Source organism: Alistipes sp. UBA1686 (assembly GCF_002320215.1).
In the GTDB taxonomy this organism is placed as follows: Bacteria; Bacteroidota; Bacteroidia; order Bacteroidales; family Rikenellaceae; genus Alistipes; species Alistipes onderdonkii.
The window spans coordinates 1-56,241 of the sequence record NZ_DCKA01000019.1; the positions used below are offsets into that span (position 1 = coordinate 1).

Genomic DNA, 56,241 nt, shown 5'->3' on the forward strand with positions numbered 1-56,241 from the left:
CGAGGTGGTATTTCGTTGGCTCTGCCCCCATAGAAAAACAAAGCGTAACGAACGCTCTATCAGCTAATTCGCTACGCTTTGCCCAAATTTACTTTTTCGCTATGTGTTTATTTTAAAAATGTCTGGTTCGGAATCGGGGAGTGCGGCGGTGACGGCTGCCGGCCGGTTCGGGCGGATGCCTCAAAACAGCAGGGTTTCGGGGTTGCCGGGTGGGGTGAACCCCAAGTGCCGGTAGGCCAGTTCGGTGGCTTCACGCCCCCGGGGCGTGCGTTTGAGGAACCCTTCCTTGATGAGGAACGGTTCGTAGACCTCCTCGATCGTGCCGGCGTCTTCGCCGACGGCCGTGGCGATGGTATTCAGCCCGACGGGGCCCCCGCCGAACTTTTCGATGATGGTGCCGAGTATCTTGTTGTCCATCTGGTCGAGGCCGCGCGAGTCGATGTTGAGCGCCGAAAGCCCGATTCTGGTGATTCCCAGGTCGATGTGCCCTTCGCCCTTGACCATTGCGAAGTCGCGCACGCGGCGCAGCAGGGCGTTGGCGATGCGGGGCGTGCCGCGTGAGCGCAGGGCCACCTCGTGCGCCGCATCGTCGTCGATCGAGACGTCGAGGATGCGTGCCGAACGCCTGACGATGCCGGCCAGTACCGGGGCGTCGTAATATTCCAGATGGCACTGGATGCCGAAGCGTGCGCGCAGGGGCGATGTGAGAAGCCCGCTGCGGGTCGTGGCGCCGATCAGCGTGAAAGGCGCCAGCTCGATCTGGATCGAACGTGCCGAAGGGCCTTTGTCGAGTACGATGTCGATCTTGTAGTCCTCCATCGCCGAGTAGAGGTACTCCTCGACGATCGGGCTCAGGCGGTGTATCTCGTCGATGAAAAGCACGTCGCCGGGGTTGAGGTTGGTCAGCAGTCCGGCCAGGTCGCCCGGCTTGTCCAGCACGGGACCCGATGTGACGCGCAGTTGCGCGTGCATTTCGTTGGCGATGATGTTGGCAAGGGTCGTCTTGCCCAGTCCCGGGGGGCCGTGCAGCAGTACGTGGTCGAGCGAATCGCCGCGCATGAGCGCCGCCTTGATGAAAATATGGAGGTTGTCGACGATCTTGTCCTGCCCGGAGAAGGTTTCCAACTCCTGCGGACGTATCTTGTTTTCGAATTCGAGATCGCTCTCTGTGTTGCGTACGATTGACATGTTGCAAAGATAACGATTTTGTGCTACTTTGCCGCGGCGGGGCGAAAAAAAATCCGGCCCGCAGGATATGCGGGCCGGGGTCGCTGCCGGAAGCTCCGGCTATTGCTCACGCGGCAGCCCGATCTTTATGTATTTCACCCCGTTCATGCGGGTGTTCACACGCAGGATGATACCTTTCTTGCCTTCGAGATCCTCCTTGAAGGAATCCAGCTTGAACGAGACATAACGGTCGTAGTTGTATCCGCCTTCGTCGCCGTGGGCGTCGCGGCGCAGTTCGAGGTTCAGGTACCCCTCTTCCGTGTATTCAGGAGCGATCTCCGTCACGTTGTTGCGTACCAGCAGGAAGGTGTGTTTCGTGAGGTCACAGGCATTGAACCCGACCCAGACATTGAGGTAATTGCTGTTGAGGAATGCCTCCTTGAAGCTGGTTTTGTCGTCTTCCAGCGCGTCGAGTTCCTCCTGGGTGGTCACGACTTTCGTGCCGCCCGAGTAGATGTCCTGTATGTAATAGAGCGCCATGTTGTAATCGTATCCTTCCACTTTGGTATTCAGCAGGTTGAAATATATGACGACGCGCTGGTCTTCCTCGGCCTTATAGCTGCCTATGCGGCTTTTGTCGCCCGGGTACACCGTCTTGCCATCGTCGAGAACGACATAGAAATCGTTATTTTCGAGCGGCTTTACCGAAGCGAAAGCCGAAAGCCTGGGGTAGTCCCCGTCCGAATCGTTGCAGGAGGTGAAAATGGCCGCAGCCATGGTCACGAGAAGAAATAATCCGAATCTTTTCATATTTATAATTATTTTTGCGTTATCTTCACTAATTAAATGCAGGGCGGGGCGGAATACTGCACGGGCATAAATTTTTTCGGGTGCCGTGCAGTCTTTTGATGGCTACACCGTTTATAAGATGAACGCAAATATGGGAATGGAGGAGCAGATACTGGCCGAGGGGTGCAGAAAAGGGGATAATGCGGCCCGTCGTGAGCTGTATGACCGTTATGCAGGCCGTCTGTTGGCCGTCTGCCTCCGCTATTCGGGCGACCGGTCTACCGCCGAAGACCTGATGCACGATGCGTTCCTGAAGATTTACGGTGCTTTCGACCGTTTTTCCTACCGCGGCCCCGGTTCCCTGCGTGCCTGGATGGAACGGATCACGGTGAACGTGGCGCTCGAATGGCTCCGCAGCCGGAACAAACTGAGCATGACGGTGCTCGACGAAGGAAGGCAGTTGCCCGACATCCCGGAGCCCGACCCGTCGGAAGTGGCGCGTATTCCGCGCGACGTGCTGATGGGGTTCGTCAGCGAATTGCCTGACGGTTACCGTACGGTGTTCAACCTCTACTGCATCGAAGGCTATTCGCACCGCGACATCGCGCAGATGCTGGGGATCAACGAAAAAAGTTCCTCGTCGCAGTTATTCCGCGCGCGGGCACTGCTGGCCCGCAGAATAGGGGCCTATATGGAGACACATTAAATTATGAAACAAAATAAAGACTGGACAGACGTAATGCGGAGTGCGCTCCGGGATACCGAGGTGACACCCCCGGCCGATGGTTGGGCGCGGCTGGAGCGCGAGCTCGGGCCTCACCCGCGTATCTCCGTGTTGCGTAGCCATTGGCCGCGGATTGCTGCCGCTGCCGCCGCTGTGCTGATTTTCCTGGGTGGCGGGGGATACCTGCTGCATGAAAACCGGGATTTAGGGGATAAAGGGTTTGTTATTGCAACGGCGATGGACAGCGGCAGCTCTGCTGCGGACATGGCTCAGGTCGATGGGACACCGGCGGGAGACGGTGAAGGGACGCTCGCGGGGACGCTCCGCGCAGCCGTTCCGACCGAAGAGGCCGTGCGGGCTGCGGCGCTGCCGGGCGAGGAGCCCGGTGCGGGGACGGCTCCCGGGATTGCACCGGGACGGAATGCCCTTGCCGCCGCCGATATGCGGGGCTTCGAGGACGGCCGTGCAGCGGCTTTGACGTCCGGAGCTGCGCCCGCCGGGGAGGCGGTTGCTGCAAACGCCGTCACCGGTAATTCGGTTGCGGAAAATGCGGTGGCAGTGAGCGAGGCTTCCGGAAAGGCCTCCGCAGCGGCTGCTGCTACCGGGGATGCCGCGGCGGACGGCACGCGGCCGGCCGTGCGTGCGGCAGTCGCCGGACAGGCGTCCGCCACGGACGGGAACCCGGGAGAAGAGGCTGCCGGGCAGGCCGTTCAGCCCCGCAAATACCCGGGCACGTACGATTACCTGGCCGATGGCGTGCAGGAATACAGGCGTCCCCGGCGCAAGACTTCGGTTTCGCTCTTCGCCGCAGGCGGTGTGACCGGATCATCGGGGGCGTCGGGCGGTGTCGGCCCCAATCTGGTGATGTCCGACATATTTGTAGGCGGTACCAACGGCACGATGGCGCAATTGAAATACAATTACGAGGATTATTCGTTCCGCCACCATCAGCCGCTCAGCTTCGGCCTTTCGGTGCGCAAGGAGTTCGCGTACGGGTTGTCGCTCGAAAGCGGTGTGAACTATACGTTGTTATGGTCGGACGTGAGCATGCAGTCCGGCGGCGAGGATATCAGCCAAAAGCTTCACTTCATCGGGGTTCCCCTGCGCCTTAACTGGCAGTTCCTCGAAACCGGGCGTTTCTCGATGTACGTGGGCGCAGGCGGTATGCTCGAGAAATGCGTGTCTGCCAAGTTCGGCTCCAAATCCGTTGACGAACCCAAAGTCCAGTGGTCGGTGGCCGGGGCCGTCGGAGCACAGTACCGCCTCGGCAATTATGTCGGGCTTTACTTTGAGCCCGAGGTTTCGCACTACTTTACGGAAACCACCCTGCGTACATCGCGCACTGATTCTTCCCTGTCGCTGACCCTCCGTCTCGGAGTGCGCCTTTCATTCTGACATTCAACTGATATATCCTGTTTGCACGTCCCTGGGACGTGAAATACGACTTGGAGAAGTCCGTACCCGAAGCGATACGGACTTTTTTGTGATATGTCTGAATATGCTATTTTATGGCTTAATTATGCTGTTTTTTATTGACTAATGAAAATTTGTTCTTATTTTTGTTGAATAAAAGATTGTGAATTGACGCTAACAAAAAAGCACAAGTGCAGCAATCTGTGCACTTGTGCCTTTGTAGTCCCGACGGGAATCGAACCCATATCGTAAGAACCGGAATCTTATATTCTATCCATTGAACTACGGGACCGGGAGTGCAAAGATACAAATTTTTTTTTAATTTTTACTAATAAAATGCGAGAAAAGCAGAATAATTGGCAGAGGATCGAAGCCGTAATCAAATGGGCGAACATGTCAACCAACTACTTCGCCCGCCATATCGGGCTTGCATGCGGCGAAAACCTCTACCAGATTAAACGCGGTAACAACGGCATTTCGCTCGACGTGGCCGACCGCATCGTCTCCAAATTCCCGCAGGTGGATAAATTGTGGCTGCTGACGGGGGAGGGGCAGATGTTCGCGGACGGGAAACTGCGCGGCGCCCAGATACCTTTTTATAATGTGGACGTCGAACAGGCCATCGCGCACGTCACCCACCTCGAGGCCGAGAGCAGCCTGGTCATCCCGCAGGCGGGTGAGTGCGACCTTGCCATGTGTTACATGGGACGTGCCATGGGGGACGCCTTGCCGCCGGGTGCGGTGGTCTTGCTGAAGGCCGTCGACCGGGATGCAATTATTCCCGGGGGGGAATATGTGATTGTCAGCCGAAAAATTGTAACTTTGCGGATAGTTCGGCTCGCCGACGGGGAGGACAAACTCCGCCTGGTGGCCGGCGATCGGGAAAATTATGACGACATAATTCTGAATGTCAGTGATATAAGCTCGGTATATAAAGTTAAAGGCAAATTGATAATAAACAGTTGAGAATATGTTTTCAGGGATCGTGGAACGCATGGCGGAGGTCGTGGACATCCGTACCGACCGTCAGAATAAGGATTTTACGCTGCGCGCGGACTTTTGCCGCGAGTTGAAAATCGACCAGAGCATAGCACATAACGGCGTATGTTTGACAGTTGTGGACATCCGCGATGATACGTATACGGTCACGGCGATGAAGGAGACGCTCGACAGGAGCAACCTCGGCCTGCTGGCTGTGGGCGATCTGGTGAACCTCGAACGCTCGATGAAACCCGATGCGCTGCTCGACGGGCATATCGTCCAGGGGCATGTCGACCAGACGGCCGTATGCACGGCCCGCGAGGACGCCGACGGCAGCTGGTACTATACGTTCGCCTACGAACCGCAGGGCGGTGGGCTCTGTACCGTGGAGAAGGGGTCGGTGACGGTCAACGGCGTGAGCCTGACGGTCTGCGACTCGAAGGAGTCGTCGTTCCGCGTGGCGATCATTCCCTATACGTTCGAGCATACGAACTTCTGCCGCATCGGCGTGGGTTCGGTCGTGAACCTCGAATTCGACATCGTGGGCAAGTACATCGCCCGTCTCATGCAAAATTATACGAAGTAAGCCTATGGTGTACATCAAAACAAAAGAGGGCGCATCGCTGTGGATCGCGCTCCTCGCAACGGCCATTGTGGCCGGGACGATGACGCTGCTCGATGCGGTGTGGTGGGTGACGCTGTGCGTCTGCGGCGCCGTCTTTGTCGTCGTGGCGCTCGTGGCGCTGTTCATCATCCGCAAATACGTGGCTTACAAGCTCAAGCCGATCTATTCCATCGTGCTTTCGCGTGACGTGCATACGCACGAGATTTTTTCCGAGCTGAAGGACAAGCATGTCGAGAATATCGGCGAGGAACTCACGGCGTGGGCGGATACGAACGACAAGGAGATCGCCCGCCTCAAGGAGACCGAGCAGTTCCGCAAGCAGTACCTGGGCAATGTGGCGCACGAACTCAAGACCCCGATCTTCAATATACAAGGGTATATCTCGACACTGCTCGACGGCGGCCTGGAGGACGAGCTCATCAACCGCAAATACCTCGAGCGGGCCGAGAAGAGCATCGACCGCCTGATCAATATCGTCAACGACCTGGATACCATCTCCAAGCTGGAGAGCAACATGAACCGCCTCGAAATGGAGAAGTTCGACATCGTGGCGCTGACGAAGGAGATCGCCGAGCAGGCCGAGATGGAGGCCGACAAAAAAGGCATCCGGATTTCGATCAAGGGCGCCGACAACCTTCCCTCGCCGTTTTGGGTGCTGGCCGACAAACATTACATCGGTCAGGTCATCGTGAACCTCGTCATCAACTCGATCCGCTACGGGAAGGAGGGCGGTTTGACGCGCGTCCATTTTCGCGACATGCTCGACAAAATACTTGTCGAGGTGGAGGATAACGGATTGGGAATCAGTAAGGAGGATTTGCCCCGCGTCTTCGAGCGATTCTATCGTACCGACAAGGGACGCTCGCGCGAGCAGGGCGGTACGGGGCTCGGCCTGGCGATCGTGAAGCATATCATCGAAGCGCACGGCGAACGCATCAGCGTGCGCAGCGAACCGGGCGTGGGGAGTACCTTCTCGTTTACGCTCAAAAAAGTCAACCTGCAAGAACTGAATAAATGATACGACCGTTAAGCATCGTTTGGAATTTCGACCCGGTGTTCTTCTCCATCGGGTCGCTCGACATCCGCTATTACGGATTGATGTGGGCGCTGGCAATCCTGATCGGCGCCAAGTTTTTCGATAACTTCTGCAAGCGCGAGGGGCTTCCGCCGAAGGTCTCCGAGTCGATTTTTATATATGGCACTCTGGCGACGATCATCGGGGCGCGGCTGGGGCACTGCCTCTTCTACGACCCGATGGAATACCTCAGCAAGCCGTGGACGATCATCACGGGTTTCCGGGACGGCGGCATGGCCAGCCACGGCGCCGCCATCGGCCTCTTGATCGGCCTCTGGCTGTTCTCGCGCAAGAACAAGCTGCCCTATATCTGGTCGCTCGACCGCATCATGATCGCGGTGGGCATCGGCGGTGCCGTCGTCCGGCTGGGCAACCTGTTCAATTCGGAGATCTTCGGCATGGCCACGACCCTGCCGTGGGGCTTCGAATTCGTCCGCTCGGCCAAGTGGGTGAACGAGTTCGCCCCCGCGGCGGTACACCCGACCCAGATTTACGAGGCGCTCTGCTACCTGATCACCTTCGGCATCCTTTGCTGGCTCTATTATGCGAAGGACATCGCGCGGCGCCGTCCGGGCATCCTGTTCGGCATCGGGCTGCTCGGGATTTTCCTGACGCGCTTCTTCATCGAGTTCATCAAGACCGAGCAGGAGGCGTTCGAACAGGGATGGGTGCTCGATATGGGGCAATGGCTGAGCATTCCGTTTATCGTGCTGGGTATTTACATGATTTACCGGAGTGTGTCCGGGCCCGAAGTTTCCCCCGCTCCGGTGCCGAAAGCCCCGGCAGCGACTCCAAAAAAGAAGAAACGATGAGCAATTACCCGATGGTCGATGAAGTGAACCGCCTTGTCGGCAACCTGCTTGCCGGCGGAAGCGGGGTGTTCCTGCCCGGCGTAGGGTCGCTCTTTGTCGAGCAGCGCGGTGCCAGGCGGCTTTCCAAACGTACAGTCCTTCCTCCCTGCCGCGTGGTATCCTTCTCTTCGCAGCAGCAGGGGGTATCGCTTGCCGATGAACTGGCGCGTACGCTGCACTGCGACGCTGCCGGAGCACAGGATGTTTACGACCGCTGGCTTTCCCGCACGCGCGAGGGCGACGTGCTGACCATAGAGGGCGTCGGCGTGCTCAAATTCAAGAATTTTACGCTTGCACCCGCGTTCGACAGGCTGCTGAACCCGCAGGGACACGAGCCCGTGCGGATCAAGCCTGCCCGCCGGTTGGACTGGGCGCTGTGGGTCGGCATCGCGGCGATCGTGATTGCGGCGGGTTTCGGCGGCGCCGAATTCCTGCGCATCAATTCTTCCGATATTCCGGAACCCGGCGCGATCGCCGAAGTAGCGCGCACCTTGCCCGCCGCGGATGCGGGGATTCCCGCCGATTCGTCCGCGACGGCCGGTGTGACGGACGACGGGACTGCGACGGCAGTTGCGGGAACGAAGGCTGCGGAAACCGACGTTGCCGGGAGCAGTGCTGCGGGTGCGGCCGGGACGGCGGATAGCGCCGGTGACCGTGCGGATGCCAAACCTGCCGGACTGCGTCCCGGGTCGGCGGCACGGGTCTCCACGGAGCCTGCATCGCTCGTTTCGGGACACCGGTATGTCGTGTTGGGGGTTTTCAGTACGCCGGAAAATGCGGCCCGTGCCGCCGCGGATGCCGAAGCCAGGGATGCATCGGTACGCTGCGGGGTCTACCGTTTCGGCAATAAATTCATGGTTTCACCTTTCGAGGCGCCCGATGCGGAGGCATGTACGTTGTTCATCCGTAATTATAGCGACCGTTTCCCCGGGCTGTGGACTTACACTGCCCGTTGATGCGTCTTTCCGAGCTGATAATCCGTTTCATCGACTGGTTCTACCGCCGGCCTGTTTCTGCGTTATTGCCGCGCCAGACGTTCCGTTATGCCGTTTGCGGCGGCGCGAACGTGGTTTTCGGCTGGGGGTGCTATTTCCTGCTCTATAATTTCGTGCTCGACAAGGAGCTGCTCGACCTCGGGTTCATCGCGGTTTCCCCGCATGTCGCGGCGATGCTGATTGTTTTTCCGCTGACCTTTTTCACCGGGTTTTGGCTGAACCGCCACGTGGCTTTCCGCCGTTCGCCGCTTGCCACGGGGACGCAGCTTTTCCGCTACCTCCTCTCCGTCGCCGGCTCGGTGGTGGTCAATTATCTCTTCCTGAAATTCTTCGTCGAGTTGTGCGGGTTTTGGGCGACGCCTTCGCAAATGATGGCCTCGCTGGGGACGATGGTGTACAGCTATCTGGCTGCCAAGTATTTCACCTTTCGCAACGCCGTCCGCGAATAACCGCGGGGCCGGGCGTGTCAGCCTTTCCGGTTCTCCTCCTTGAGTTTCTGCAGTTCGTACATCCTGTCGCGGAATTTCGCGGCGGCGAGGAAGTCGAGCGATTTGGCCGCACGTTCCATGTCTTCGCGCGCCTTGTCGATCAGCGTGTCGATGTTCTCGCTTGCGGCATAGGTTCTCTGTACGTCCGCGGCGGCCATGTAGTGGTCTTCGGCGAGCGGGTAGCTCGCCGCTATTTCCGGGACGTCGGTGCGCGCGGAGAGCAGGGTGCTTTGCCCCGTGCCGCTCTTCTGCGCCCGGCGCGGCAGCATGCCGTGCTCCATGTTGTAGCGCACCTGTTTCTCGCGCCGGCGGTTGCTCTGCTCGATTGCGAAGCGCATGGAGTCGGTGCAGGTGTCGGCATAGAGGATCACGTTGCCCTGTGAATGGCGCGCGGCGCGTCCCGCGATCTGCGTCAGCGACCGCACGTTGCGCAGGAAACCCTCCTTGTCGGCGTCGAGGATCGCCACCAGCGCCACTTCGGGCAGGTCGAGGCCTTCGCGCAGCAGGTTCACGCCCACCAGCACGTCGAACATTCCGGCCCGCAGGTCTTCCAGAATCTGGATGCGTTCCAGCGTATCCACGTCCGAGTGGATGTAACGGTTGCGCACGCCCACCCGGTCGAAATATTTCGAAAGTTCCTCGGCCATGCGTTTGGTGATGGTCGTCACGAGCACCTTGTCGTCGTCTTTCACGCGCTTGTCGATCTCCTCCAGCAGGTCGTCGATCTGGTTGGCCGTGACGCGCACCTCGAGCGGCGGGTCGACCAGCCCCGTGGGGCGGATCAGCTGTTCGACGATCACGCCTTCGCTCTTCATCAGTTCGTAGTCGGCGGGCGTGGCGCTCACGTAGATCGACGTGCCCTGCAACTGCTCGAACTCGGCGAAGGTCACCGGACGGTTGTCCTTGGCCGCCGGGAGCCGGAATCCGTACTCCACGAGGTTTTCCTTGCGGGCGCGGTCGCCGCCGTACATGGCGTGTACCTGCGGCAGCGTGACGTGGCTTTCGTCTACGACGAGCATGTAATCCTTCGGGAAATAGTCGATCAGGCAGAAAGGGCGCGTGCCCTCGGCGCGGCCGTCGAAATAACGCGAGTAGTTCTCGATGCCGGGGCAGTACCCCAACTCCTTGATCATCTCGACATCGTATTCCACGCGCTGCTTGATGCGCTGCGCCTCTGTCGTGCGTCCGGCACGCTCGAAGAATTCGATCTGCCTGCCCAGATCCAGGTATATCTGTTGTACGGCGCAGTTGATGCGCTCCTTGGTGGTGACGAAGAGGCTCGTGGGGTAGAGCGTCAGGTTGTCGAGCGAGTGGATACGCTGCCCCGTCGCGGGGTCGATGGTCTGGATGGCCTCGACTTCGTTGTCGTAGAACATTACGCGGAAGCACTGGCTGCCGAATTCGCCGAAGGCCGCCATGATGTCCACCGTGTCGCCGTTGACGCGGAACGTCGCCGGTTCCAGGTCGCGTTCGGTGCGCGTGTAGAGCGCTTCGACCAGCTTGTAGAGGAAATGCTTGTAGCTGACGACCTGCCCGACCCGGATGTTGATGGCCGTGGCATGGAAATCCGCCGGGTTGCCGGCGCCGTAGAGGCACGATACGCTCGATACGACGATCACGTCGCGGCGCCCCGACAGCAGCGTGGCTACGGTGCGCAGGCGCAGTTTCTCGATCTCGGCGTTGATCGAAAGGTCTTTTTCGATGAAGGTGTCCGTCGAGGGGAGGTAGGCCTCCGGCTGGTAATAGTCGTAGTAGGAGACGAAATACTCCACGGCGTTCTCCGGGAAGAAATTGCGGAACTCGCCGTAAAGCTGCGCCGCGAGCGTCTTGTTGTGGCTCAGGACGAGCGTCGGGCGGTTCAGCTGCGCGATGACGTTGGCCACGGTGAAGGTCTTTCCCGAGCCTGTCACCCCCAGCAGGGTGTTATGTTTGGAGCCGTGCCGGATCGAGCCGACGAGCTGTGCGATCGCTTCCGGCTGGTCGCCCATCGGGGCGTAATCCGATACCAACTTGAAATCCATGGTGCAAAAGTAGGTAAAAAAAACGGTATGGTGAAATGTCGCCCCGGTTTGGCCAAGGCGGAGCGTCTGTTTTGAAACGTACCGGGGACAGTTAAAATTGTCCCGCCACGCCATATCCCTGGTAATAATGTATAGCTTTGTGCCGATAGATCGTGTGCAACGTATGAAGCTGTTCGAAAGCGAAGGCTGGAAGTCGTTCCGGCTCAATTCCCTGGCCGTGATCCTGGGTGTCGTCATTACGTTCGGGGGCGGGCGGCTTATTACGAACTGCCAGAAACGGCAGGATGCCCGGGAGATTGTCGGGCTGTTCAAGTCCGATGTGCTGCGCCACCTCGATATGTCGGAAGGGGTGATCGCCGATTTTACGACCGAGATGTATGCCATGCGGCAATGTGCCGCCGCATCCGGCCGCGGGGAGTTGGACAAGGTGCACGAAGATACGCTCCGCTGCGCCCTGAGCTTGTTTTTCTCCGTGCACGGGAAAATCAGGAGTGCTGCTTCCGCTGCCAGATGGATGACACGCTCGGTTCCGGGTTCATCACCCGAGGCTTGGTGCCTGCCTGCGGATTGAACGAGGCCATCCGCGCCGAGCTGGAAGACATCAGGACGGTTGGGTACTGATCTTCTCCGCCCGGCAAAAACTTTTTGCACCCCGCTAAGGGTTGGGGAATTATTGCTATCTTTGCAGACATGATCGACAGGGAAACAGTAGACCGCATTTATGCAGCCGCCAATATCGTGGATATTATCGGCGAGTACGTCACGCTCAAGCGCAAGGGCGTGAACTACCAGGCCTGCTGCCCGTTCCACAACGAGAAAACCCCGTCGTTCGTCGTGTCGCCCTCGAAGGGGGTATATAAATGCTTCGGCTGCGGCAAAGGCGGCAATGCCGTCACGTTCCTGATGGAGCACGAGAACATCACCTATCCCGAAGCCCTGAAGATGGTGGCCAAACGCTATGGCATCGAAGTCAAGGAGAAGGAGATGTCCGAGGAAGAGGTGCGCCGCAACGACGACCGCGAGTCGATGTTCGCACTCAACGGCTGGGCGGCCGATTATTTTGCCAACTACCTCCATCACGAGACTGAGGGGATGAGCGTGGGCATGGCTTACTTCCGCCAGAAACGCGGCATGACCGACGCCACGATCAAGAAGTTCGGCCTCGGGTTCTGCCCCGCGCGCGGCGACCGGATGTCGAAGGATGCGCTGGCGGCGGGATATAAAAAGGAGTTCTTGGTCTCTACCGGCCTTTCGCTCGAACGCGAGAGCGACGGTTCGCTCTACGACCGCTTCCGCGACCGGGTGATTTTCCCCGTACATAACATTTCGGGGCGCATCGTCGCTTTCGGCGGCCGTACGCTGCGTACCGACAAGACCGTTGCCAAGTACCAGAATTCGCCCGAGAGCGAGATATACAGCAAGAAACGTGAGCTGTACGGACTCTATTTCGCCAAGAAGGCGATCCAGCAGCTCGACTTCGCCATCATGGTCGAAGGCTATACCGATGTGATTTCGATGCACCAGGCGGGTGTCGAGAACGTCGTTTCGTCGTCCGGGACATCGCTCACGACCGAGCAGATACGCCTGCTGAACCGTTTTACGAAAAATATCACGGTCATTTACGACGGAGACTCGGCGGGTATCCACGCTTCGCTGCGCGGGATCGACATGATCCTCCGGGAGGGGATGAACGTGCGCGTGGTGCTGCTGCCCGAACCCGAGGATCCCGACTCCTTCGCCCGGGCGCACACTGCGGCCGAGGTGCAGGAATATATCCGGGCCAACGAGCAGGATTTCCTGGCCTTCAAAGCAAAATTGCTGTTGGAGGCCGCCCAGGGCGACCCGATCCGGAAGGCGGCGCTGATCGCCGACATGGTGCAGTCGATCGCGCAGATTCCCGATCCGATCCAGCGGTCGGTTTACATCAAGGAGTGCGCGCGGATCATGGACATCGACGAGAACATCCTGATCTCGGAGGTGGCGCGCAAGCGCATGGCGACGACCGGCGACCGCGAGGCTGACGAATTCGTACGCCGCCAGACGGCGTTGCGGAAGGCGGAGGCTCCGCAGCCCGAGGTGGAATTCGTGAAGCAGGTCGAGGCAGGGAGCAGCACCGAGGCGCTCGAACGCGAACTGGTGAAATACCTGCTCAAATACGGCCATTGTTCGTTCGAGTTCAAGGAGGGGCGCACGATGGTGGCGTGCAACGTCGCGGAGGTGATCTTCCTGGAACTGGACAGCGACGGGCTTACGTTTCGCAATCCGCTATACAACAGTATTTTGGCAACTTACCGTGAGCAGTGGAAGATTCTCGGTACGGGGGTGGAAGTCCCGGCGCACTTTTTCCTGAACCATCCCGACCCGGAGGTGTGCAACGCCTCGGTCGACATCCTTACGTCGGACGACAATTACGTGGCCAGCCAGCTGTGGCGGCGCAAGGACATCCATGTCGAGAGCGATGCCGAGATGCTGGCCGTAGGGGTGCCGAAGGCCGTGACGCTCTACAAGTCGAAGGTGATCGAAAGCTATATCAAGGAGTGGCAGGCCAAGCTCGCGGACGAGAGCCTCACGGACGAGCAGGTCGGCGAGGTGATCCAGCGGCTGGCCGGGTTCAACAAGGTGAAAGTGACGATTGCAAAGAAATTGCAGCGGTTGATATTATGACCGCGCCCGGCGGAGTGCCGGGCGGGGATATGCCGGGGTTCGAATTTTAAAAGAAAAAAGGGGCGGGTCTCGGGTCGTACACGTATCACTACGCATACCGTGTGCAAACAGAAAATAAACAGAAAGATGTGTAAAACATATCAAAGATAAAAGAATTAGTTACCTTGACCGATTCCCACCCCTGCGAATAAATAGGCAATTATTGTGCCGATTCCGAATATATGAGTGAACAGAAAAAGATAAATATCCGTAACAAGCGCGCGACGTTCGACTATGAGATTCTGGAAGAGTACGTTGCGGGCATCGTGCTCGTCGGTACCGAGATCAAGTCCATCCGTGCGGGCAAGGCTTCGCTGACCGATTCGTTCTGTTATTTCGACAAGGGTGAGCTGTGGATACGGGGTGTCAACATCGCCGAATACGGGTGGGGCACCTGCAACAACCATGCGCCGCGCCGCGACCGGAAACTGCTGCTCAACCGCCGCGAGCTGGACAAGCTCCAGCGCGCGGGGCAGGACAAGGGCCTCACGATCGTGGGGCTGCGCCTGTTCCTGAACGAACGGGGACTGGCCAAGGTCGTGGTCGGGCTGGCCCGGGGCCGGAAGACCTATGACAAGCGCGAATACCTGAAGGAAAACAATGCCAAGCGTGAGATCGACAAGGCGATGAAAAATTACAAACGATGATACGAGCTGTTTTCCTCGATGTGGACGGTACGCTGATCAGTTTCGAGACCTATGAAATACCCGCTTCGGCACGCGATGCCCTGGTGCGAGCGCATGCGCGGGGCATCCGGCTCTTTATCGCTACGGGGCGTGCGGCGAACGACCTCGCTCCGCTCGAGGGGATTCCCTACGACGGCGTGGTGTCGCTCAACGGCGCACGGTGTGTGGCTGCCGACGGGCGTGTGGTAAGCCAGCACCCGATCCCGCGGGCCGATTTCGAACGCGCCATGGAGCTCTCCTCGCAGATGGGATTCCCGCTGGCGCTGGAACTGGAGAGCGGTGTATTCGTCAACCGTGTGACGCCCGAGGTGGAACGGCTGGCGCATATGGTCGCGCATCCCGTGCCCGAGCAGACCGACCTCCGTGCGCTTTTCGGCCGGAGCGAGTGCTGCCAGATGTGTTTCTATCTGGATACGGAGACCGAACGGCGCGTCATGGCGCTGTTGCCCGGGCTTGCGGCGAGCCGGTGGTGCCCGATTTTCGCCGACATCAATGTCGCAGGCATCGACAAGGCCACGGGTATGAGGGAATTTATGTCCGCCTGCGGATTACGGGCTTCGGAGGTCGCGGCCTTCGGCGACGGCGGCAACGACGTGGCGATGTTGTCTGCCGCGGGGGTGGGGATTGCCATGGGCAATGCCTGCGACGAGGCGCTGAACGCCGCTGACTACGTGACCGCTACGGTCGACGACGACGGCATTGCCCGGGCGCTGGAGCACCTGGGTATTTTGGACGATTGAGTTTGAATTTATCGAAGATATGAGCTTGATTCTATGTATCGAGACCGGTACGGACGTTTGTTCGGTCGGTATTGCAAAGGACGGGGAGCTGCTTTCGCTGCGCGAGAGCGACGAGGGGCGCGACCATGCCCGCAAGGTCGGCGTGTTCGTCGACGAGCTTTTGCGCGAAACGGGCATTGCGCCCGATGAACTGGATGCCGTGGCCGTGGGCAAGGGCCCCGGCTCCTATACGGGGCTGCGGATCGGCGTTTCGTTCGCCAAGGGGCTGTGCTACGGGGTGCGTAAGCCGCTGGTGGCCGTCGGGTCGCTCGATGCGCTGGCCGAAGTGGCGCTCGAAGACTACGAAGCCGGAATTCTTTCCGTCCCCGACTGGGAACATGCCTGCCTTTGCCCGATGGTCGATGCCCGCCGCATGGAGGTCTATGCGCAGGTATTCGATACAACTGGCAAGCCCCTGAACGAAGTTTCGGCCGAGGTCGTCGACGGGGAGAGCTTTGCGCACTTCCGTTCGCAGGGGAGGCCGTTCGTGATCTTCGGCAGCGGGGCCCGCAAATGCGCCGGGATACTGCCCGACGCCGTGCTTGTCGAGGTAGCCCCTTCCGCACGCGGGCTTGCGCGGCTGGCCCAGCGTGCGCTCGATGCGGGATGCACGGAAGATATCGCCTATTTCGAACCTTTCTACCTGAAGGATTTTGTCGTTACGACGTCGAAGAAAAAGTTGTTCTGACGGCGTTCTTCATGCTGTGGCGTCCGGCATGGCCGTAAGGCCCCGGGCTTTTCGGGGTTGCTGTATGGCGAACCTTCAGAATCGGGGGTTCGGCGGGAGTATACCGGTATGGTGGAAGCGGAGTTGATAAAATGCCTGTCGGAGCGGTTTTATTCCGATTTTGCCGACACGGTGGCCCGGCGCGTGCGCGATGCGGGTGCCGTGGGGCTGCTGTATGAGGTGGTGACCTCCCGCTACGAGGGGTTGCCGCGTGCCGTGGGGCACAAGGTGGCTTTCCGGGGTGCGTATGTGCTCGAAAAGATCTATTTCGACACCCCGGATTCGTTCATGCCCTATGCCGGCCTGTTTTGCCGGAAGGATTTCCCTGCCTGCGCCGATCCCAGCGCCCGGCGCCATTTCGCAAAGGTCATGGCCGACCTGCTGGGGCGTTACACGCCCGAGGTGCGGGATCTGGAGCGGATTGCCGAGGCTGCCGCCCGGTGGGCAGTCGATCCGGGGGCGAAGGTCGCCGTGAAGATTTGGGCGGTCGAGGTGCTGAAGCATTGCCGGCGACGTGTCGGCTGGGTTCAGGAGGTGTGGGACGACATCGTGGAGACGATGGCGCACGACGCGACGCCCGGGATCGAAGTGCGGATGCGCAAAAACTGGAGGGAACCCCGCAGGCCGTGAGCCGGATTTTGTGCACGACATGGGAAATATCATCCTGCCGGGATAAGTAAAAGTCCGCCGAATATCGGCGGGCTTTTACATGTTATAGGGGGCTTTGCCCTCCCCGTGTTCCTCTGTACCCGGGTATCCGGGCTGGCGCGCCGGGCATTTCGGTTATTCTTCGCCTCCGGCTCCGGGAACCGGATTCCCGCCCCCGGTTTCGGCGGCGGGGATGCCCGGGAGGTCGTCCTCCCCGGCGGCTTCAAGCGTGCGCGCGGAGTGCTGTTTCTTGGTTTGCAGGCGCGCCGTCCTGCGCAGCCGTTCCCCGACGCGGATGATGTTGTCGTTGCCCGTGCAGAGCCGTTTGTAGGCGTCGTCATAGGCGTCGCGTGCCTTGTCCAGTGCCGTGCCGACCCCTTCGAGCGAACCGGTGAAGGCCACCAGTTGTTCATAGAGTTTCAGCCCGCATGCGGCGATGTCTCTGGTGTTCTTGTCCTGGTCGTTGTATTTCCACAGGTCGGCGACCAGTTTGAGCAGGGCGAAAAGGTTCGTCGGCGACGAGATGATGACCTTCTTGTCGTAGGCGTCCGACCAAATGGCCGCGTCGTTCTGCAATGCGGCGAGGAAGGCCGGCTCGTTGGGGATGAACATGATGACGAAGTCGGGCGAGTTGAGCAGGCGCTGGTACTCCTTGCGTCCCAGTTCGTTGACGTGCTGGCGGACGGAGGCCGTGTGCGCTGCGAGGTAGCGGCGGCGCTCCTCTTCGGTCTCGGCCGAGGTGTAGCCTACGAAAGCCGTGAGCGAAACCTTCGAGTCGATGACGATGTCTTTCTTCTCGGGCAGGTGCAGCACGACGTCGGGGCGCAGGTTGTGTCCCTCGGCGTCCTTGATGTTGTATTGCGTTTCGTAGTGGATGCCCTTGATGAGCGCCGAACTGTCCAGGATCGTTTCCAGCAGCATTTCTCCCCAGTCGCCCTGCACTTTCGAATTGCCTTTCAGTGCGTTCGTCAGGTTCGTGGTCTCGGTCGTGATGCGCCGGTTGAGCTCCATCAGGTTTTTCAGTTCGGCCTTCAGTTCGCCGCGCTGAGCCGTCTGTGTGGTGTAGATGTCCTCGACGCGCTTGCGGAATTCGGCGATGTTGTCTCGGAAGGGTTTGAGCAGCACGTCGAGCGACTCCTTGTTGGTCTCCTTGAAATGCTTGGACTGCTCGCCCAGGATCTCGGTCGCAAGGTTGCGGAACTGGGCCCGGAAAGTCTCCTCCAGCTTTTCGCGCTCGGCTTTTTCGGCCGCGCGATCCTCGGCGTTCTTCGCGCGCAGCGATGCGATCTCGGCCTCGGACGAGGCGCGGAGTGCCGCCAGTTCCGCTTCGGTACGCGTCCGCTGCTCGGTCAGCGCCTGCACCTGTCCTTCGTAGCGCTGCCGCAACTCTTTTTCCGCGGACAAGGCTTGTTCCGCGGCGGCCAGCCGGGCTTCGGCCGCCGCCAGCCGTGACGTGGCATCGCGCTCGCGGGCTTCGGAGGCTTGGTTATCAGCGGCAAGCCGCCGGGTGTCCCTGCGCCAGAGTACGAGGAACAGGGCGACGGGCACTGCCAGGCTGCACGTAGCGGCCAATATGAAAAGGGTGGTAGGAGTCATCGTGTGTTTTTGTGTCTGTTTCCATGCAAAAATAGCAATTTATTCCCGGAAAACACCCCGTACCGAGGCATGTGCGTTAATTTAGCCCCGCAACGCAATTTTTAGTCCCGATGTCGCAGGTTGTTACGTATTTTTTTATAGCTTTGTTTGTTCCAAATACGGATTCAAATAATTTCGAATATGAAAAAAACGTTACGATCCCTGAAGCTGGCCTGCCTCGCTGCAGTGTCCATGCTGGTTGTTTCCTGCGGCGGAAGTGCCGATTACCGCAATTTCCTGCCTGCCGATTCCTTTATGACGATGTCGGTCAACCCCGCTTCGCTTCTGCAGAAGAGCGATGCCGGCGATATCGAGCAGCATCCGCTCTTCATCCGGCTCAAGGCCGAGCTCGACAAGGCCGATGGCATCACTGCCGAAGAGAAGGAATACCTGCTGGCCCTGCTGAAGAACCCCTGTGAATCGGGTATCGACCTGAAAAAAGACCTGTTCTTCTTCATCTCGATGGATGGCGCGATGCAGTCCCCGAATGTCCGGGGCGGTGTGTTGCTGCCTATCGGCGATAAGGCGAAACTGGACGCGCTGCTCGCCCGTATCAACGAGAAAAGCGGCATTGCACCCCGGAACGAGGGCGGTATCTCGGTCATCGCATTGGGCGAGGACAGCTCCGTGAGCGGGTTGTGCGCCTACAACGATGTGGCTGTCATGCTCTATTTCGCGCAGGGTTCGTCGCAAAGCGGACTCGATGCCGTTAAGAAACTCTTTGCCCAGAAGAGCGGCGAGAGCCTGATGGGTGACAAAGTCGTTGCCGGGCAGCTCTCCGAGAAGAACGACATCAACATGGTGATGGTCTATTCGGCACTGGTGTCGATAATGGATAGCAACCCGATGATGAGTTCGATGCCGATGATGGAAGCCCTCAAGGGTGCCACGCTGGCAAGTTCCGTCAATTTCGAGAAGGGACGGATCGTTTGCGATGCCGCCGTGTCGTACAAGGACAAGGAGAGCGAACAGAAGATGATGGATTTTTACGCCTACGTGAAGCCCCAGACAGGCGCCCTGTTGCGCTACGTACCCCGGAATACGATCGGTGCGATGGCCTACGGCCTCGACGGCGAGAAGATGTACTCGGTATTCTCCGCAATGCCCGGTTACGGGATGCTGATGGCCAACCCGATGGTCAAGCAGGTGATGGATGCTTTCAGCGGCGACTGCGTGATCTCGTTCTCAGGGATGACAGCCGACGGCCAGTATCCCGTGGCGTCGCTGCTGGCCCAGGTGAAGGATCCCGCCGTGTTGCAGACGATCGTCTCCAACCTCTCCGGTATGCCCATCCAGAAGGCAGGCGAAGGCGAATATACGATCAGCATGGGCGGTGTCACGGTGCTGTTCGGCGTGAAGGGCGATGTGTTTTACTGTACGACCGATGCGGTCGTGAAATCGGCGCTCGACGGTGCGGACATCGAATCGCTGGCTTCGATGAGCAAGATATTCAAGGGCCAGTCGGGAAGCTTCTACGTCGATTTCGAGGGTGTGACCGCGCTGACCGCGCAGTTTGTCGGCGGTAATGTCGACCCGCAGGTCGAGGCCGCGCTCTCCGTGCTGGCCATGTTCGAAGACCTGGAAGCCTATGGTACGATGAAGGGCGGGACTGCCGTAATCAATATGACGGACAAGGAGCAGAATTCCTTTAAGACTGTCTGCGAAAAAATCGGCGAACTGATCCGCCGGTACGTACCGGAGGTCAATTTGTAATAACCTTCGGGGTTTATGGTAAACGGCCGTCCGGGATTCGAACGGCCGTTTACCTTGAAATAAAGAAGGTATGGAATCGATAACTTTGCAACGGGTGCTGCCCTGCGTGTTCGCGGGGGAAGCGGCTCCGCGGGATTCGGGGGTCTGGTCGCAGGAGGTGACCTTCCGCAAGGGGGAGTACTGCCTGCTCGAGGCTGCTTCGGGAACGGGGAAAACTTCGCTGTGCCACTTTCTCTACGGCATCCGGGAGGATTACGCGGGGCGGATACTCTTCGACGGGGCGGATTGCCGCGGCTTTTCCGCCGCGGCGTGGAGTGCCCTGCGCCGCAGGTCGCTGAGTATGCTTTTCCAGGATCTGCGTCTTTTCGGCGAACTGACCGTCGCGGAGAATATCGCCCTGAAAAACGAGCTCACGCATTTCAAGACGCAGGAGCAGATCGGGCGAATGCTCGAGACTGCGGGTGTCGCCGACAAGCGGGATGCCCCGGTCGAAAAGCTCTCCTTCGGACAGCAGCAGCGCGTGGCCTTCATCCGCTGCATGTGCCAGCCGTTCGATTTCATCCTGCTCGACGAGCCTGTCAGCCACCTCGATGCCGCTAACGGGGAGTTGCTCAGCGGGATGCTGCTGGAAGAGGCGCAGGCGCAGGGGGCGGGTATCGTCGTCACCTCGGTGGGCAGCCGGCTCGGGCTTCCCTACCATAAAACCCTTACGCTATGACGCTGCTTTGGAAATTGTTGCGCAGCCATCTGAGCGTCGCGCAGACCGTAGGTTTCGCCCTCGCCGGGGTCGTGGGCATGACCATCGTGCTCACCTCGGTGCAGGCTTACCGCGATGTCATGCCGGTCTTCGATGCCCCCGATTCGTTCATGCGGGGCGATTATTTGGTGCTTTCGAAACGGGTCGGCGCACTCCAGACGATCGGGCTGGGGAGCAGCGACTTTACCCCCGCGGAGCTGGAGGAGTTGAAGGAACAGCCTTTCGTCCGGGACGTCGGGGCTTTCACGCCGGCGGACTACCGGGTGAAGGGGACGGTGGGCATGGGCGGCGTACAGCTCTCTACCTACCTCTTTTTTGAGGCGGTGCCCGACCGTTTTCTCGATGTCGCCTCCGGGAAGTGGAAATACGAACCCGGCGACGGGGATATCCCCATCATCATCCCGCGCAATTACCTGAACCTCTACAATTACGGGTTTGCCAAGTCGCAGGGGCTGCCGCAGATTTCGGAGGGGATATTCCAGCGGGTTTCGCTCGGCATCGAGGTTGCCGGCAACGGGCGCACGGAACAGTTCCGGGGCCGTATCGTCGGGTTGTCGAACCGCCTCAATACGATCCTCGTCCCGGAGTCTTTCATCCGCTGGTCGAACGGGCGGTTCGGCCAGGGCGGGGAGAAACAGGCATCGCGGGTCATCGTCGAGACCGACCGCCCTGTCGATGCCGCGATTTCGGCTTACCTCGACGGCAAGGGCTATGAGGCAGAAGGCGACCGCCGTGACAGTGGGAAGGCTGCCTATTTCCTGCAACTTGCGGCCGGAGGGCTCGGAGGGGTGGGACTGGTGTTCAGCGTGATGTCTTTCTACATTCTGATGCTGAGCATTTTCCTGCTCTTGCAGAAGAACAGCGCGAAACTGGAAAATCTGCTCCTGCTGGGTTATGCACCGGGACGTGTAGCACGGCCGTATTGGTTGCTGACCCTGTGGCTCAACCTGGGCGTCCTCGTCGTGGCCGTGGTTTTGTCGTGGCTGGTGCGTATGTGGTACCTGCCCGAACTGGCAGCATTGCAGGAGGGGTACGCCCCGGCCGGGGCCGGCGTTACATGGGTATGCGGCATAGGGCTTGCATTGCTGCTTTCGCTGTTCAACGGCATTGCGATACGCCGGAGGATCGACACCCTGAACCGGAAAAGATCCTGACCGGCAGCTCTTTCGGGACGGAATCCCCGGAAAGACCGTGCGACAGGGAACCGGCATTCGGAATCCCGAACTGCAACCCCGAACCCCAAAACCCGGGTTTGCGGGGACGGAATCCCGCTCCGAAGCGTGGAAAACTGCCCGGAAATGACTATATTTGTCGTAAGTAATATTCGAACCATGAACAGAATCGTAGCACCTTCGATGCTTTCGGCCGATTTCGGCCACCTGGAACGCGACACGCAGATGGTCGACCGCAGTGCGGCCGAGTGGGTACATATCGACGTGATGGACGGCGTGTTCGTCCCCAATATCTCCTTCGGGTTTCCGGTGCTGAAGGCCATCCGCAAGGTGACCGCAAAGTGCCTCGACGTGCACCTGATGATCGTCGAGCCGGAGCGTTACGTAGCGCGTTTCGCCGAGGCGGGCGCCGACATCGTGACCTTCCACTACGAAGCCACGTACGATCCCAGGGGGTGCATAGAAATGATCCGCAAGGCCGGTGCGAAGGCCGGGGTGTCGATCAAGCCGGCGACTTCGGTCGAGGTGCTGCGCGATATCCTCCCGCTGGTCGACCTGGTGCTGGTGATGAGCGTCGAACCCGGTTTCGGCGGGCAGTCGTTCATCCCGGCTTCGACCGGGAAGATCCGGGCTCTGCGGGCCATGGCCCGGGAGTTGGGGTTGCAGACCATCATCGAGGTCGACGGCGGCATCTCGTCGCACAACTCCCGCGAGGTCTACGAGGCAGGGGCCGACGTGCTGGTTGCCGGGAATGCCGTTTTCGGCGCCGAAGACCCGCAGGCCGAGATCGTGCGGATGCTCAACGCCTGACCATTCGGCGCGCCGGATATTTCGGGGCGGAGCGGCCAGGGTTTTCAGGGGTTCCGGACGTCTCGTGTTCCGGGTTTTGCCGGGGTGTCGCGCCCGTATTGCATTCCGCAGCGGCTTAGGGGACGATGTGCCGTCGGGTCTCGTCGTCCAGCAGGCGGCGCAGGTCGCGCAGCAGGTCGTCGTCGCGGAAATAGCCGGAGCCGTAGGTCAGGTTGAACGCGTAATCGAAATCGGCGGGATTGGCACCCTGGTTATGCTGGATGATGGTCTCGGCCTTGTCGAGGGCTTTCACCCACCGCGCCTCGGGCGTCTGGCATGCTTCGTATTCCTCCCATATCTTCCGGATCGCCGTCCCGGCCGCGGGCGGGAGCATGCGCGTCAGTTTGTCGATTGCGACCAGCTCCGAAGCCTCCTTGGTACCGTCGGCCATCTGTGCCACGGCCGGGATATCCCCGTCGTACGCTTCGCCGAGGTCGTGGACGAGGCACATCAACAATACCCGTTGCATGTCCAGCCGGGGGCGTTCGCCGGTGAGGACGGCGGCCAGCAGGGCCAGCCGCCAAGAGTGCTCGGCCGTGCTTTCGTGCCTCCCGGTCGAGGTGTGTGCCGTGCGCAGGACGTCTTTCAGCCGTTCGGCCTCGCGGATGAACCGCAGGTAGCGTTCCAACTTCTCCATACTATAACAATGTTCGTTTCGGAGTCCAAAGATACGATATGTCGGATTAAATCACTAACTTTGCCGTGATTTTAGACAGACCATGATATCTCTTGACAATCTTACTGTAAGTTACGGGGGCTGGACGCTCTTCGACAACATATCGTTCCTGATAAACCCCAAAGACCGCATCGGCCTCGTCGGCCGGAACGGGGCGGGCAAAACCACGCTGCTGCGCATCATTACGGGCGAGCAGCAACCGACCTCGGGCAGCGTGACCCTGAACGGCGACTGTACGATCGGCTACCTGCCGCAGACCATGCGTGTGGCCGATACGACGACGCTCGCCGAGGAGACTGCCAAAGCGTTCGAGGAGGTGTTGCGCCTCGAGGCCGAGATAGAGCACCTGACGCGCGAGATCGCGGAGCGTACCGACTACGAAAGCGACGGTTATGCGCAGCTGTTGCACCGCCTGAACGATGCGCAGGATCACTACCATATCCTCGGCGGCGAGACCCGCGAAGCGGATATCGAAAAGACGCTGCTGGGGCTCGGGTTCAAACGCGGGGATTTCGGACGCCCGACGAGCGAATTCTCGGGCGGCTGGCGCATGCGTATCGAGCTGGCTAAGTTGCTGTTGCGCCGTCCCTCGATCTTCCTGCTCGACGAGCCGACGAACCACCTCGACATCGAGTCGATCCAGTGGCTCGAGGATTACCTGAAGAATTACAGCGGCGCCGTGCTGCTGATCTCGCATGACCGCGCTTTCCTCGACAACGTCACCAACCGCACGGTCGAGCTTTCGCTGGGCAAAGCGACCGATTACAAGGTTTCCTATTCGAAATATGTCGTGCTGCGCGCCGAACGCCGGGCACAGCAGATGGCTGCCTATGAAAACCAGCAGCGCATGATCGAAAAGACCGAGGAATTCATCGAGAAGTTCCGCTACAAACCCACCAAGTCGAACCAGGTGCAGTCGCGCATCAAGCAACTCGAACGCCTCGAACGGCTCGAGGTCGAGGAGGAAGACTTGGCGACGCTCAACATCAAGTTTCCGCCCGCACCCCGCTCGGGACAGGTCGTGGCCGAGATCAACGAAGCCGGGATGTCGTTCGGGGCGAAGCATGTCTTCAGCGGCGCGAATTTCATCATCGGAAAGGGCGACAAGATCGCCCTCGTCGGCCGTAACGGCGAAGGCAAGACCACGCTGGCGCGTATGCTCGTCGGGCAGCTGACGCCGACCGAAGGTTCGGTGCGGCTCGGTGCCAACGTCAATATCGGCTACTACGCCCAGAACCAGGACGACCTGATGGACGGCGAATTCACCGTCTACGATACGCTCGACCGCGTGGCCGTGGGGGACATCCGTACCCGCCTGCGCGATATCCTCGGGGCGTTCCTGTTCCGCGGCGAGGATATCGACAAAAAGGTCAAGGTGCTTTCGGGCGGCGAGCGGGCACGTCTGGCCATGGCCCGCATGATGCTCGAACCGCGCAACCTGCTGGTACTGGACGAGCCGACCAACCACATGGACATGCGTTCGAAGGACATCCTCAAGAATGCCATCATGAAGTACGACGGCACGGTCGTCATCGTGTCGCACGACCGCGAATTCCTCGACGGCATGGTGCAGAAGGTCTATGAGTTCCGCGACGGCGGGGTGAAGGAGTACCTCGGGGGTATCTACTATTTCCTCGAAAAGCGGAAGCTGGAATCGCTTCAGGAGGTCGAACGCAGGGACACCCCGCAGAAACCCGCCCTGCAGGCAACTCCGAAACCCGAGGCCGCCGTTTCCGGCAAACTCACTTACGAGCAGCGCAAGGAGCAGGAGAAACAGCTGCGCAAGCTGCGCCGGACGGTCGAGGGGATAGAGTCGGAACTTGCCGCAATCGAAAAACAGATCGCCGCCTACGATGCGAAATTCGCTGCGGCGACCGCCTACGACGAAGCCGACTACAAGGCCTACAACGACCTGAAAGCCCGTTACGACCATCAGATGCACGAGTGGGAGAAGGCCTCGTACGAACTCGAATTAACCGAAGAACAGTGATTTCCGGGAAATCCGGCTGAACCTTGTGCCGCCCGCCCCGGGGCAAATGAAAAATAAGCTGCTATGGACAACATTATTTTCGGGATACGTCCCGTGGCCGAAGCCATCGAGGCTGGACGCCAGATCGAGAAACTCTACATCCGCAAAGGTGCCGAAGGGCAGCTGATGACGGAGTTGAAAGACCTCTGCATCCGTCACCGCGTGCGGATGCAGGAGGTGCCTGTCGAAAAGCTCAACCGCCTCACACGCGGCAACCACCAGGGTGTCGTGGCGCAGATTTCGGCCATCGAATATGTCGGGCTGGCCGACATCCTGGAACGGGTGCCCGAGGACGAGACGCCGCTGGTGGTGATCTTCGACGGGGTGACCGACGTCCGCAATTTCGGCGCCATCGCCCGCTCGGCCGAGTGCGCCGGGGCGCACGGTCTGGTGACGCCGCTGAAGAATTCGGCCCCCGTGAATGCCGAGGCAATCCGCTCGTCGGCCGGGGCGCTGACGACGATCCCGGTCTGCCGCGTGGGGTCGATCCGCAATACGATCAAGCAGCTCCAGACCGAAGGGTTTCAGATCGTCGCCGCGACCGAGAAGAGCCGCAAACTGCTCTACGATGCCGATTTCCGCAAGCCTACGGCCCTGGTGATGGGCGCCGAGGATACGGGCATCTCGAAGGAGGTACTCAAACTCTGCGACGAACAGCTGGCAATCCCCCTGATCGGGCATATCGAATCGCTGAACGTCTCGGCCGCAGCGGCCGTGATGCTTTTCGAGGTCGTGCGCCAGCGTATCGGACAATAAACGAAAACCATGAAAGCGAAACTCGGACATTACGTGCAGTGGCTTCGGGAGGGGTTTCTGCAAATGCTGCGCCTGCACCCTGTGGAGGCGGGATTGATTGCCCTCGGTTGCGTGGGCTGCATGGTCGCCTACGAGACGGACAGCGACGACATCCTGGTCAGGCTGGCGCTCGTGCCGCTGGCCTTCGCTGTTGCGCTGGCCTTCAATAACCTTGCGGGGCCGGGGCCGTGGCGGAAAGTCTACTGGGTATGCTGGGCGCCTTTCGTGCCGTTCGCGCTCTGGGGAGGTCTGGAAGAGTGGCTCGCCAGCGAGCCGTCGTTCATCACCTTCGGCATCCTGGCGCCCTTGGCGCTGCTGCTCTGCCGCCGTGCCGTGTGCAACAAGCGGTTCGTCGACGACATCATGGTGTGGCTGCGTTCGGGCATCCTCGCTGCACTCTTCGCCAATGTAGCGCTGGGGTTGTTCTCCGCCATCTTCTTCTCCACGACCTATATCTTCGGGCTCGAAGGGAGTTGGATCGAGCATGTCTGGATCTATGCGCTGATCCTTTTCGAGACCTTCGCCGGCCCGGTGCTTTTCCTGATGATGTACGACCGTTGGGCCGGTGCCGAATGCCGCGGCACTCGCATCCTCGACGTGTTGCTGAACTATATCGTGACGCCCGCACTGCTGATCTACACCGCCATACTCTGCCTTTACATGGTCAAGATCCTCGTTACGTGGTCTTTGCCCGAGGGCGGGGTGGCCTATCTGGTGTTCGGGTTCACGCTGCTGGCCATTGCGGTCAAGGCGTTGCAGCCGTTGTTGCAGAAACGCATGTACGACTGGTTCTTCGACCGTTTCAGCCTGGTGTCGTTGCCTACGCAGCTGCTGTTCTGGATCGGCGTCCTGCGTCGTACGAACGAATACGGGCTTACCGAACCGCGCGTATACCTGCTTGTCTGCGGCGGGCTGATGACGCTCTGCGTGCTGTTGTTCCTCTCGCGCCGTACCGGGCGCTACCTGTACGTCGGCCTGGCGGGGTTCGTCTGCTTTGCGGCTCTGGCCTACCTGCCTGTGCTCGAACCGCAACGCATAGCGACCGGCTCGCAGGTGCGCCGTGCCGTCCGTGTGGCAAAACAGCTTAACATGCTCGACGGCGAGGGCCGGCTGCAACTGGACGCCTTTGTTCCCGACACCCTGCTGCGCGGGGATTACCGCCGCCTTTACGAGGCGCTCGACTACGTTGCCGACCATGATACGCTGGCCTTCGCCCGGTTCGGGGTGGAGCTCGGCAAAGTCCGCGAGGCAGTGCCGGATGTGTTCCGCGATTATGTGGTCTACGGCTACGATTACCGTACCGATGACAACTGGGTGTCGGTGTACCCGGACGGGGTGCGACGCATCGACCTTGCCCCAGGGTATCGGGTGCTGTATGCCAATCTTTCGTACAATCGTTACGACCAGGGCCGTATCCCGTATTACCGGTTCGAGGATGATACGCTGCGGATCGACTTCGGCACGGATCGCCCCGAATTCGTAATTTCCGCACCCGCCCTGTTGCAGCGGCAACTGCGGCGTGCGGGCAAGGGGGATTATCCCCTGCCCTCTGAGCTGGAGAACGCTGCCAATGAACTCCTGACCTATTCGGATGAAGAGTTGTTGATCCTTTTTTTCAGTATGAGCATCGAACGGCGGGATTCTGCGCTTCGCCTCGACGATGTGGATATCTCGGCCATTATGGCCCGTTAGGCATGATTACGACCGTCGAACATCCCCGGCTGGGTGAGGTCGTCCTCTCCCAGTCGCGCCGCGCACGCCGTATTTCGATCAGCGTGCGCGGGACGGGGTGTGTCCGCCTGTCGTTTCCTTGCGGGGTTTCCGCACGGCGAGCGATGGAGTTTCTCGAGTGCAAAGCCGGATGGGTCGAGGCGGCCCGGGCACGGCTTGCGCAGCGGCGTGCGGCACTCCCGCCGCAGTTGCCGCCTGCCGCGGAAAAAGCCCGCGTCGAAGAGCTGCGGCGCGCCGCCAAAGCCGACCTGCCCGACCGTATCGGTCGGCTCTCCCGCATCACGGGGCTGAAGTACAACAAGCTGACGATCCGTGCCTCGCGTACGAAGTGGGGGAGCTGTACCGGGACGAACAATATTTCGCTGAGCCTTTTCCTGATGACGCTTCCGGAGCATTTGCGCGATTTCGTCATCGTCCACGAGTTGTGCCATACCGTTCACCACGACCATTCCCCGAAGTTCCATGCGTTGGTCGACCGGCTGGTCGGGGGCAATGAAAAAGCCCTTAACCGGGAGTTAAAGGCTTTTTCGATTCGGGGCTGACGCCCCACCCAAACATAACAATCCTATAAAAGGAACCCCTCGCTCCGCAGCGGCCGTCCAGGCCGCCGTGAAGCCTTGCTATTTCCGTTGTTTAACCAGATATTGTTCTTCCCGGTAGGTGAAACTGATGAAGAGGAAGGCCAGTGCGCACGCCGCGAGCAGCATGATGAATCCCCAGTCCCAGCCCAGGTGCTGTACGATCGAACCCATGGCGATGTTGGCGAGGATGGCCGTGCCGAAGAAGTATCCGAAGAATCCGGTCAGTCCGGCGGCTGTCCCGGCGGCCTTCTTGGGTGCGAGGTCGAGGGCCTGTACGCCGATCAGCATCACGGGGCCGTAGATCAGGAATCCGATGGCGATCAGCGATATGTTATCCAGCAGTACGTTGTCCATGTTTTTCCAGTAGATCACGATGAAGACCGCGACGAGTGCCATGTAGATCATGGTCGTGATGGCCCGGCGTCCTTTGAAGACCTTGTCCGACAACCATCCGCAGATGATCGTGCCGGGGATGGCTGCCCATTCGTATGCCGAGTAGGCCCAGCCCACATCCTTGATGTCATAACCCTTGATGTCCTTCAGGTAGGTCGGCGCCCAGTCCAGTACGCCGTAACGCACCAGGTACACGAACGCATTGGCGAAGGCGATATACCAGAGTATCTTGTTGTTGAGTACGTATTTGAAGAAGATTTCCTTCGTCGTAAGCTCCTGCTCCGACTTCTCGCTGTAATTTTTCGGGTAGTCGTTGCGGTATTTCTCGATGGGCGGGAGCCCGGTCGACTGGGGCGTGTCGCGGATCAGCAGGAATGCAAGCATCGCGACCACAATGGCCACCACGGCGGGGAACCAGAACGTACCGATCTGCCACGACCCGAACCACAACAGTCCGTAGGCCGCCATCGGGCCGATCATGCCGCCGCCGACGTTGTGGGCCACGTTCCAGATCGACATCTTCGTGCCGCGTTCGTTCTGCGAGAACCAGTGGGTCATGACGCGTCCGCACGGGGGCCAGCCCATACCCTGGAACCAGCCGATGAGGAACTGCGTGATGAACATCATGATGATCGACGAGATACCGGCCGATGTCCCGAGGAACATCGTCACCAGCGCCGACAACACCAGTCCCAGCGGCAGGAAGACACGGGCGTTGCTGCGGTCGGAAACGCCGCCCATCAGGAACTTCGAAAGCCCGTAGGCAATGGCGTTCGCCGAGAGCGCGATGCCCAGGTCACCCTTGTCGAATCCCATTTCGACAAGGTGGGGCATGGCCAGCGTGAAGTTCTTGCGCACGAGGTAGTAACCGGCATATCCGATGAAGATGCCGATGAATACCTGCAACCGCAGCCGCTTGTACTCTTTGTCTATTTTTTCCGCAGCGACGGGCGGTTTGTGTTTAGGGGGTCGTAGTATTTTCCACATGGTTCAGCGATCAGTTTTGTTCAAAGATATACGTTTTCGCCAAATCCGTGAAATCTTTTACCTGAGTGTCGATCCAGGCCTGGTCGCGTCCCAGCTCCCTGGCCATCATCGCGGCTACCTTCGGCGCCGCCGCGATGGCTTCGCGGGCATCGACGAAGAGCAGGCGCACACGGCGCGAAAGCACGTCCTCGACCGTCATGGCCATCTCCTCGCGTACGGCCCACAGCACCTCGGCATAGGTATAGCCGTATTTGGGCGAGAGTTTCTCGCCCAGTTCGGGCTGCTGCTTGATAAGGTCGAGGATCTTGGGCTCGTCGCTGCCGTAGACGTACATGTGATCCGCCAGGTTGGGGTTCTTGCGGTAACCGTGGATGCGCAGTTTCTTGGTCACGCACTTGCGGACGGGCAACTTGGCGACCTCGATCGCCTTGTCCACCGTATCTTCGGCCATCAGACGGTAGGACGTCCATTTGCCGCCCGTGATCGTCACCAGCCCGTTGTCCGAAACGATGATCTTGTGGCTGCGCGAAATTTCCTTGGTGTTTTTGCCCTCCTTCTTGGGCGCCGCCAGCGGACGTTGCCCTGCGAAGACCGAAAGGATGTCCTTGTAGGTCGGCGCGGGGTTCATGTAGAGTCCTGCCGTGCCGAGGATGAAGTCGATCTCTTCTTTGAGCGGGCGCGGGTCTTCCTCGGCCTTGGGCCGTACGATGTCCGTGGTGCCGACCACGACCTTGTCGTGCCAGGGCACGGCGAACAGCACGCGGCCGTCCGAGGTCTTGGGTACCATGATGGCGTAGTCGCTCTGCAGGAATTTCATGTCGAGCACCAGGTGCACGCCCTGGCTCGGAGTGACCATCTTGCGGTGCGTAGGGCTGTCCATGTGCATGATGTCGTCCACGAAGCACCCTGCGGCGTTCACCACGCTGCGGGCCTTGATTGTGTGTTCTTCGCCCGTGAGGTTGTCCACGAATTTCACGCCGGCGGCACGTCCCGCATCGTCGTGTACGATCCCCGTAACGCTCGCCTGGTTCACGACCGTGCCGCCGTTCTCGATGCATGTCTGTGCGAGGTTGATCGCCATGCGCGAGTCGTCGAACTGCCCGTCGTGGTATACGACGCCGCCCTTGAGTCCCTTTTCGACCGAAGTGGGGATGTATTTCATTACTTTTTTTGCCGAGATGAATTTCGAACGGCCGTAACCGAAACCGAACGAAAGCATGTCGTAGAAGGTCAGACCGCAAAAATAGAGGAAATTATCCCAGTAACTGTAATTCGAGATCACGAATGCCTGGTCTTTGACCAGGTGCGGGGCGTTGGCTTTCATGCGGCCGCGTTCGCGCAGGGCTTCGAGCACCAGCATGACGTCGCCCTTCTGCAGGTAACGTACGCCGCCGTGCACGAGCTTCGTACTGCGGCTCGATGTGCATTTGGCGAAGTCGGTCTTTTCGAGCAGCGCTACGCTCAGCCCGCGGGTCGCTGCGTCGACCGCCACGCCGAGGCCCGTGGCGCCCCCGCCTACCACTACGATATCCCAAACCTTGTCTTTCTCGGATAGTTTTTTGATCTGTGCAAGTCTTTCCATAAATTCATGAATTTCGTTTCGCAACAAAATTACATATGATTTTTTGTATTTCAAAATAAAATATGTTTTATTTCATAATATTTCGTTTCGGAGCACAATATATTGCCGAAAAAAATATTTCTCCGGGAGGTTTCGATCTAATTTCGGATTATTTTCGTATCTTGCATTATAAAACCAAATTTAATCGACACTATGAATAAATCCGGCGAAGAGACTATTTTGAGCCTTCCGGAGCGTCATAACCGGATCCTGGCACTGTTGCAGCAGAACGGCTCCATATCCGTCGTGCAGCTGGCCGAGTTGTTCAAGGTTTCGGAGGTCACGATCCGCAAAGACCTCTCTTTCCTCGAACAACAGAAGAAACTCTACCGCACGCACGGCAGTGCGATCCTTATCAGCCCCTATATCAGCGACCGCCACGTCAACGAGAAGGAGAAGAAAAACGTGGCGGAGAAACGGGCTATCGGGGCCAAGGCCGCAAGCCTTGTCGCGCAGGACGATTCGATCATCATCGCGTCGGGCACGACTATGGCCTTCCTCGCGCGCGAAATCAAGCCCGTCGGGCACCTGACGGTCATCACGGCGGCCGTTCCCGTGACATCGATCCTTTCGCAGGACACCAATGTCGACGTGATCCAGTTAGGGGGCATTACCCGCAGCAGTTCGGTGTCGGTCGTGGGGCCCTTTGCCGAACAGATGCTCGGCAACTTCAACTGCAGCAAGCTGTTCGTCGGGGTCGACGGCATCGACCTCGAATTCGGGCTTACGACGACCAACATGCTCGAAGCGGCGCTGAACCGTGTGATGATGAACGCCGCGCAGAAGGTCATCGTACTGGCCGACAGTTCGAAATTCGGACGCCGCGGCTTCAGCAAGATCTGCGACCTGGAGGCTGTCGACCGCATCATTACCGACAATGGCATCCAGCCCCTTTACCTCGACCGGCTGCGCGAGCGCGGCATCGAGGTGATCGTCGTCGATGCATGATATACCTTAAATATAGGGACTCTTTCAGCCCGATTGCGATCAGACTCTTGTGAGGTGCCGGTCAAATAAAGGCGACGGTGATTTTCACCGTCGCCTTTATTATGGTTTACCCCCTCCCTCCAGTTCGAAAGGTAATTCCGTACGTTGCGTTTGCAGCTGGACTTGTGTTTTGCGGAGATGCGAATGCCGGAGGTTTTGAAGGAGAACCCAGTCGGAAGATGCTTGCAAATATTTATTTCTGCCTGCGGTAAAAATCGCCTGCATGTTTAAATTCAAATCCGATCATTCGTTCATTATAGATACTGTCCATTTTGGAGATTGTTATACTGATTTTTATATTGCCGTAATGGGGCGGATTCGTTTCCGAAGGTTTCTTGTCGTAAAAATCATAGTAATCTATTATCGGCAAATCAATGACTTGCGCCGGGGCTCCGCAATATTTTCCAACCGTTTCTACGACTTCTTCTCGTGTGGCTATTTTGCTTGCCAATCCAAAAACAGCGAAGTCGGAAATATTATGCCAGTTATCGGATCGCGGCGTAATACTGATGCTGTTCACAATGCAATCGGTTTCAGGGAGGGCTTGGGCCGTGGGGTTAAATATCACCGCGTTGATGATTTCTCCCTTTTCGTTTTTTACCGTTGTTCCCCAGTATTCATCTTTGGCAGTGGGAGGGATCATTGCGACGCCAGCACGGCTTTTGTAGTTCCCGGCCTGCATCAAATCTATAAGTTTGCATGGAAATGTGATTTTGCAGCCGTTGAGGACGAATCCCGATTTCCAGAATTCTTCCGGTATGTTTTTTATAGCTTCCATGGTAAGGCGCTTTTTGGGGGATTCTGCGTGGGTTTTCTGTTTTATTTGTGCTTCGATGCCATTGAAGGGGCTGAAAATCAACAACACCAGCATTAAAAGAATTTTTATGTTCATATTTCTGTATTTATGTTCGGGTAGCCCGATTTTTTACAAAGTTACTTGTTTTTACGGAAGTCAGTGTAATATTTAGGTGAATTTCATTGCGCAGCAGCAAGCGCTCAGTGTCTTGGACGGATATGGCCGCCGATAGACAGGCTGTAACAGAAAAGCAGCCCGGAAATCCGGACTGCCTATAATAATCGGACGGCTTGAATTAAACGGCAAGCCGTCCGATTATACATTTATATTGCCGCTGTTATTTCAGCAAGGCCTGCAGCCGCTCGGGGTAATCCGTCGTGATGTAGTCCACGCCCAGGTCGATGAAATAGCGCATGTCCTCTTCCTCGTCGACCGTCCATACGTTCACCTCCAGTCCCAGCTTTTTTGCCTGTTCCACCCATTCGGGGTGCTTGCGCAGCACGCGCATCGAGTAGTCGATGCCGGTGAGGCCGAGCCCCTTGATGCTGCGCGGGGAGAGGTCTCCGTTCAGGTAGAAGATACGCCCGTCGGGCAGCAGTTTCTTGAACGCCAGGCAGGCATTGATCGAGAAGGCGATGATGTCGGTGCGGTCGAGCAGGTTGTACTTGCGCAACGCCTTGACGATCTTCTCGGCCGCGAGGTCTTCGCGCCGAAGGTCGGAGAGCGATTTCATTTCCAGCACCAGCCGGGTGTCGGGTTTGCCGGCCACCAGGCGCAGATAGGCGTCCAGCGTCGGGATGTTCTCGCCGTTGGGAAGCACGATCGAGGTGATCTCCTTCAGCGTGCTTTTCTCCATGTCGATCTCGGTACCTTTGTATATACGGTCGTGGTTTACGATCAGCTTGTCGTCGGCAGTCAGCCATACGTCCATTTCCGAGCCGAAGGCCCCGACCGAATCGGCTTTGGAGAACGAAGCCAGGGAGTTCTGCGCCGAATTGGGTGCCGTCCAGTAGCCGCGGTGCGCAATCACCTTGGGCTGAGCGAAGGCCGCGGCGGTTCCTGCGAAGAGCAGGGCGGCGGCGAAGATGAGCTTTTTTGTCATATCGTTTGAAATGTTGGTTGAGTGCTTATAAATCGAAACTTCAACAAAGTTAGTAAACATTTCCGGAATAACAAGCCCGGCGGGGTGCAAAAGGTGTTTTTTCAGGACGATGTCATCATACGGGAAGGGTTTGTGATTTTGAAACGAAACACGGAGCGGAACGATATGTACGATTTCCCGGCGAAATATATCGGAGTTTCGGGATTTTTTCCTATCTTCGTATGATGTGGAAATGGAATCCTTAACTTAAAACCAGAATAGACCATGAAAGAAAAAGTCAGCAAAAAGTTCCAGGAGATTTACGGCTCCGGGGCTATCCTGTTCGCCTCGCCGGGGCGTATCAACCTGATCGGGGAACATACCGATTACAACGGGGGCTTCGTTTTCCCGGGGGCGGTTGACAAAGGAATCGTGGCGGCCATCAAACTCAACGGCACGGACAAGGTGCGGGCCTATGCGCTCGACTTGGGTGAAAGCGCGGAGTTCGGGCTGAACGAAGCCGATAAACCCGCCCAAAGCTGGGCTTGCTATATCTTCGGCGTATGCCGCGAGATTCAGAAGCGGGGCGGTAAGATCGGCGGTTTCGATACGGTATTCGCGGGCGACGTGCCCCTGGGTGCCGGCATGTCGTCGTCGGCAGCGCTGGAGTCGACCTACGCCTTTGCGCTGAACGACCTCTATTCGCTGGGCATCGACAAATTCGAACTGGCTAAGATCGGCCAGTCCACCGAGCATAACTATTGCGGCGTGAACTGCGGCATCATGGATCAGTTCGCTTCGGTTTTCGGCAAGAAGGGCAACCTGATCCGCCTGGACTGCCGTTCGCTGGAGTATGCCTATTTCCCGTTCGACCCCAAGGGTTACAAACTCGTCCTGCTCGATTCGCGCGTGAAGCACGAGCTGGTGGGTTCGCCCTACAACGACCGCCGGGCTTCGTGCGAGCGGGTGGCCAAGATGCTCGGGCAGGAGTTCCTGCGCGGCGCTACGATGGAGCAGCTCGATGCCATCAAGGATAAGATCTCGGACGAGGACTACAAGCGTGCCCGCTACGTGATCGGCGAGGAGAAACGTGTGCTCGATGTCTGCGATGCGCTCGAAAAGGGCGACTACGAGACGGTCGGCAAGCGGATGTACGAAACCCATTGGGGCATGTCGAAGGATTACGAAGTGTCGTGCGAGGAACTGGATTTCCTGGCCGAGGTTGCCGAGGAGTGCGGTGTGACGGGTTCGCGCATCATGGGCGGCGGCTTCGGCGGCTGTACGATCAACCTGGTGAAGGACGAACTTTACGACAACTTCATCGCCACGGCGAAAAAGAGGTTCAACGAGAAGTACGGCCATGAACCCAAGGTGTACGAGGTCGTGATTTCTGACGGTTCGCGCCGTCTGGAATAATCGTTATGGAAAAGTTTCGCAGGTTTCTGCATCCCGTGTGGACAGGATTCGTACTTCTTATTGCGGCGTATGTCCTGCGGGGAGTTTTCCTGTGCGCGCGCGATACCTTTTTGTACAATCGGCTGGATCTTTGCGATCCGGCCGATTTTAAAATTTACCACCGTAATACCGAACCGAAGCGTTGGCGTTCCCAGGTGCATACCTATCGGCTGTACGGGACGTTGTATCCTGAAATCCGCAATGCGGATATGCGTGTCGGATACGATGCGTATTCACGTTATGCCATCGGGGATACGATCCGGGTGTACGCTACCTCTTCGGGCAGGGTAGTGCCTGTCTCTACGGTTGAGAAAATGCGTATTTGGCACATCGGCAGCCGGGGACTGGCTTCGGAGCATTTTCCGGAGCTGTTGGTGTTTATCGGCGGCGGATTTGTTTTGTGGTGCCGCAGGAACCGGCGCAGGTCATAATATTTTTTGCAGGAAAACCTCGTCGTGGAATCCGTCGGCAAGCCGCAGCCACTCCTTCCTGACCCCCGTTTCTGAAAACCCGGCGTTGCGGAAAAGTGCGAGGCTCGCCGCATTTCCGGCTTCGACGCTGCACCATAACTGGTGCAGGTGCAGCATGTCGCGGGCATAGCTGCATACGGTCTCCACCGCATCGGCGGCATAGCCTTTGCCGCGTTGTGCCGTATCGTGGATCAGGATGCCGACGCCCGCACGGAGATTCACCGGATCCAGGTCGAACAGGTCGAGCGCCCCGACGGGGAGGCCTTCCGGGGTTTCGATGATAAGCCGCTGCTGGCGGGTTTGGAAAATGTCGAATTGCTGCCCTTCGATGAACCGTTCCAACGTATGGCGGGAAAAAGGCGCCAGCGTACCGCTGACGCCCCATATCTGGGTGTCGTTTTCCCAGGCGTACATCAGCTCGATGTCTCCCGGTTCGAGGGCTCGCAGCCGCGTTGTCCGGCCTTCGAGGTTCATCAGATGCCGATGATCTTGTTGCGGATGAGCATTGCCACACCCCATGCGTTCGCGTTCTCGGTCATCTTCGATACGCGGAATTTGGTGTCCTTGTATACGAGGTTGAGCGAATATTTGTTGGTTGCAGACTTGAGGGGGAGCATGATGTAGTCGCCTGCGGCGGCCATGTTGCCGCCGACGATGACCGTCTCGGGGTTGAACGTGTTGATGAGGAAGGCCACGGCCTTGCCGACTTTTTCGCCGGCCTCCTCGATCAGCTCGATCGAGAGGTTGTCGTCGTTCTTCGCCGCGGCGATGATGTCGTCGATATGGATGCTCTTCTGCTGGTCGTACTTCTCCTTGAGGATCGTATTGACGCCTTTCTCGATCAGGTGGCACATCTTGTCCTCGATGGCGATACCCGAAACCTCAGTTTCGAGGCAGCCCTTTTTGCCGCACGAGCAGATGATCTCGTTGTCGAAAAACGGGATGTGTCCGAATTCACCGGCGAACCCGCTTTTCCCGTAGTAGAGCTGCCCGTCCACAACGATTCCGATTGCCACGCCGCGCCCCATGTGCAGGTAGAGCACGTTGCTCTCATCCTTCGACTTGCCGCACGTGTACTCCGCATAGCAGCGGGCGCGGGTGTCGTTTTCGAGCAGCACGCGCAGCCCGACGCGCTCTTCGAGCACTTCGCGCAGCGACTGTTCGCTGGAGGTGAAATATTTGTAGCTGCGGCCCGTGTCGGGATTCACGCGTCCCGTCATGCAGACGCCCAGCCCGAGGATCTTGCCCCGGTCGATGCCGCAGGTGGCGATGAAGTTCTCTATGTTGGAACAGATGCGCTCGAAACACTGCGGGCGATCCTGCAACTCGAAGGTGTAGTCGTATTCCTCCTTGATGATGTTGTTCTGCAGGTCGGTGATCAGGAACGTCATGTTGTCGCGCCCGACGTTGATGCCTGCGAAATAGATTGCCGAATTGGCCAGGCCGAATATGTTCGGCCTGCGTCCGCCCGGGGTCTCCACCTTGCCCAGATCCGTTACGATGTTCTCATCGACCAGTTCCTGCACCAGCTTGGTAATGGTCGGGACGCTGATATGCAGCTCTTTGGTCAGTTCCGAGAGCGTACATTCGCCGTTCACCGCCATGTAGGCGATGATGTTGCGCTTGATGATACTGTTCTTGTGCGAAATACCCTTCAGGGCATCGTCTTCGTGTTTGTTGAAAAATTCGGTGAGTGATGTCATCCGTCCTGTCTCATTTTTAACTAAACCTTTGCAAATATAATAAGTATATTTAAAAAACGCAACATGTTTTTAATAAAATTTAATAAATTTTGTTTCAAAACACATTAAAATAAAAGGAACGGACTGAAAATCAGTCCGTTCCTTTTTGTTTTGCGGCTTTTAGACTATAATGCCGATTTCGATTCTACGACGGCTTCGGGGTTTACCTTCCTGATTAGGCCTTGCAATACGGTGCCGGGGCCGAGCTCGGTGAATTCCGTCACGCCGTCGGCGAGCATGTTCTTTACGATGTATGTCCAGCGTACCGGGGCGGTCAGCTGTGCGATCAGGTTGGCCTTGATCTGGGCGGGATCCGTGTAGGGCTTCGCGTCGACATTCTGGTAGATCGGGCATACGGGTGTCTGGAACGGAGCCTCGCTGATCGCCTTTTCCAGTTCCTGCTTGGCAGGCTCCATCAGCGGCGAGTGGAATGCGCCGCCTACGGGCAGGCGCAGGGCGCGGCGCGCACCGGCGGCCTTGGCTTTTTCGCAGGCTGCGTCGACGGCTTCCACGGCACCCGAGATCACGAGCTGGCCGGGGCAGTTGTAATTGGCCGCTACGACGATGCCGTCGACCGATGCGCAGATTTCTTCGACTACGTGGTCTTCCAGGCCGAGGATGGCGGCCATCGTACCGGGCTGTGCCTCGCAGGCGGCCTGCATGGCCATGGCACGCTTCGAGACGAGCTTCAGGCCGTCTTCGAACGAGAGGGCACCGGCCACGACCAGAGCCGAGAACTCACCCAGCGAGTGTCCTGCGGCAGCGTCGGGTTTCACGCCGAGCGCCTTGGCCATGATTACCGAGTGAAGGAATACGGCGGGCTGCGTCACTTTGGTTTGCTTGAGTTCGTCGTCCGTGCCGGCGAACATGATGTCCGTGATACGGAAACCGAGGATTTCGTTGGCTTTTTCGAAAAGTTCCTTTGCTTCGGGGACGTTGTCGTAGAGGTCTTTGCCCATACCGACCGCCTGTGCACCCTGTCCGGGAAATACGTATGCGTGCTTCATAATTTTTTGCTGAATTTTTGTTAGCGCCGGCAAAGATACGAATTTATTTTTTAACTTTGCACCGCAATGGTTCACAAAGGGCCGGGCAAGGCCCCGTGTGATTAAATGGGAATGCCGTGAAATTCGGCAGCAGTTCCCGCTGCTGTAAGTTCCGTCTATTGCCGCACACTCTTTAGCCACTGGCTCCGGCCGGGAAGGCGTTGCGGCTGGAACGAGCCAGAAGACCTGCCTTGCATCTCCCGGTGGGAGGATCCTTATTTTCGGGCTGGCTCTGCGGAGAACGGAGCGCTGCGGACGGAGGCACGGCAGTGCCGGACGTTTGTTGTGAGGACAGGCATATTATATATATGTGCAGTCCGGTTGCGTAAAATGGTGGATTCGATTCCGGGGGTTCGGAACCGGATTTTTTTATTTTATGCACATAAAACAAACGAAAGATGAAAAAACTTCTCCTTTTAGCCTTTGCGGCTTCGGCTTTAGCTGCCTGCTCGGACGACGACAAGATGCCGACCCCCCCCCAGCTCGAAACAATATCTTTCAGTGAGGTGGAACTTGGTGCCGGCGGATACCTGTGGGGTAAAACTCTGGCAACGGATGTAGACGGCTCGTTGGAGTTCGAAGGCGTGATTTACAAAGAAGGAACTGCTTCGTTCCTCTCTTATTTCTCGGATTTCGGCGGTGTCTGGGACACGTGGTGCAAATTCGCGATGTCTGCCTGTCATGACAAAACGACTTTCGGGACGGATAACCAGTTCAGCGTTTATACGACGGCTGATGACGGCCAGAACAAGTTCGCCGTTGCATACGATATGAAAGGTATGGGCCCGGGTTATTCGTTCAGCCCGGCCATCGAGTTTTCGACGGTTATTACTCCCGTGTCGCTTCGTATTGCCAATAATACGTGGACATATCTTTACCTCACCGATACTAAATACAGCGACTTCAGTGTTGCGATTATCGGTTTCAACGGTGAAACCGAAACGGGGACGATTGAGGTGCCGTTGGCATCGGACAACAAGGTCGTAGCTGATTGGAAGAACGTAGGGCTGGATAAATTGGGAGCCGTGACCAAAATTGTTTTCTCTGTTGAGTGCGATGATGTGATGGCGCCGACTTATTTCTGTATTGATGATTTCGCTTATACCGAATAACTATTTTGAGATGAAAAATATTTTTTGGATTATTGCGGCTGCTTTTGCCTTTGTAGCCTGCTCGGACGACGACGGCCCGCGCGAGAAACCCTTTGACGGCGAAGTAGTATCATTCGAGGCCTCCGAACATCTGCTCGACGCCATGACGGGCGACGACGTGAAGCTCGGCCCCGTTACGATGTCCCTGATGGGAATGGGGGATTATACCTATGCGAACGCTTTTTGTGCGAAGCAATACGCTGTGGGTACGGATTTCGACGGCATGCTCTTTTCGACGGCAGACCAGAATCTGGTTTTCAACGCCTATTATTCATCGCTATACGACGGGTGGGGCGGTATCGGGCTTTCGCGGATGCCCGACCGGAATGCGGCCGCTCCCTCCAGCAAGCAGCAGTTCTCCGTGTGGGCGGACGGCGGTGCCAACGGTACGGAAACCTATGCCGTATTTTACGATTCCAACTCGCCGACGGAAATGTATCCCGAATACCTGAGTGAGTCGGGTTATCCGACCATCGACCTGGTGGAGCCGCGCATCGTCGCCCACCTATACATCGCCAATTCGACCTGGGTATACAATTATTTCACGGGGGCGGATACCGACAGTTTCCAGGTGAAGATCACGGGGTCGCTCGGCGGTGTGGAAAAGGGGAGCATCACGGAAACTCTCGTCGCCGGGAAATCGAAGCTGAGCGGATGGCGCAAAGTCGACCTGTCGTCGCTGGGTGCGGTGGACAAGCTGGTATTCAAGGCGGTCTGCGACTATCTGGCAGATCCGACCTATTTCTGTGTCGACGAGATCGGGTTGCTGAAACCCGATGCCATGTAATTTGGGCCCGGCTATTTAGAGATTAGTATGGTTCAAACGATTCCCCGTACGGCCTGCCTGCCGTGCGGGGAATTTTTTGCCGCTTCGCCGGTGTCTGATTTCGGCCGGGGCGGTTGCCGGACGGGTGTGTGCTGACCGGGTGTTTGTCGGCCGGGCAGTTGCCGGCCGGAACTGTTGCTCGGTGGGCTGTTGCCGGATCGGTGCTTGCTGTCCGGGGGGAGTGCCGGGGGCATCCTGCGCAATAACGGCAGCAGGCCGGAACCGCCTTCTGTGCCGAAAAGAATCCCCGCAGGCCGATGCCTGCGGGGATTCTTTATTTAGAGCCAGTCCGGATTCAGATCAGGTTGTCCTTCTCGATATCCTTGAAATAACGGTAGGTGCCGACCTTCAGTTCCGCGGTCGCGGGTTCGTCGCATACGACGATCCCGTGGGGGTGTACCTGCATGGCCGAGATCGTGCAGACGTGCGAGTAAGGGCCTTCCACACACTGTTGCAAGGCGCGGGCTTTCTTATGCCCGAGGGCGAGGATCAGCACCTGCTTAGCATCGAGCACGGTGGCTACGCCCACCGACAAGGCTTGCTTGGGTACCTTGTTCACGTCGTTGTCGAAGAAACGCGAGTTTACGACCAGTGTGTCGTAGGTCAGCGTCTTGACGCGGGTGCGCGAGTTGAGCGACGAGAACGGTTCGTTGAAGGCCAGGTGCCCGTCTTCGCCGACACCGCCCAGGAAGAGGTCGATGCCCCCTGCGCGGCGGATTTTCTCCTCGTATTCGTCGCATTCCTTCTGCAGGTCGGGGGCGTTGCCGTTGAGGATGTTGACATTGGCCGGGGTGATGTCCACGTGGTTGAAAAAGGTGTTCCACATGAACGAATGGTAGCTTTCGGGATGCTCTTCCGGGAGCCCGACGTATTCGTCCATGTTGAACGTGACGACATCCTTGAACGATACCTTCCCGGCTTTGTTCAGGGCGATCAGCTCCTTGTACGTCGTCAGCGGGGTCGAACCCGTCGGCAGGCCCAGCACGAACGTGCCTCCGGCAGCCTGCTTCTTGTTGATCTGCCCGACGATGTAATGCGCCGCCCAACGGCCGGCATTTTCCTGTGTGTCTTCGATAATGAGTCGCATATATTTTTCGGTTTATCGGTTTGTCTGTTCATTCTTCATTCGGACGGGCGTCAGAACATCTTGACGAACACCTCGATCGCCTGGTATTCGGCCATGCCGAGCTTGTCGTAAAGCTGCGCCGTGTTCTGCGTACGCTCTTCGGCGCGCTGCCAGAACTCGCGCGGGTCGCTGCCCGGGAAGGGCATGATGTCCTTCTGCGAGAGGTGGCGGTAGATGGCGTGGCGCTTCATGATCAGCTCGTCGGGCGACAGCGGCACCGCCATGTCGACCATGCCCAGATCCCACTCCATCCATGCACCGCGGTAGAGCCACAGGTGGCATTCCTTGAGCCATTCGTCCTCCCTGACTACGTCCAGGGCGCCGAGTACGGCCTCCATGGCCGTGCGGTGTGTCCCGTGCGGGTCGGCCAGGTCGCCTGCGGCATAAATCTGGTGGGGTTTCACCTCGCGCAGCAGCTTGACGATGATGTCGATGTCCTTCTCCGTAAGCTGTCCCTTCTTGATACCGCCCGTTTCGTAGAACGGCAGGTTGAGGAAGTGGGCGTTCGTGTCGGGGTTCAGGCCGAACGAGCGGACGGCGGCGCGTGCCTCGGCGCGGCGGATGGCACCCTTGAGGTCGAGCAGCGGACGCGGTTCGGGCTCGCCCTTCTTCTTGCCGGCGATGATCTTCTCGACCTCGGCGTAGTGGTCTCCGAAGCCCAGTTCGCGGGCCGTGTCGATGTTCTGCAGCACGACGTCGTCGTGTACGGCCACGTTGCCCGAAGTTTCGTAGGCTACGTGTACGTCGTGTCCCTGCTGCACGAGGCGGATAAAGGTACCGCCCATCGAGATGACGTCGTCGTCGGGGTGGGGCGAGAATACCACCACGCGCTTGGGGAACGGTTCCGACGGTACGGGGCGTGTCGAATCGTCGGCGTTGGGCTTGCCGCCCGGCCAGCCCGTGATGGTGTGCTGCAGGTCGTTGAACACGTCGATGTTGATCTGGTCGTAGGCGCGTCCCTGTTCGAGCAGCTCGCCCAGCGAGTTTTCGATATAATCCTTGTAGGTGAGTTTCAGGATCGGCTTCTGTACCACGCCGCACAGCCATACTACGGCCTTGCGGGTGAACTTGGGCGTCCATTTGCAGGGGCCTACCAGCCACGGTGTCTGCTCGCGCGTAAGCATCTGCGCGGCATTTTCGTCGATCACCACCTCGATATTGGGGTGCATCTGCAGGTTCGAGGCAGGCACCTGGCTGGTGACTTCGCCTTCGACGACCTTCTGGACGATCTTGGCTTTCTCCTCGCCCCACGCCATCAGGATGATCTTCTCGGCGCGCATGATCGTGTCGATACCCATCGTGATGGCCATCTTCGGCGTGTTTTCCAGGCCGAAGAACGCCCCGGACTGGATTTTGCGCGTGTTGTGGGTCAGCTGAACCAGCCGCGTGCGCGATTTGGCATACGATCCCGGTTCGTTGAAGCCGATCTGCCCGTCCTCGCCGACGCCGATGATCATCAGGTCGATCTTGCGCACCGAGTGGTCGTACGATGCGCAGTATTCGGAAATCCTGGCTTCGGGTACCGTGCCGTCGGGGATGTGGATATTTTCGGGCAGGATGTCGATATGGTTGAGGAAATCCTCGTGGATGCGGAAATTGCGGCTCTGCTGTTCGGTCGAGCGGATCGGGTAGAACTCGTCGAGGCTGAATACCGCCACGTTGCGGAAGCTGACGATCCCCTCCTCGTGGCGTTTGACCAGTTCGCGGTACAGCCCGAGCGGGGTGCGCCCGGTCGTGAGCCCCAGCACGAACGGCTGCGACTCCTCGTAAACCTCGTTCGAGCAGTGGATTTCGTTATACGTGCGGATTGCCTTCACGATGGTGTCGGCGACGTATTGCACGCCCAGGTACTCGTTTTCATAAACCGTCGTGTGGATCTTTTCGTAACGGTGGATGATGTCGCGCGGAGCCGATACTTCGATCAGGCCCCCGTCTTTGGGAAGTGAATATTTGTTGTTCATATCTTTGAAAATTTAATTTGTTCGAAAAATTCCGGCAGGTGGAAGTCGGGCTTCGGAGCCGCGATCGGCTTCCACGACAGGAAATGGGGCTGCGAGAGTTTGTCCCCGCATTTGTAGAGGTTCACCTTCGCCTTCAGTCCGCTCCAGTCCGTCAGCGAGTGCATGAACAACGCCTGCGGCGGGATGGCCAGCACTACCGACCAGCGGTTGTCGCCCTCGTGTTCGGGGAAGGGGCGCGGCCCGAGGCTCGGGTTGCGCAGGATGCTTTCCATGACCCGGGGCGTGGCATGCGTGGCGTGTTCGCGCTCTCTGCGGAACCCCGCGAGCAGACGCCCGATGCAGGTGCATTCGAAATTGTAGTAGTAGCCGCTGTCGTCGGGGGCGATGAAGAACTCCACGCACGAATCAGTCCAAACTTCCCCGTTATCCTCCGTGACGCGGGCCATCGTCCATTGTTCCCTGACGTCGAAGCGCAGCATCAGATAGGCGCCCGTGTGGAACATGCGGAACGAAACCTCGGGTGCGTAGGGATATTGCTCCGGCCAGTTGCAGCAAGCTACCGGCTGCGGTTCGATGCTGCCGAAAGCGGTCTCGACGGCCCGTTTGTCGGCCGGGACGATGCCTGTTATTTTCCGTATCTCCATGATCCTTTCCCCCTTCTTCTCTTGCTGCATCGTCTTTGCAGGTTTATGCGTTGCGGTAGTGCTCCGCGATCCCGGCCACGATGCGGCACATTTGGCCGTAGTGTTCCTCCATGCTTTGCAGCAGGCGGTATTGGGCGTGGGTGCGTACGAGGTTGTGGTCGGGGTATTTTATCTTGTAATAGGTGTCGCCGTCGATGTAGTCCATCAGGAAGCGCAATACCTGTTCGAACGTGATATACCGTGCCGAGAAAGCCAGGTGGCCGATTTCCGTTTCGGTGAGCTGCGCCGCACGTTGCGAGAGGTATCCGTCGGTGTAGGCGCTGAACATTTCGGGCGAAATGCCGACGCGCGACAGGTCGCGGTCGTCCTCGTCGCCCGTGTTGGCGTAAGAGCGGATCGCGTCGCCGAAATCGTTGAGCGACGTGGAGGCCATCACCGTGTCGAGGTCGATGGCGCAGAGCACCTCGCCCTGTTTGTCGAACAGGATGTTGTTGATCTTCGTGTCGTTGTGCGTCACGCGCGTAGGGATCGTACCGTCCTCGACCTTCGACCAGAAAGAGAGCATCTCGGCGCGCCGCGACTCGATCCAGCCGATCTCCTCCGCGAGGTGTATTCTGCGCCCTGCGGCATCGCGGGCCAGGGCGGCGTCCCATTGTCCGAAACGGTGGCGGATGTTATGGAACCCTTTGATCGTCTCCGCCAGCGGTTCGGTGAAATCGTCCAGCTGGGACTGGAATTTCCCGATGCCTTCGCCGCCCTTGCGGGCCAGCTCCGGGGAGTCGGCCTTGTTGTAAGCTATCGTGTCGTCGATGAAGACCGTCGCGGCCCAGTATTCGCCTTCCGCGTCGACGTGGTACAGGTGCCCGTCCTTTGCCGGGACGACGGTCATCACCTCGCGCCGCGGGTCGCCTCCGGCCGCAATGACGCCGCGGCGGATGTGTTCCGTGACCCGGCGGATGTTGTCCATCATGGCCGGCACGTCGGGGAAAACGGCCTTGTTCTTGCGTTGGAGGATGTAGTCGGGGGCATCTGCTTCGGTGCGGACGATGAATGTGTCGTTGATGAATCCTTCGCCCAGTGAGTCGATGGCCGTGACGGGGCCTTCCAAGGCGAAATGCGATGCGATCTCTCTTAAATTCTCCTTCATGGCGTACGATTTTCTGCTGTTTCCGCGCTATTACGGTTGCACACCCCAAAGGTACTAAAAAGAACGCAGTCCTGCAACGGAATCGCGTAAAAATAAAACTTTTTTCTTTTGATGAGGTTTTTGGTAAGTATTTTTACGATCGGATGTTTTGTTACTCATTGAATTTACAACTATGCCGCTTGACCGAAAATAAAATCCCCGGCAATTATCGGCTGCCGGGGATTTTTCGACGACGGGTGTTGCCTGTTTATTTGATGTAGCTGGTCAGCATTTTCAGGTTTCCCCCTGGAATCACGCGGAGCGATTTTACCGTGGCGGGGAGCAGCACGGTCTCTCCCTGGTGGATCGGCATTTCGTTGCCCGAGTCGTCGCAGAGTGTTCCCTTGCCTTCGACGCAGATCACGACGACGAACGAATCCAATGCCGAATAGTCGATGGTCTGCGCTTCGGTCAGGTCGTAGAGCGAGGTGGTGAAATAGGGGCACGACACCAGTTCCACTTCGCGATCCTGCGCCTTCTGGTAATGCGTCCGGTAATCGGGCAGTACGGTGTAGTCGATGGCGCCCTTCGCCAGTTCGGTGTGCAGCTCGCGGGTGTTGCCGTCGGCATCCTTGCGGTTGAAATCGTAGATGCGGTAGGTGATGTCCGAGGTCTGCTGTATCTCGGCGATAAACGCCCCGGCTCCGATGCTGTGAACGCGTCCGGCCGGCAGGAAAAAGAGGTCGCCGGGGTGTATTTCATATTCGGCGAGCAGGTCGGTGATGGTGTTGTCCGCGACGCTGGCTTCGTACTGGGCAGGCGTCACCTGCTTGGCGAATCCCGAGCGCAGGCGTGCGCCTTTGTCGGCGTCCACGACGTACCACATCTCGGTCTTGCCTTTCGATTTGTGGCGCTCCCATGCCAGTGCGTCGTTCGGGTGCACCTGGATCGAGAGATCCTGCCGTGCGTCGATGAACTTGATCAGCAGCGGGAACTCCTGCCCGAAGCGTGCTGCATTGGCCTTGCCGAGCAATGCCGCGCCGTGGCGTGCGATCAGCCCGGGCAGGGTGGTGCCCGCCTCGGGGCCTCCCGCTACGACCGATTCGTTACCCTTGACGCCCGAAAGTTCCCAGCTTTCGCCGACCTGCTTCTGGTCGGAGGCGATGTGCTTGTAGGGGACGATCTTTTCGCCGCCCCAGATTGTCGATTTGAGAATGGGTTGGAACTTATACATAATTTTTTATTCCCTGATGCTGTAAAGAATTATTGTTGTTTCTGTGCGTCGAGCTGGCTCAGGGCGAATGCGTAGGCACCCACCGAGATGGCGTTGCTCGCGCCGAGTTTCGAGATCATGACGCCGATGCGTTTCTGGGGGTCGTATGCCACGTAACGATCCGTGCCGTAAACCTTCAGCGCACGCTGGTCGCCCTTGGCGAACTCCTTGAATTCTTCCTCGTTGTCCAGGTCGTAGACCTTCATCTGCACGCGGTTCAACTCCTCGCCCGTGATGGTGTGCATCTTGCCGCGCAGTTCTTTCAGCAGACTGGGCATGATGTACTTGCGGGCTGCGGTGATGCCGCCGCCGATGACGATGAGCCCGTCCACCAACGTTACGGCCGTTGCCATGGCGTCGCCGGCGATCTCGCCCAACTCGGCGAAGGCCTGTTTGGCTGCTTCGACATCGCCGGGACGCTTGCCGTCGGCGATCTCGCAGATGTCCTTCGGCTCGAACGCGTGTTTAACGTCGCCCGAGACCTCGCCGTAGACCCGCTTGATGGCGCGTACCGCCACGCCGTCCTCGACGATGATGTCGGGCATCTTCTTGTGTTTGAGGCAGAAGGTCTCGACACACGAGTTGTCGCCGCGGTTGAGTTGATTGTTGACCACCACACCGATGCCGAAGCCCGTGCCGAAGGTGTAGCCCACCAGGTTTTTGTAGCGTTTCGGGCAGCCCAGGGCTTCGAGCTTGGCGTTTACCTCGGGCAGGGCGCCGCCCAGTGCTTCGCCATAGGCGAACAGGTCGCCGTCGTTGTTGATGAATACCGGAATGCCGAATTTGTATTCGAGGAAGGGCCCCAGCGCCACGCCTTCGCGGAACGAGGGGAAATTGGGCAGGTAACCGCCGATGATGCCGTTGGGATAATCGGCCGGGCCCGGGAATGCGAAGCTGATGGCGACGGGTTTGGCCTCCAGTTTGTCGATCACGGCCTGGAAGCCTTCGACCATCGTTGCCAGGCATTTGTCGAGGTCGTCCGCATTCGACGGCATGGTGATGGGTTCGACGATGAATTTGTTGGCCTGCATGGCTCCGAACACGAGGTTCGTACCTCCGGCATCGAGAGTGATGACCACCCGGTTGTCGTATCTGTACATGGTTGCTATTTATTTGTTGGTTTCAGCATTTTTCTGCGCAGGAATCGGCCATGCGGTGCGTGCGGTTCATGCGGTGCGAGCCCTTCCCCAATCCTGCAGTTGCACCTGGTTGCAGAACCCCGGCTCCCGGAATCCGGTTGCAGACAGGTTCGTGCTGACTGGCTGCCCCTGGGGGTCGGAGGTTCGGTTCACTGGTTGCATTCGGTACCGGTATTTAGCCCAGCAAAGATAGTAAAAATAACCGAACGATGCGGCCTGCGGCCTGAAAGTATGCATGTCTGGTGCGATTTTTTGTGTTGCGGGCGCGAATATCCGGGCCTTTGTGCCTGCCGGCTGTTTTTCCGGCTGTCAACCTTGCTGTTTTCCGGGTGTTTTTATTACCTTTACGCACGGTAGTGCCCGGCCACAGGGAATTCGATGTGGGGTAGCCGCGCGGCACCGGGCGCCGTATTCCGGAATTAAATCGTAATATTATGAAAATCAAGATAATGATGTTCTTAGCCACGGTGGCTCTGTTGGCTGTCGGCGCGAAAATAAGCGCCAGGAGCAGCAGCCGGGAATCCGTCCGTCCGCCTTGCCCTGCGGGGATGATACGGGCCGGCAATGCTGTCCGGACGGGATATTCCGCGGACAAGGTGCACGGCGTGCATGCGGGGGAAAACATGCCGGATTCCGCCCTGGGGATGCTGCGGCGGTTTTACGCGGAATACATAGCCGCGTGGTTGCGGAATGGTGATAATGAAGAAGGCCTGGCGATCCTGCGGCGATACCTGACCCCGCGGTTGTTCGGCCGGTTGCAGCGGATGTATGCGGAAATGGAGCTGGATTACGATCCGTTCCTGGAGGCGCAGGACTGCGATGAAAGTGTGCTGGAAAATCTCCGTATCGAAAAGGATTCCGTTCGGACGGATGTTTACCGGATCTTGCTGTGGGATAATTTCAACCGGAAATACCGGAAAGCCGAATTGCTGCTCAGGCACGGGGAGGACGGATACCGGATCGACGGCATCCTCTCCCTGCCGGATCGCTATACCCGCGATCCGGACTGAGGAATTCCAGTCCCGTTTTTATATCTTTGTATCCCGAAATAATTATTCCGTTAACCCGAAAACATTACTATGAAAAGATTGCTGACCCTCGCCCTGTTCGCCGTGCTGCTGCTCCCTGCCGTTGCGCAGGAACTGACCGTAGCCACCTACAATATCCGTAACGCCAATAAAGGCGACGCCGAACGAGGCAACGGTTGGGAACGCCGCTGCCCCTGGGTATGCGGGCTGATCGAATTCCAGGGGTTCGATATTTTCGGCAGCCAGGAGGTGCTCGACGGGCAGTTGCACGATATGCTGGCGCAGCTTCCCGACTATGCCTATATCGGCGTGGGGCGCGACGACGGCAAGGCCAAAGGCGAATATTCCCCCATATTCTATAAAAAGGAGCGTTTCCGGTTGCTGGACGAAGGCCATTTCTGGCTCTCGGAAGTTACCGGCCGTCCCAACAAGGGGTGGGATGCCGCGCTGCCCCGCATCTGTACATGGGGGCATTTCCTGGACAGGCAGACCAGGCGCCGGTTCTGGTTCTTCAACCTGCATATGGATCACGTCGGTGTCCGGGCGCGCGAGGAGAGCGCCAAACTGGTCGTCGCGAAGATCCGCGAAATGTGCGGCCCCAGGGAGTTCGTGATCCTCACGGGCGATTTCAACGTCGACCAGAACAACCCCATCTATACGACCTTCACCGCCTCGGGGGTATTGGCCGATTCGTATGAAACCGCGGCCAGACGCTATGCCCCGAACGGGACGTTCAACAATTTCAACCCCACGCTGAAAACCGACAGCCGTATCGACCATATTTTCGTGTCGCCTTCGGTGCGTGTGCACGATTACGGGGTGTTGACGGACACCTACCGTTCGCAGACCACCCGCAGCGACGAGGAGATCAAGTCCGGAGCATTCCCCAAGGAGGTGTCGTTGCACAGCTATGAGGCGCGGACGCCGTCGGATCATTTCCCGGTCGTCGTGCGGCTCGAATTCTGAGGAGGTTGTTCCGGCAGGGACTGATTCAAATGTAACGATAAGATGAAAAAGGTATTTTTTGCCGCATTCTTCGGTGCTGCGTGTTGCCTGTCTGGATGCCGCCAGGAGGCTGTGGCTCCCGTACCGGGGGAGCATTATGCGTTTGCCGAAGAGATGTTCCGCAAGGTGTGGAACATGTACCGGGTGCCGGAATACGGCCTGTTTTCGGAATATTACCCCAATAGCTACCGTCCCGATGTAAACTATTTCGACGACGGGGCGAAAAGCACGCAGGAGGTTTCCTTCCTGTGGCCCATGGACGGGGTGTTCACCTCGGCGGTTGCGCTGGCCGAAGTCGATCCGGTGAAATACGGCTGCTATGTCGATTCGATGGTGATGGCTGTCGAGCAGTATTACGACGACGGGCGGATGCCCGCCGGGTATCAGGCTTATCCCGTCAGGATGGGCAAGGTCGACCGTTATTACGACGACAACGGGCTGGTCGGCCTGGCCTACGTCGCGGCCTACGGCGTGACCCGCAATCCCGCCCACCTGGAAAAAGCCAAGCAGGTGATGACCTTCATCCTGAGCGGCTGGCGCCCCGACCACGACGGTGCCGTATCGTGGCTCGAAGGGGTGGAGAACCAGAAGCCGGGGTGCGCCAACGGTAAGGCGATGCTGCTGGCACTCAACCTGTACGGGGCGACGGGAGACCCCTATTACCTGACTGCCGGGCGCCGTTTCTACGACTGGATGGATGCCTACCTGCACGATCCGGAACTGGATATAGTCTGGAACTCCTGGCTCACGCAGCCCGAAGCGCGTCTGGACAAGGCGGTCTATTCCTATAATACGGGGTTGCTGCTGCAGGGTGCCGTCGCGTTGTATGGGTATACCGGCGATCGTGTTTATCTGGACAATGCCCGCCGGCTGGCCGAAGGAGCCCGGAAATTCTATTTGCCGGAGACGCCGGACGGCGCGGCCGCGAACCGTGATTTGCCGTGGTTCTATCTGGTGTTGTTGCGGGGCTACCAGGCGCTTTACGACCTCGACGGCGATCCGAAATACGTGGATATATTCATCCGCTGGATGGATTGGGCGCGCCGGAACGCACGGGATGCCGCCGGGTTGTTTTACAACGACTGGTCGGGGAAGAAAGACGAATCGGCCACGCCCAAGTGGCTGCTGGACGAGGCCTGCATCCCCGAATATTTCGTCCGTGCGGCTTTGATCCGCAGGGAAGTCGTACCGGCTGCCTTGCCCCGGTAGGGATCGTTTCGCATCGAAGGGTCGGCAATATTCAGGAGCTTCACCCGTAGGAGGGGATGTGTCGGTGCGGGACGTGTGCGCTACCGGTTAACGATTGCGTGATAATTTTGTCCGGTCTGCATTTGCAGCCGAAATAAATGCTATTTTTGCCGCAAAATCCGACCGTATGAATACAAAAGCCAAAGGTTACCTTCTGGGAGCTGTTGCCGCCGCCACGTACGGCATGAATCCGCTCTTTGCCCTTCCGCTCTACAAGGCGGGGATGGATCCCGATTCGGTATTGTTCTTCCGGTACCTTTTTGCCATCCCGTTGTTGGGTACCATGCTCAAGGCGCGCGGCCGGGATTTCAAGCTGCACCGCCGTGAGATCGTGCCGCTGGTGCTCCTGGGTTTGCTGGTTGCCCTCTCGTCGCTGTCCTTGTTCTTGAGCTACAATTATATGGATGCCGGTATCGCCTCGACGCTACTGTTCGTATATCCTATTTTCGTGGCGTTGATCATGGCTTTCGGCTTCCGGGAAAAACTCTCTCCGCAGACAGCGCTGTGCATCTTGCTGGCATTGGCCGGTATCGGGCTGTTGTTCAAAGGCAGCGATGGTTCGACGCTCAATATCACGGGAACGGTTCTGGTGATGGTTTCGGCTTTGTCCTACGCAATTTATATCGTCGGCGTGAACCGCCCGGTGCTGAAATCCGTTGCGACGCTAAAGGTGACGTTCTACGTCCTGCTTTTCGGGTTGCTGCTTTACGTTGTCCGGCTGGACTTCGGCATGGCAGTCCATGTGCCCGATAAATGGTACCTGTGGGGGAACTTGCTCGCACTGGCTGTTTTCCCGACGGCGATCTCGTTTTTGTGTACTACCAGCGCCATCCAGTACATCGGTTCGACGCCGACGGCAATCCTCGGCGCCCTGGAGCCCGTCACGGCCGTCTTCTTCGGGGTGATGATCTTCGGGGAGACCCTCACGCTGCGGATATGCTGCGGCATCCTGTTGATTATCATCGCCGTGAGCCTGATCGTCGCGGGGAACCGGGTTGCGGCTTACGTAGTGCGGTTCAGAAAACTTTTCCCGCGGCTTCCCCTGAAAAAGGCAGGCCGCAAAGGTTCCGACAGCCCTGACCGCAAGGGCAGGGAATAACCGGAATTGCCTTTTGGGGCCACGCATACCCTAAAATGCGTGCCGGTATCTATCCTGCGAAGCAAAAGACCGATCCGACCTTTGCAGTCAGTAATCCTGACGGTTATGAACGAAAGCGAGAACAGTGCAGTGATAATCGAAATCCGGCGAATGGTTCACGAAATGCTCCGCGAGATACGCCAAGTGAAACGGCAGCGGAATATGTTGGGCCGAAGGCCTATTCTTTAATTCTACGGATATGTCCATAAAAGGCTCTTCGGCGTGGGCGAAACGGTCGGTGATTTGGAAGAAGATCGAATAGCAATACGGAGTAATTTTTGCAGCATTACCTATCAAAAAAACACCGTCATGATTATGCCGAAAATTTTGATCGTAGCGACCGGAATCGGAGCCTATGCCAATGCAATTCTACCCACCGGATTATGGCTCAGCGAACTGACACACATCTATCACCGAGCGAAAGGGCTGGGCTGCAAGATAACGATCGCGAGTCCGAAAGGCGGTGAGATACCGGTCGATCCCGAGAGTTTGAAGCCGTTCACCCTCGATAAGATGTCCAAAGCATATTGGAACGACCCCGAATTTCGGGAGCTGTTGCATCATGCCCAAAGTCTCGATGAAGTTGCGGGGCGACGGTTCGACTGTGTTTATCTGGCTGGAGGACATGGTAGCATGTACGATTTCCCGGACAATGCCGTCCTGCAGGCAATTCTCAAAACGCATTTTGAAAGCGGCAAAATCGTGTCGGCGATTTGTCACGGCGTATGCGGATTGCTGAACGTTGGGCTGTCTGACGGGCAGTTGCTGGTAGCCGGTAAAAAGATCACCGGATTCAGCTGGTTCGAGGAAACCCTTGCCCGGCGCAAAAAGGTTGTTCCTTTCGACCTCGAAGCGGTGCTGAAAGAACGGGGTGCCGATTACCGGAAAGCATGGATTCCGATGACTTCGAAAGTCGTTGTCGACGGAACCCTGATCACTGGCCAGAATCCGCTCAGCTCCAAGGAAATGGCGAAAGTCGTATTGAATCACCTGACTAAAAGGGAGATCCGATGAAAAATAACCAGTTGATGATCTACGGGGCCTACGGCTATGCCGGAGAGCTGATGGTGCGCGAGGCTGTGGCACAGAGGCTCCGCCCTATTATCGCCGGGCGAGATGCCGAAAAGCTGAAACCTATCGCTACGGAACTGAGCCTCGAATGCCGGGCTTTCGGTGTACGGAATACCGGAAGCAATTTACAGGATATAAGCGTACTACTCAACTGTGCGGGGCCGTTTTCCGCCACGGCGGAGCCGCTGGCGCGAGCATGTCTTGCGCAACAGATCCACTACCTCGACATTACGGGCGAGATCGACATCTTCCGGAAATGCCATGCGCTGGATGAAGAGGCGCGGCAGCAAAACGTCCTCATTTTGCCAGGTGCCGGAACCGACATCGTGCCAACCGACTGTCTGGCGGCGATGCTTAAGGAGAAACTGCCCGTCGCCACGCGCATCGATCTGGCTCTCTCGTTCGGCACCAATCCAAGTATCGGCACGGTCAACACCATGATCGAGAGTTTCGGCAAAGGCGGGTTGATCCGCGAGGGCGGTATGCTGAAAGTCGTTTCGAATGCCTTTCAGATGCGGAAAATCCCGTTTCAGAATAAGCCCCAGTGGGCAATGACGATCCCCTGGGGGGATGTTTTCACCTCCGGAATATCTACCGGAGTTCCCGATGGCGCAGTCTATATGGCTATGCCGAGAATGAGCATCTATATGATACGATTGACCAACCCGGTCAAAGGGATTCTGAATACCCAGTTCGGGCAGAAGATCACGAAGCGTCTGGCTGGCTGGCTGATGAAAAAAGGGCCTGACGCCAAAGCGCTGGAGGCCGGGCGGGGACAATTCTGGGGCGAGGCCGAGGCTCCGGACGGCGAAAAGCTGGAAATGACGATGTCCACCCCCAATGTCTACGCTCTGACCGCCACGGTCGGTATCCGGATCGCGCAATATTGTCTGGATTATACCGGCCCGGGCGGATATTACACGCCCTCCATGTTGTTGGGAAGCCGGTTTATCGAATCGATACCGGGCATAGAAGTGCATGTGCTCAATCAAAGATTAAGAAAGATTTAGCCAAGGTTTTTTCTGTTTGTTGCAGTATCTTTCAACTGCTTTTCTGCCCCCCCCCTCAGGGGCTCGAACCCTGAATCCCAACATTGAGAGTGTTGTGTCTACTTCGCGGACAAAAACGAAGTTTTTGTCCGTAACCGACTGATTTAAAGATTAATCACCCTCTCGCCGTTCGTCTGTTTTCGGCAATTTTCAGTAGCTTTGATTTCTATATAAAAAATCCCCGACCGTATGGCCGAGGATATATTTCTCAATTAGACAGAATTATTTAAGGTCTTTGGCTTTGATGCGTACGACCTTTCCATCTCGCACAACCACCAATTCGCCGTCCTCTTTTTTTGTTTTCTCAATCAGACGCTTTCGGGCAAGTAAAATCCCTGCATTGATTTTCTCCTGCATTTGTTTTATTTCAATCTCGCTCATAGTCTGCAATTGTTTTGTAGGATAACGTATCTTCTATTTTGATTGTTGTGTTTTTCGCTCCCGAAGCGATGATTTTAATTTCTGCATCTGCCGAACTATTGTCGTATATCGTCCAGAAATTACAAATCGGCGTATAAAGTGTTACAAGATTCCTAATCCCGTTCGCATAACGACGGCGAATGACATCCGACGGGATATTATGGCCGCCCTCGCTTACGCGTGTTGCAACACGCTCGATAGCTTGTTCAGGAGTCGGCAGCCAAAAATAAAGTAGGGTTACAAAGTAGCCTTTCGCGTGTGCCCGTTCGATAAATTTCACATAGGAACGGAGTTGCCAACGTCGTTTCAAATGCAAAATCCGCGCCCTCGGCAAGTAAGTCATCCATACGTTGCAACATCAGTCGCCCTGCTTCGATTGCCACACTTTCGGGATTGAACGGCGACAGCCCTTTTGCAATTTCATCGGCATTGACGAACTCTTTGCAACCAATACGGTGTAGGATGCAGTCGTTTTTCCGGCACCGTTACAACCCGCTATGATATAAAGTTTCGGCATATCGTATGAGCAAAGATAGATAATTTATATAAATTGTTCCAAATATTTCTCCTTAAACCCAGCCAGCGGGAATTTAAAATCTCTTTGCTTCCCCTCTGTTGTCGTATAGTTGATAATAACCGTATCGCTTTTTATATGCAATTCGAATAGGTTTATCTTATCGTGTCCCCATTCAAGGATATTCGGCATAAGGAGCAATATCTCTGCGTTGGATTCAGTCAATGTACATTGCATCTGTACTGTTATCTGCCCTTTGCGCTGAAAAGTTGTATATCTCTATCTGTATCGTCAGGCATGTATACATAAATCGCGGGCGCAAATTCATCGGGTT

52 protein-coding genes, 1 tRNA gene, 1 pseudogene and 1 riboswitch are annotated in these 56,241 nt (G+C 57.9%); of the genes and pseudogenes, 33 read left to right on the forward strand and 21 right to left on the reverse strand.

What is annotated here, in order from left to right:
• Positions 1–180 precede the first annotated feature (180 nt).
• The gene (gene ruvB, locus B3C38_RS09380; protein ID WP_022333518.1) at positions 181–1,188 is read right to left on the reverse strand and encodes a Holliday junction branch migration DNA helicase RuvB; all 1,008 of its coding nucleotides are present in this window, start codon (positions 1,186–1,188) and stop codon (positions 181–183) included.
• A gap of 99 nt (positions 1,189–1,287) precedes the next feature.
• Entirely contained in the window at positions 1,288–1,977 is a 690-nt protein-coding gene (locus B3C38_RS09385; protein ID WP_286726836.1) for a hypothetical protein, read from the reverse strand.
• Positions 1,978–2,113: 136 nt separating this feature from the next.
• Here B3C38_RS09385 and B3C38_RS09390 point away from each other — a divergent pair, with 136 nt between their 5' ends.
• Positions 2,114–2,662, forward strand: a complete 549-nt coding sequence (locus B3C38_RS09390; RefSeq protein ID WP_286726879.1) for an RNA polymerase sigma factor — start codon at positions 2,114–2,116, stop codon at positions 2,660–2,662.
• Between the two features lie 3 nt (positions 2,663–2,665).
• A complete protein-coding gene (locus tag B3C38_RS09395; RefSeq protein ID WP_286726837.1) occupies positions 2,666–4,075 on the forward strand; it encodes a hypothetical protein in 1,410 nt (469 codons plus the stop codon).
• Positions 4,076–4,313: 238 nt separating this feature from the next.
• Here the strand turns inward: B3C38_RS09395 and B3C38_RS09400 are convergent.
• Positions 4,314–4,385 (reverse strand) — tRNA-Arg (locus B3C38_RS09400).
• Positions 4,386–4,429: 44 nt separating this feature from the next.
• Between B3C38_RS09400 and B3C38_RS09405 the strand changes: the two genes are divergently transcribed.
• From B3C38_RS09405 to B3C38_RS09430, 6 genes are read left to right on the forward strand one after another with little or no spacing between them, the layout of a single operon-like run.
• Positions 4,430–5,059 (forward strand): hypothetical protein, encoded by a 630-nt coding sequence (locus B3C38_RS09405; RefSeq protein WP_349677390.1) that lies wholly within the window; start codon positions 4,430–4,432, stop codon positions 5,057–5,059.
• A gap of 4 nt (positions 5,060–5,063) precedes the next feature.
• Positions 5,064–5,660, forward strand: a complete 597-nt coding sequence (locus tag B3C38_RS09410; protein ID WP_018695274.1) for a riboflavin synthase — start codon at positions 5,064–5,066, stop codon at positions 5,658–5,660.
• Between the two features lie 4 nt (positions 5,661–5,664).
• Positions 5,665–6,717 carry a sensor histidine kinase gene (locus B3C38_RS09415; protein WP_018695275.1) on the forward strand — a complete coding sequence of 351 codons (1,053 nt, stop codon included), beginning with the start codon at positions 5,665–5,667 and terminating at the stop codon, positions 6,715–6,717.
• Positions 6,714–7,586 carry a prolipoprotein diacylglyceryl transferase gene (gene lgt, locus B3C38_RS09420; protein ID WP_286726842.1) on the forward strand — a complete coding sequence of 291 codons (873 nt, stop codon included), beginning with the start codon at positions 6,714–6,716 and terminating at the stop codon, positions 7,584–7,586. The genes B3C38_RS09415 and lgt overlap by 4 nt, the downstream gene beginning before the upstream one ends.
• Entirely contained in the window at positions 7,583–8,581 is a 999-nt protein-coding gene (locus tag B3C38_RS09425) for a hypothetical protein (RefSeq protein WP_286726843.1), read from the forward strand. Before lgt ends, B3C38_RS09425 begins: the two co-directional genes overlap by 4 nt.
• Entirely contained in the window at positions 8,581–9,069 is a 489-nt protein-coding gene (locus B3C38_RS09430) for a GtrA family protein (protein WP_018695278.1), read from the forward strand. The genes B3C38_RS09425 and B3C38_RS09430 overlap by 1 nt, the downstream gene beginning before the upstream one ends.
• Positions 9,070–9,086: 17 nt before the next feature.
• Here B3C38_RS09430 and uvrB read toward each other — a convergent pair whose 3' ends face one another.
• Positions 9,087–11,129 carry an excinuclease ABC subunit UvrB gene (gene uvrB / locus B3C38_RS09435; RefSeq protein ID WP_055204316.1) on the reverse strand — a complete coding sequence of 681 codons (2,043 nt, stop codon included), beginning with the start codon at positions 11,127–11,129 and terminating at the stop codon, positions 9,087–9,089.
• 163 nt (positions 11,130–11,292) lie between these two features.
• On the opposite strand from uvrB, the gene B3C38_RS09440 reads away from it, so the two are divergent.
• The 6 genes from B3C38_RS09440 to B3C38_RS09465 all read left to right on the forward strand — a co-directional run bounded on the left by B3C38_RS09440 (position 11,293) and on the right by B3C38_RS09465 (position 16,654).
• Positions 11,293–11,700: a hypothetical protein gene (locus tag B3C38_RS09440; RefSeq protein WP_055204314.1), complete on the forward strand. Its 408-nt coding sequence runs from the start codon at positions 11,293–11,295 to the stop codon at positions 11,698–11,700.
• 119 nt (positions 11,701–11,819) lie between these two features.
• A complete protein-coding gene (gene dnaG, locus B3C38_RS09445; RefSeq protein ID WP_055204312.1) occupies positions 11,820–13,793 on the forward strand; it encodes a DNA primase in 1,974 nt (657 codons plus the stop codon).
• A 221-nt stretch (positions 13,794–14,014) separates the two neighbouring features.
• Complete coding sequence (gene smpB / locus B3C38_RS09450; RefSeq protein WP_286726845.1) at positions 14,015–14,479, forward strand: SsrA-binding protein SmpB; 465 nt, start codon at positions 14,015–14,017, stop codon at positions 14,477–14,479.
• Positions 14,476–15,258 carry a Cof-type HAD-IIB family hydrolase gene (locus B3C38_RS09455; RefSeq protein ID WP_286726847.1) on the forward strand — a complete coding sequence of 261 codons (783 nt, stop codon included), beginning with the start codon at positions 14,476–14,478 and terminating at the stop codon, positions 15,256–15,258. Before smpB ends, B3C38_RS09455 begins: the two co-directional genes overlap by 4 nt.
• Before the next feature lie 19 nt (positions 15,259–15,277).
• The gene (gene tsaB, locus B3C38_RS09460) at positions 15,278–15,985 is read left to right on the forward strand and encodes a tRNA (adenosine(37)-N6)-threonylcarbamoyltransferase complex dimerization subunit type 1 TsaB (RefSeq protein WP_055211232.1); all 708 of its coding nucleotides are present in this window, start codon (positions 15,278–15,280) and stop codon (positions 15,983–15,985) included.
• A 108-nt stretch (positions 15,986–16,093) separates the two neighbouring features.
• A complete protein-coding gene (locus B3C38_RS09465) occupies positions 16,094–16,654 on the forward strand; it encodes a hypothetical protein (protein ID WP_286726850.1) in 561 nt (186 codons plus the stop codon).
• Positions 16,655–16,807: 153 nt separating this feature from the next.
• On the opposite strand, the gene rmuC is transcribed toward B3C38_RS09465, so the two are convergent.
• Positions 16,808–18,268: a DNA recombination protein RmuC gene (gene rmuC, locus B3C38_RS09470; protein ID WP_022333533.1), complete on the reverse strand. Its 1,461-nt coding sequence runs from the start codon at positions 18,266–18,268 to the stop codon at positions 16,808–16,810.
• Between the two features lie 180 nt (positions 18,269–18,448).
• On the opposite strand from rmuC, the gene B3C38_RS09475 reads away from it, so the two are divergent.
• From B3C38_RS09475 to rpe, 4 genes are all read left to right on the forward strand, one after another.
• Positions 18,449–20,020, forward strand: coding sequence for a DUF4836 family protein (locus B3C38_RS09475; RefSeq protein ID WP_286726852.1), 1,572 nt, complete (start codon positions 18,449–18,451; stop codon positions 20,018–20,020).
• Between the two features lie 70 nt (positions 20,021–20,090).
• Entirely contained in the window at positions 20,091–20,738 is a 648-nt protein-coding gene (locus B3C38_RS09480; protein WP_286726853.1) for an ATP-binding cassette domain-containing protein, read from the forward strand.
• The gene (locus B3C38_RS09485; protein ID WP_286726854.1) at positions 20,735–21,931 is read left to right on the forward strand and encodes an ABC transporter permease; all 1,197 of its coding nucleotides are present in this window, start codon (positions 20,735–20,737) and stop codon (positions 21,929–21,931) included. Before B3C38_RS09480 ends, B3C38_RS09485 begins: the two co-directional genes overlap by 4 nt.
• Before the next feature lie 177 nt (positions 21,932–22,108).
• Positions 22,109–22,759, forward strand: coding sequence for a ribulose-phosphate 3-epimerase (gene rpe, locus B3C38_RS09490; RefSeq protein ID WP_018695290.1), 651 nt, complete (start codon positions 22,109–22,111; stop codon positions 22,757–22,759).
• A gap of 115 nt (positions 22,760–22,874) precedes the next feature.
• Here rpe and B3C38_RS09495 read toward each other — a convergent pair whose 3' ends face one another.
• Entirely contained in the window at positions 22,875–23,435 is a 561-nt protein-coding gene (locus B3C38_RS09495) for an HD domain-containing protein (RefSeq protein WP_018695291.1), read from the reverse strand.
• A gap of 82 nt (positions 23,436–23,517) precedes the next feature.
• Between B3C38_RS09495 and abc-f the strand changes: the two genes are divergently transcribed.
• The 4 genes from abc-f to B3C38_RS09515 all read left to right on the forward strand — a co-directional run bounded on the left by abc-f (position 23,518) and on the right by B3C38_RS09515 (position 28,571).
• Positions 23,518–25,464 carry a ribosomal protection-like ABC-F family protein gene (gene abc-f / locus B3C38_RS09500; protein WP_286726855.1) on the forward strand — a complete coding sequence of 649 codons (1,947 nt, stop codon included), beginning with the start codon at positions 23,518–23,520 and terminating at the stop codon, positions 25,462–25,464.
• Positions 25,465–25,527: 63 nt separating this feature from the next.
• The gene (gene rlmB, locus B3C38_RS09505) at positions 25,528–26,259 is read left to right on the forward strand and encodes a 23S rRNA (guanosine(2251)-2'-O)-methyltransferase RlmB (protein ID WP_022333539.1); all 732 of its coding nucleotides are present in this window, start codon (positions 25,528–25,530) and stop codon (positions 26,257–26,259) included.
• A gap of 9 nt (positions 26,260–26,268) precedes the next feature.
• Complete coding sequence (locus B3C38_RS09510; protein ID WP_286726857.1) at positions 26,269–27,990, forward strand: DUF4153 domain-containing protein; 1,722 nt, start codon at positions 26,269–26,271, stop codon at positions 27,988–27,990.
• Between the two features lie 2 nt (positions 27,991–27,992).
• Positions 27,993–28,571 carry a M48 family metallopeptidase gene (locus B3C38_RS09515; RefSeq protein ID WP_018695295.1) on the forward strand — a complete coding sequence of 193 codons (579 nt, stop codon included), beginning with the start codon at positions 27,993–27,995 and terminating at the stop codon, positions 28,569–28,571.
• Between the two features lie 78 nt (positions 28,572–28,649).
• On the opposite strand, the gene glpT is transcribed toward B3C38_RS09515, so the two are convergent.
• Together glpT and B3C38_RS09525 are read right to left on the reverse strand one after the other, a co-directional pair.
• Entirely contained in the window at positions 28,650–29,990 is a 1,341-nt protein-coding gene (glpT, locus tag B3C38_RS09520; RefSeq protein ID WP_026318262.1) for a glycerol-3-phosphate transporter, read from the reverse strand.
• A gap of 10 nt (positions 29,991–30,000) precedes the next feature.
• Entirely contained in the window at positions 30,001–31,572 is a 1,572-nt protein-coding gene (locus B3C38_RS09525) for a glycerol-3-phosphate dehydrogenase/oxidase (protein WP_022333544.1), read from the reverse strand.
• A 192-nt stretch (positions 31,573–31,764) separates the two neighbouring features.
• Between B3C38_RS09525 and B3C38_RS09530 the strand changes: the two genes are divergently transcribed.
• Positions 31,765–32,559 (forward strand): DeoR/GlpR family DNA-binding transcription regulator, encoded by a 795-nt coding sequence (locus B3C38_RS09530; RefSeq protein ID WP_018695299.1) that lies wholly within the window; start codon positions 31,765–31,767, stop codon positions 32,557–32,559.
• A 232-nt stretch (positions 32,560–32,791) separates the two neighbouring features.
• On the opposite strand, the gene B3C38_RS09535 is transcribed toward B3C38_RS09530, so the two are convergent.
• Both B3C38_RS09535 and B3C38_RS09540 read right to left on the reverse strand, forming a co-directional pair.
• Positions 32,792–33,490, reverse strand: a complete 699-nt coding sequence (locus B3C38_RS09535) for a hypothetical protein (protein WP_117506530.1) — start codon at positions 33,488–33,490, stop codon at positions 32,792–32,794.
• 241 nt (positions 33,491–33,731) lie between these two features.
• Positions 33,732–34,496, reverse strand: coding sequence for a glycerophosphodiester phosphodiesterase family protein (locus B3C38_RS09540; RefSeq protein WP_117506531.1), 765 nt, complete (start codon positions 34,494–34,496; stop codon positions 33,732–33,734).
• A 264-nt stretch (positions 34,497–34,760) separates the two neighbouring features.
• Between B3C38_RS09540 and galK the strand changes: the two genes are divergently transcribed.
• Both galK and B3C38_RS09550 read left to right on the forward strand, forming a co-directional pair.
• Positions 34,761–35,891, forward strand: coding sequence for a galactokinase (gene galK / locus B3C38_RS09545; RefSeq protein ID WP_022333547.1), 1,131 nt, complete (start codon positions 34,761–34,763; stop codon positions 35,889–35,891).
• A 5-nt stretch (positions 35,892–35,896) separates the two neighbouring features.
• Entirely contained in the window at positions 35,897–36,361 is a 465-nt protein-coding gene (locus tag B3C38_RS09550) for a hypothetical protein (protein ID WP_022333548.1), read from the forward strand.
• Here the strand turns inward: B3C38_RS09550 and B3C38_RS09555 are convergent.
• From B3C38_RS09555 to fabD, 3 genes are all read right to left on the reverse strand, one after another.
• Positions 36,356–36,874, reverse strand: coding sequence for a GNAT family N-acetyltransferase (locus B3C38_RS09555; protein WP_022333549.1), 519 nt, complete (start codon positions 36,872–36,874; stop codon positions 36,356–36,358). The two genes, B3C38_RS09550 and B3C38_RS09555, sit on opposite strands and share 6 nt — an antisense overlap.
• Positions 36,874–38,103 (reverse strand): ROK family transcriptional regulator, encoded by a 1,230-nt coding sequence (locus B3C38_RS09560; protein ID WP_022333550.1) that lies wholly within the window; start codon positions 38,101–38,103, stop codon positions 36,874–36,876. Before B3C38_RS09560 ends, B3C38_RS09555 begins: the two co-directional genes overlap by 1 nt.
• A gap of 164 nt (positions 38,104–38,267) precedes the next feature.
• A complete protein-coding gene (gene fabD, locus B3C38_RS09565; RefSeq protein WP_117506532.1) occupies positions 38,268–39,149 on the reverse strand; it encodes an ACP S-malonyltransferase in 882 nt (293 codons plus the stop codon).
• 50 nt (positions 39,150–39,199) lie between these two features.
• Positions 39,200–39,396, forward strand: a riboswitch (cobalamin riboswitch).
• 190 nt (positions 39,397–39,586) lie between these two features.
• Between fabD and B3C38_RS09570 the strand changes: the two genes are divergently transcribed.
• Both B3C38_RS09570 and B3C38_RS09575 read left to right on the forward strand, forming a co-directional pair.
• The gene (locus B3C38_RS09570) at positions 39,587–40,300 is read left to right on the forward strand and encodes a DUF4465 domain-containing protein (protein ID WP_286726862.1); all 714 of its coding nucleotides are present in this window, start codon (positions 39,587–39,589) and stop codon (positions 40,298–40,300) included.
• Between the two features lie 10 nt (positions 40,301–40,310).
• Positions 40,311–41,126 (forward strand): DUF4465 domain-containing protein, encoded by an 816-nt coding sequence (locus B3C38_RS09575; protein WP_286726864.1) that lies wholly within the window; start codon positions 40,311–40,313, stop codon positions 41,124–41,126.
• Between the two features lie 334 nt (positions 41,127–41,460).
• On the opposite strand, the gene nagB is transcribed toward B3C38_RS09575, so the two are convergent.
• The 6 genes from nagB to B3C38_RS09605 all read right to left on the reverse strand — a co-directional run bounded on the left by nagB (position 41,461) and on the right by B3C38_RS09605 (position 48,395).
• A complete protein-coding gene (gene nagB, locus B3C38_RS09580) occupies positions 41,461–42,252 on the reverse strand; it encodes a glucosamine-6-phosphate deaminase (protein ID WP_022333554.1) in 792 nt (263 codons plus the stop codon).
• Positions 42,253–42,302: 50 nt separating this feature from the next.
• Positions 42,303–44,252, reverse strand: a complete 1,950-nt coding sequence (locus B3C38_RS09585; RefSeq protein WP_286726869.1) for a 6-phosphogluconolactonase — start codon at positions 44,250–44,252, stop codon at positions 42,303–42,305.
• Complete coding sequence (locus tag B3C38_RS09590; RefSeq protein ID WP_276791258.1) at positions 44,249–44,926, reverse strand: carbohydrate-binding family 9-like protein; 678 nt, start codon at positions 44,924–44,926, stop codon at positions 44,249–44,251. Before B3C38_RS09590 ends, B3C38_RS09585 begins: the two co-directional genes overlap by 4 nt.
• Before the next feature lie 13 nt (positions 44,927–44,939).
• Positions 44,940–46,043, reverse strand: coding sequence for a phosphotransferase enzyme family protein (locus B3C38_RS09595; protein WP_276791262.1), 1,104 nt, complete (start codon positions 46,041–46,043; stop codon positions 44,940–44,942).
• Positions 46,044–46,290: 247 nt separating this feature from the next.
• Positions 46,291–47,256: a type I phosphomannose isomerase catalytic subunit gene (locus B3C38_RS09600; RefSeq protein WP_117506537.1), complete on the reverse strand. Its 966-nt coding sequence runs from the start codon at positions 47,254–47,256 to the stop codon at positions 46,291–46,293.
• Between the two features lie 29 nt (positions 47,257–47,285).
• Positions 47,286–48,395, reverse strand: a complete 1,110-nt coding sequence (locus B3C38_RS09605; RefSeq protein WP_022333557.1) for an ROK family protein — start codon at positions 48,393–48,395, stop codon at positions 47,286–47,288.
• Positions 48,396–48,868: 473 nt separating this feature from the next.
• Between B3C38_RS09605 and B3C38_RS09610 the strand changes: the two genes are divergently transcribed.
• From B3C38_RS09610 to B3C38_RS09635, 6 genes are all read left to right on the forward strand, one after another.
• On the forward strand, positions 48,869–49,444 hold the full coding sequence (locus tag B3C38_RS09610; protein WP_286726872.1) for a DUF3828 domain-containing protein: 576 nt from the start codon (positions 48,869–48,871) through the stop codon (positions 49,442–49,444).
• A 69-nt stretch (positions 49,445–49,513) separates the two neighbouring features.
• Positions 49,514–50,428 (forward strand): endonuclease/exonuclease/phosphatase family protein, encoded by a 915-nt coding sequence (locus B3C38_RS09615; RefSeq protein WP_276654741.1) that lies wholly within the window; start codon positions 49,514–49,516, stop codon positions 50,426–50,428.
• A gap of 42 nt (positions 50,429–50,470) precedes the next feature.
• Complete coding sequence (locus B3C38_RS09620) at positions 50,471–51,676, forward strand: glycoside hydrolase family 76 protein (RefSeq protein ID WP_055211201.1); 1,206 nt, start codon at positions 50,471–50,473, stop codon at positions 51,674–51,676.
• A 166-nt stretch (positions 51,677–51,842) separates the two neighbouring features.
• Positions 51,843–52,814 carry a DMT family transporter gene (locus B3C38_RS09625; RefSeq protein ID WP_195611096.1) on the forward strand — a complete coding sequence of 324 codons (972 nt, stop codon included), beginning with the start codon at positions 51,843–51,845 and terminating at the stop codon, positions 52,812–52,814.
• A gap of 348 nt (positions 52,815–53,162) precedes the next feature.
• Entirely contained in the window at positions 53,163–53,867 is a 705-nt protein-coding gene (locus B3C38_RS09630; protein ID WP_022333562.1) for a type 1 glutamine amidotransferase domain-containing protein, read from the forward strand.
• Positions 53,864–54,934 (forward strand): saccharopine dehydrogenase family protein, encoded by a 1,071-nt coding sequence (locus B3C38_RS09635; RefSeq protein WP_022333563.1) that lies wholly within the window; start codon positions 53,864–53,866, stop codon positions 54,932–54,934. Before B3C38_RS09630 ends, B3C38_RS09635 begins: the two co-directional genes overlap by 4 nt.
• A gap of 261 nt (positions 54,935–55,195) precedes the next feature.
• Here the strand turns inward: B3C38_RS09635 and B3C38_RS09640 are convergent, their stop codons facing one another.
• Both B3C38_RS09640 and B3C38_RS09645 read right to left on the reverse strand, forming a co-directional pair.
• The gene (locus B3C38_RS09640) at positions 55,196–55,354 is read right to left on the reverse strand and encodes a hypothetical protein (protein WP_022333564.1); all 159 of its coding nucleotides are present in this window, start codon (positions 55,352–55,354) and stop codon (positions 55,196–55,198) included.
• Positions 55,341–55,910: pseudogene (locus B3C38_RS09645) on the reverse strand (zeta toxin family protein). The gene B3C38_RS09640 and the pseudogene B3C38_RS09645 overlap by 14 nt, the downstream one beginning before the upstream one ends.
• Positions 55,911–56,241 lie beyond the last annotated feature (331 nt).

Excerpts from the sequence above, each read along its gene's own strand:
- B3C38_RS09385 (WP_286726836.1), bottom strand. The coding sequence starts at position 1,977 with ATGAAAAGATTCGGATTATTTCTTCTCGTGACCATGGCTGCGGCCATT.
- B3C38_RS09595 (WP_276791262.1), bottom strand. The coding sequence starts at position 46,043 with ATGAAGGAGAATTTAAGAGAGATCGCATCGCATTTCGCCTTGGAAGGC.
- glpT (WP_026318262.1), bottom strand. The coding sequence starts at position 29,990 with ATGTGGAAAATACTACGACCCCCTAAACACAAACCGCCCGTCGCTGCG.
- abc-f (WP_286726855.1), top strand. The coding sequence starts at position 23,518 with ATGATATCTCTTGACAATCTTACTGTAAGTTACGGGGGCTGGACGCTC.
- B3C38_RS09625 (WP_195611096.1), top strand. The coding sequence starts at position 51,843 with ATGAATACAAAAGCCAAAGGTTACCTTCTGGGAGCTGTTGCCGCCGCC.
- lgt (WP_286726842.1), top strand. The coding sequence starts at position 6,714 with ATGATACGACCGTTAAGCATCGTTTGGAATTTCGACCCGGTGTTCTTC.
- B3C38_RS09395 (WP_286726837.1), top strand. The coding sequence starts at position 2,666 with ATGAAACAAAATAAAGACTGGACAGACGTAATGCGGAGTGCGCTCCGG.
- B3C38_RS09610 (WP_286726872.1), top strand. The coding sequence starts at position 48,869 with ATGAAAATCAAGATAATGATGTTCTTAGCCACGGTGGCTCTGTTGGCT.
- B3C38_RS09600 (WP_117506537.1), bottom strand. The coding sequence starts at position 47,256 with ATGTATAAGTTCCAACCCATTCTCAAATCGACAATCTGGGGCGGCGAA.
- B3C38_RS09390 (WP_286726879.1), top strand. The coding sequence starts at position 2,114 with ATGGAGGAGCAGATACTGGCCGAGGGGTGCAGAAAAGGGGATAATGCG.
- B3C38_RS09570 (WP_286726862.1), top strand. The coding sequence starts at position 39,587 with ATGAAAAAACTTCTCCTTTTAGCCTTTGCGGCTTCGGCTTTAGCTGCC.
- B3C38_RS09405 (WP_349677390.1), top strand. The coding sequence starts at position 4,430 with ATGCGAGAAAAGCAGAATAATTGGCAGAGGATCGAAGCCGTAATCAAA.
- B3C38_RS09575 (WP_286726864.1), top strand. The coding sequence starts at position 40,311 with ATGAAAAATATTTTTTGGATTATTGCGGCTGCTTTTGCCTTTGTAGCC.
- B3C38_RS09640 (WP_022333564.1), bottom strand. The coding sequence starts at position 55,354 with ATGAGCGAGATTGAAATAAAACAAATGCAGGAGAAAATCAATGCAGGG.
- B3C38_RS09540 (WP_117506531.1), bottom strand. The coding sequence starts at position 34,496 with ATGACAAAAAAGCTCATCTTCGCCGCCGCCCTGCTCTTCGCAGGAACC.
- fabD (WP_117506532.1), bottom strand. The coding sequence starts at position 39,149 with ATGAAGCACGCATACGTATTTCCCGGACAGGGTGCACAGGCGGTCGGT.
- B3C38_RS09455 (WP_286726847.1), top strand. The coding sequence starts at position 14,476 with ATGATACGAGCTGTTTTCCTCGATGTGGACGGTACGCTGATCAGTTTC.
- B3C38_RS09475 (WP_286726852.1), top strand. The coding sequence starts at position 18,449 with ATGAAAAAAACGTTACGATCCCTGAAGCTGGCCTGCCTCGCTGCAGTG.
- B3C38_RS09620 (WP_055211201.1), top strand. The coding sequence starts at position 50,471 with ATGAAAAAGGTATTTTTTGCCGCATTCTTCGGTGCTGCGTGTTGCCTG.
- B3C38_RS09410 (WP_018695274.1), top strand. The coding sequence starts at position 5,064 with ATGTTTTCAGGGATCGTGGAACGCATGGCGGAGGTCGTGGACATCCGT.
- B3C38_RS09525 (WP_022333544.1), bottom strand. The coding sequence starts at position 31,572 with ATGGAAAGACTTGCACAGATCAAAAAACTATCCGAGAAAGACAAGGTT.
- B3C38_RS09560 (WP_022333550.1), bottom strand. The coding sequence starts at position 38,103 with ATGACATCACTCACCGAATTTTTCAACAAACACGAAGACGATGCCCTG.
- B3C38_RS09530 (WP_018695299.1), top strand. The coding sequence starts at position 31,765 with ATGAATAAATCCGGCGAAGAGACTATTTTGAGCCTTCCGGAGCGTCAT.
- B3C38_RS09465 (WP_286726850.1), top strand. The coding sequence starts at position 16,094 with ATGGTGGAAGCGGAGTTGATAAAATGCCTGTCGGAGCGGTTTTATTCC.
- nagB (WP_022333554.1), bottom strand. The coding sequence starts at position 42,252 with ATGCGACTCATTATCGAAGACACACAGGAAAATGCCGGCCGTTGGGCG.
- B3C38_RS09535 (WP_117506530.1), bottom strand. The coding sequence starts at position 33,490 with ATGAACATAAAAATTCTTTTAATGCTGGTGTTGTTGATTTTCAGCCCC.
- B3C38_RS09585 (WP_286726869.1), bottom strand. The coding sequence starts at position 44,252 with ATGAACAACAAATATTCACTTCCCAAAGACGGGGGCCTGATCGAAGTA.
- B3C38_RS09555 (WP_022333549.1), bottom strand. The coding sequence starts at position 36,874 with ATGAACCTCGAAGGCCGGACAACGCGGCTGCGAGCCCTCGAACCGGGA.
- B3C38_RS09415 (WP_018695275.1), top strand. The coding sequence starts at position 5,665 with ATGGTGTACATCAAAACAAAAGAGGGCGCATCGCTGTGGATCGCGCTC.
- B3C38_RS09515 (WP_018695295.1), top strand. The coding sequence starts at position 27,993 with ATGATTACGACCGTCGAACATCCCCGGCTGGGTGAGGTCGTCCTCTCC.
- B3C38_RS09495 (WP_018695291.1), bottom strand. The coding sequence starts at position 23,435 with ATGGAGAAGTTGGAACGCTACCTGCGGTTCATCCGCGAGGCCGAACGG.
- B3C38_RS09440 (WP_055204314.1), top strand. The coding sequence starts at position 11,293 with ATGAAGCTGTTCGAAAGCGAAGGCTGGAAGTCGTTCCGGCTCAATTCC.
- uvrB (WP_055204316.1), bottom strand. The coding sequence starts at position 11,129 with ATGGATTTCAAGTTGGTATCGGATTACGCCCCGATGGGCGACCAGCCG.
- B3C38_RS09615 (WP_276654741.1), top strand. The coding sequence starts at position 49,514 with ATGAAAAGATTGCTGACCCTCGCCCTGTTCGCCGTGCTGCTGCTCCCT.
- B3C38_RS09425 (WP_286726843.1), top strand. The coding sequence starts at position 7,583 with ATGAGCAATTACCCGATGGTCGATGAAGTGAACCGCCTTGTCGGCAAC.
- B3C38_RS09430 (WP_018695278.1), top strand. The coding sequence starts at position 8,581 with ATGCGTCTTTCCGAGCTGATAATCCGTTTCATCGACTGGTTCTACCGC.
- rpe (WP_018695290.1), top strand. The coding sequence starts at position 22,109 with ATGAACAGAATCGTAGCACCTTCGATGCTTTCGGCCGATTTCGGCCAC.
- smpB (WP_286726845.1), top strand. The coding sequence starts at position 14,015 with ATGAGTGAACAGAAAAAGATAAATATCCGTAACAAGCGCGCGACGTTC.
- galK (WP_022333547.1), top strand. The coding sequence starts at position 34,761 with ATGAAAGAAAAAGTCAGCAAAAAGTTCCAGGAGATTTACGGCTCCGGG.
- rmuC (WP_022333533.1), bottom strand. The coding sequence starts at position 18,268 with ATGACTCCTACCACCCTTTTCATATTGGCCGCTACGTGCAGCCTGGCA.
- B3C38_RS09550 (WP_022333548.1), top strand. The coding sequence starts at position 35,897 with ATGGAAAAGTTTCGCAGGTTTCTGCATCCCGTGTGGACAGGATTCGTA.
- tsaB (WP_055211232.1), top strand. The coding sequence starts at position 15,278 with ATGAGCTTGATTCTATGTATCGAGACCGGTACGGACGTTTGTTCGGTC.
- ruvB (WP_022333518.1), bottom strand. The coding sequence starts at position 1,188 with ATGTCAATCGTACGCAACACAGAGAGCGATCTCGAATTCGAAAACAAG.
- B3C38_RS09590 (WP_276791258.1), bottom strand. The coding sequence starts at position 44,926 with ATGCAGCAAGAGAAGAAGGGGGAAAGGATCATGGAGATACGGAAAATA.
- B3C38_RS09485 (WP_286726854.1), top strand. The coding sequence starts at position 20,735 with ATGACGCTGCTTTGGAAATTGTTGCGCAGCCATCTGAGCGTCGCGCAG.
- rlmB (WP_022333539.1), top strand. The coding sequence starts at position 25,528 with ATGGACAACATTATTTTCGGGATACGTCCCGTGGCCGAAGCCATCGAG.
- B3C38_RS09630 (WP_022333562.1), top strand. The coding sequence starts at position 53,163 with ATGATTATGCCGAAAATTTTGATCGTAGCGACCGGAATCGGAGCCTAT.
- B3C38_RS09480 (WP_286726853.1), top strand. The coding sequence starts at position 20,091 with ATGGAATCGATAACTTTGCAACGGGTGCTGCCCTGCGTGTTCGCGGGG.
- B3C38_RS09635 (WP_022333563.1), top strand. The coding sequence starts at position 53,864 with ATGAAAAATAACCAGTTGATGATCTACGGGGCCTACGGCTATGCCGGA.
- B3C38_RS09510 (WP_286726857.1), top strand. The coding sequence starts at position 26,269 with ATGAAAGCGAAACTCGGACATTACGTGCAGTGGCTTCGGGAGGGGTTT.
- dnaG (WP_055204312.1), top strand. The coding sequence starts at position 11,820 with ATGATCGACAGGGAAACAGTAGACCGCATTTATGCAGCCGCCAATATC.
- B3C38_RS09605 (WP_022333557.1), bottom strand. The coding sequence starts at position 48,395 with ATGTACAGATACGACAACCGGGTGGTCATCACTCTCGATGCCGGAGGT.